Origin of the sequence: Salegentibacter sp. BLCTC, from assembly GCF_015143665.1 — a bacterium.
Lineage (GTDB): Bacteria > Bacteroidota > Bacteroidia > Flavobacteriales > Flavobacteriaceae > Salegentibacter > Salegentibacter maritimus.
Window position 1 is genome coordinate 1 of record NZ_WYEW01000008.1, and the last position, 57,671, is coordinate 57,671.

General features: G+C 37.7%; 43 protein-coding genes and 2 tRNA genes (1 of these 45 running past the window's edge). 19 read left to right on the top strand and 26 right to left on the bottom strand.

All coding sequences use genetic code 11. From position 1 onward, the window contains the following. The 9 genes from GUB10_RS11025 to GUB10_RS11065 form a co-directional block, all read right to left on the bottom strand. On the bottom strand, positions 1-5,782 hold a 5,782-nt coding region (locus GUB10_RS11025), incomplete at its 3' end, for an HYR domain-containing protein (RefSeq protein WP_193711512.1). Then, positions 5,772-6,320 (bottom strand): hypothetical protein, encoded by a 549-nt coding sequence (locus tag GUB10_RS11030; protein WP_193711513.1) that lies wholly within the window; start codon positions 6,318-6,320, stop codon positions 5,772-5,774. The genes GUB10_RS11025 and GUB10_RS11030, both read right to left, overlap by 11 nt. Before the next feature lie 232 nt (positions 6,321-6,552). Further along, positions 6,553-7,713 (bottom strand): helix-turn-helix transcriptional regulator, encoded by a 1,161-nt coding sequence (locus tag GUB10_RS11035; protein WP_193711514.1) that lies wholly within the window; start codon positions 7,711-7,713, stop codon positions 6,553-6,555. A gap of 493 nt (positions 7,714-8,206) precedes the next feature. Continuing rightward, positions 8,207-8,280: transfer RNA gene (locus GUB10_RS11040), tRNA-Arg, on the bottom strand. An 88-nt stretch (positions 8,281-8,368) separates the two neighbouring features. Further along, positions 8,369-8,638, bottom strand: coding sequence for an ATP-dependent Clp protease adaptor ClpS (locus GUB10_RS11045; protein ID WP_193711515.1), 270 nt, complete (start codon positions 8,636-8,638; stop codon positions 8,369-8,371). Between the two features lie 47 nt (positions 8,639-8,685). Further along, positions 8,686-9,519: a 50S ribosomal protein L11 methyltransferase gene (prmA, locus tag GUB10_RS11050; protein WP_193711516.1), complete on the bottom strand. Its 834-nt coding sequence runs from the start codon at positions 9,517-9,519 to the stop codon at positions 8,686-8,688. A 2-nt stretch (positions 9,520-9,521) separates the two neighbouring features. Continuing rightward, positions 9,522-10,274: a triose-phosphate isomerase gene (gene tpiA / locus GUB10_RS11055; RefSeq protein ID WP_193711517.1), complete on the bottom strand. Its 753-nt coding sequence runs from the start codon at positions 10,272-10,274 to the stop codon at positions 9,522-9,524. A gap of 137 nt (positions 10,275-10,411) precedes the next feature. Further along, positions 10,412-11,506 carry a BT_3928 family protein gene (locus GUB10_RS11060; protein WP_193711518.1) on the bottom strand — a complete coding sequence of 365 codons (1,095 nt, stop codon included), beginning with the start codon at positions 11,504-11,506 and terminating at the stop codon, positions 10,412-10,414. A 47-nt stretch (positions 11,507-11,553) separates the two neighbouring features. Further along, positions 11,554-12,099 (bottom strand): DUF1599 domain-containing protein, encoded by a 546-nt coding sequence (locus GUB10_RS11065; RefSeq protein WP_193711519.1) that lies wholly within the window; start codon positions 12,097-12,099, stop codon positions 11,554-11,556. A gap of 117 nt (positions 12,100-12,216) precedes the next feature. Here GUB10_RS11065 and folP point away from each other — a divergent pair, with 117 nt between their 5' ends. Next, complete coding sequence (folP, locus tag GUB10_RS11070) at positions 12,217-13,041, top strand: dihydropteroate synthase (protein WP_193711520.1); 825 nt, start codon at positions 12,217-12,219, stop codon at positions 13,039-13,041. A 37-nt stretch (positions 13,042-13,078) separates the two neighbouring features. Continuing rightward, the gene (gene cdaA / locus GUB10_RS11075; protein ID WP_193711521.1) at positions 13,079-13,852 is read left to right on the top strand and encodes a diadenylate cyclase CdaA; all 774 of its coding nucleotides are present in this window, start codon (positions 13,079-13,081) and stop codon (positions 13,850-13,852) included. Between the two features lie 124 nt (positions 13,853-13,976). On the opposite strand, the gene GUB10_RS11080 is transcribed toward cdaA, so the two are convergent. Together GUB10_RS11080 and truA are read right to left on the bottom strand one after the other, a co-directional pair. Beyond that, on the bottom strand, positions 13,977-15,743 hold the full coding sequence (locus GUB10_RS11080; protein WP_193711522.1) for an ABC transporter ATP-binding protein: 1,767 nt from the start codon (positions 15,741-15,743) through the stop codon (positions 13,977-13,979). Continuing rightward, the gene (gene truA, locus GUB10_RS11085) at positions 15,744-16,487 is read right to left on the bottom strand and encodes a tRNA pseudouridine(38-40) synthase TruA (protein WP_193711523.1); all 744 of its coding nucleotides are present in this window, start codon (positions 16,485-16,487) and stop codon (positions 15,744-15,746) included. Between the two features lie 211 nt (positions 16,488-16,698). On the opposite strand from truA, the gene GUB10_RS11090 reads away from it, so the two are divergent. Continuing rightward, entirely contained in the window at positions 16,699-17,193 is a 495-nt protein-coding gene (locus GUB10_RS11090) for a metallophosphoesterase (protein ID WP_193711524.1), read from the top strand. A 295-nt stretch (positions 17,194-17,488) separates the two neighbouring features. On the opposite strand, the gene GUB10_RS11095 is transcribed toward GUB10_RS11090, so the two are convergent. Then, positions 17,489-17,899, bottom strand: coding sequence for a DUF4293 domain-containing protein (locus tag GUB10_RS11095; RefSeq protein ID WP_193711525.1), 411 nt, complete (start codon positions 17,897-17,899; stop codon positions 17,489-17,491). Positions 17,900-18,096: 197 nt separating this feature from the next. Here GUB10_RS11095 and rho point away from each other — a divergent pair, with 197 nt between their 5' ends. Then, positions 18,097-19,764 carry a transcription termination factor Rho gene (gene rho / locus GUB10_RS11100; protein WP_193711526.1) on the top strand — a complete coding sequence of 556 codons (1,668 nt, stop codon included), beginning with the start codon at positions 18,097-18,099 and terminating at the stop codon, positions 19,762-19,764. 171 nt (positions 19,765-19,935) lie between these two features. Here rho and GUB10_RS11105 read toward each other — a convergent pair whose 3' ends face one another. From GUB10_RS11105 to GUB10_RS11120, 4 genes are all read right to left on the bottom strand, one after another. Continuing rightward, positions 19,936-20,121 carry a Trm112 family protein gene (locus GUB10_RS11105; protein WP_227740377.1) on the bottom strand — a complete coding sequence of 62 codons (186 nt, stop codon included), beginning with the start codon at positions 20,119-20,121 and terminating at the stop codon, positions 19,936-19,938. A gap of 18 nt (positions 20,122-20,139) precedes the next feature. Next, positions 20,140-20,283, bottom strand: a complete 144-nt coding sequence (locus GUB10_RS16055; protein ID WP_193711528.1) for a hypothetical protein — start codon at positions 20,281-20,283, stop codon at positions 20,140-20,142. Between the two features lie 119 nt (positions 20,284-20,402). After that, positions 20,403-20,744, bottom strand: a complete 342-nt coding sequence (locus GUB10_RS16060) for a thiamine phosphate synthase (RefSeq protein WP_193711529.1) — start codon at positions 20,742-20,744, stop codon at positions 20,403-20,405. After that, a tRNA-Gly gene (locus GUB10_RS11120) sits at positions 20,715-20,787 on the bottom strand. Before GUB10_RS11120 ends, GUB10_RS16060 begins: the two co-directional genes overlap by 30 nt. Positions 20,788-20,996: 209 nt before the next feature. On the opposite strand from GUB10_RS11120, the gene GUB10_RS11125 reads away from it, so the two are divergent. From GUB10_RS11125 to GUB10_RS11135, 3 genes are read left to right on the top strand one after another with little or no spacing between them, the layout of a single operon-like run. Further along, positions 20,997-21,548 (top strand): ClpP family protease, encoded by a 552-nt coding sequence (locus tag GUB10_RS11125; protein WP_193711530.1) that lies wholly within the window; start codon positions 20,997-20,999, stop codon positions 21,546-21,548. A 3-nt stretch (positions 21,549-21,551) separates the two neighbouring features. After that, entirely contained in the window at positions 21,552-21,833 is a 282-nt protein-coding gene (locus GUB10_RS11130; RefSeq protein WP_193711531.1) for a GNAT family N-acetyltransferase, read from the top strand. A gap of 27 nt (positions 21,834-21,860) precedes the next feature. Further along, complete coding sequence (locus tag GUB10_RS11135) at positions 21,861-23,498, top strand: murein L,D-transpeptidase (protein ID WP_193711532.1); 1,638 nt, start codon at positions 21,861-21,863, stop codon at positions 23,496-23,498. On the opposite strand, the gene GUB10_RS11140 is transcribed toward GUB10_RS11135, so the two are convergent. Next, the gene (locus tag GUB10_RS11140) at positions 23,495-24,241 is read right to left on the bottom strand and encodes a murein L,D-transpeptidase catalytic domain family protein (RefSeq protein ID WP_193711533.1); all 747 of its coding nucleotides are present in this window, start codon (positions 24,239-24,241) and stop codon (positions 23,495-23,497) included. The two genes, GUB10_RS11135 and GUB10_RS11140, sit on opposite strands and share 4 nt — an antisense overlap. Before the next feature lie 373 nt (positions 24,242-24,614). Here GUB10_RS11140 and gpmI point away from each other — a divergent pair, with 373 nt between their 5' ends. Genes gpmI through GUB10_RS11170 form a run of 6 tightly spaced genes read left to right on the top strand, consistent with a single transcriptional unit; the run spans position 24,615 to position 29,297 of the window. Continuing rightward, the gene (gene gpmI, locus GUB10_RS11145) at positions 24,615-26,132 is read left to right on the top strand and encodes a 2,3-bisphosphoglycerate-independent phosphoglycerate mutase (protein ID WP_193711534.1); all 1,518 of its coding nucleotides are present in this window, start codon (positions 24,615-24,617) and stop codon (positions 26,130-26,132) included. Between the two features lie 5 nt (positions 26,133-26,137). Further along, on the top strand, positions 26,138-26,671 hold the full coding sequence (locus GUB10_RS11150; RefSeq protein WP_227740378.1) for a thioredoxin family protein: 534 nt from the start codon (positions 26,138-26,140) through the stop codon (positions 26,669-26,671). Positions 26,672-26,720: 49 nt separating this feature from the next. Beyond that, on the top strand, positions 26,721-27,128 hold the full coding sequence (locus tag GUB10_RS11155) for a BT0820 family HAD-type phosphatase (RefSeq protein WP_193711535.1): 408 nt from the start codon (positions 26,721-26,723) through the stop codon (positions 27,126-27,128). Between the two features lie 9 nt (positions 27,129-27,137). Beyond that, positions 27,138-27,962 carry a type I methionyl aminopeptidase gene (map, locus tag GUB10_RS11160; protein ID WP_193711536.1) on the top strand — a complete coding sequence of 275 codons (825 nt, stop codon included), beginning with the start codon at positions 27,138-27,140 and terminating at the stop codon, positions 27,960-27,962. Further along, positions 27,946-28,509: an HNH endonuclease gene (locus GUB10_RS11165; RefSeq protein WP_193711537.1), complete on the top strand. Its 564-nt coding sequence runs from the start codon at positions 27,946-27,948 to the stop codon at positions 28,507-28,509. Before map ends, GUB10_RS11165 begins: the two co-directional genes overlap by 17 nt. Positions 28,510-28,529: 20 nt before the next feature. Continuing rightward, positions 28,530-29,297, top strand: coding sequence for a class I SAM-dependent methyltransferase (locus GUB10_RS11170; RefSeq protein ID WP_193711538.1), 768 nt, complete (start codon positions 28,530-28,532; stop codon positions 29,295-29,297). Here the strand turns inward: GUB10_RS11170 and GUB10_RS11175 are convergent. The 8 genes from GUB10_RS11175 to GUB10_RS11210 form a co-directional block, all read right to left on the bottom strand. Continuing rightward, complete coding sequence (locus GUB10_RS11175; RefSeq protein ID WP_193711539.1) at positions 29,294-30,307, bottom strand: FAD:protein FMN transferase; 1,014 nt, start codon at positions 30,305-30,307, stop codon at positions 29,294-29,296. The genes GUB10_RS11170 and GUB10_RS11175 overlap by 4 nt on opposite strands. A gap of 64 nt (positions 30,308-30,371) precedes the next feature. Then, complete coding sequence (locus GUB10_RS11180) at positions 30,372-30,728, bottom strand: Na(+)-translocating NADH-quinone reductase subunit F (RefSeq protein WP_193711540.1); 357 nt, start codon at positions 30,726-30,728, stop codon at positions 30,372-30,374. Between the two features lie 48 nt (positions 30,729-30,776). Continuing rightward, positions 30,777-32,063: an NADH:ubiquinone reductase (Na(+)-transporting) subunit F gene (gene nqrF / locus GUB10_RS11185; RefSeq protein WP_193711541.1), complete on the bottom strand. Its 1,287-nt coding sequence runs from the start codon at positions 32,061-32,063 to the stop codon at positions 30,777-30,779. Positions 32,064-32,079: 16 nt separating this feature from the next. Next, entirely contained in the window at positions 32,080-32,694 is a 615-nt protein-coding gene (gene nqrE, locus GUB10_RS11190) for an NADH:ubiquinone reductase (Na(+)-transporting) subunit E (RefSeq protein ID WP_193711542.1), read from the bottom strand. A gap of 29 nt (positions 32,695-32,723) precedes the next feature. Next, a complete protein-coding gene (locus GUB10_RS11195; protein WP_193711543.1) occupies positions 32,724-33,470 on the bottom strand; it encodes an NADH:ubiquinone reductase (Na(+)-transporting) subunit D in 747 nt (248 codons plus the stop codon). A 2-nt stretch (positions 33,471-33,472) separates the two neighbouring features. After that, complete coding sequence (locus tag GUB10_RS11200; protein WP_193711544.1) at positions 33,473-34,216, bottom strand: Na(+)-translocating NADH-quinone reductase subunit C; 744 nt, start codon at positions 34,214-34,216, stop codon at positions 33,473-33,475. Between the two features lie 2 nt (positions 34,217-34,218). Further along, positions 34,219-35,400 (bottom strand): NADH:ubiquinone reductase (Na(+)-transporting) subunit B, encoded by a 1,182-nt coding sequence (locus GUB10_RS11205; protein ID WP_193711545.1) that lies wholly within the window; start codon positions 35,398-35,400, stop codon positions 34,219-34,221. 14 nt (positions 35,401-35,414) lie between these two features. Next, positions 35,415-36,758: a Na(+)-translocating NADH-quinone reductase subunit A gene (locus GUB10_RS11210; protein ID WP_193711546.1), complete on the bottom strand. Its 1,344-nt coding sequence runs from the start codon at positions 36,756-36,758 to the stop codon at positions 35,415-35,417. Positions 36,759-36,927: 169 nt separating this feature from the next. Here GUB10_RS11210 and GUB10_RS11215 point away from each other — a divergent pair, with 169 nt between their 5' ends. From GUB10_RS11215 to apaG, 3 genes are read left to right on the top strand one after another with little or no spacing between them, the layout of a single operon-like run. Beyond that, positions 36,928-38,181: a DUF5103 domain-containing protein gene (locus GUB10_RS11215; RefSeq protein WP_193711547.1), complete on the top strand. Its 1,254-nt coding sequence runs from the start codon at positions 36,928-36,930 to the stop codon at positions 38,179-38,181. 30 nt (positions 38,182-38,211) lie between these two features. After that, the gene (locus tag GUB10_RS11220; RefSeq protein WP_193711548.1) at positions 38,212-39,294 is read left to right on the top strand and encodes a DUF3667 domain-containing protein; all 1,083 of its coding nucleotides are present in this window, start codon (positions 38,212-38,214) and stop codon (positions 39,292-39,294) included. 2 nt (positions 39,295-39,296) lie between these two features. Beyond that, positions 39,297-39,683 (top strand): Co2+/Mg2+ efflux protein ApaG, encoded by a 387-nt coding sequence (gene apaG / locus GUB10_RS11225; protein ID WP_193711549.1) that lies wholly within the window; start codon positions 39,297-39,299, stop codon positions 39,681-39,683. Here apaG and GUB10_RS11230 read toward each other — a convergent pair. Then, positions 39,680-40,396: an NRDE family protein gene (locus tag GUB10_RS11230; RefSeq protein WP_193711550.1), complete on the bottom strand. Its 717-nt coding sequence runs from the start codon at positions 40,394-40,396 to the stop codon at positions 39,680-39,682. The genes apaG and GUB10_RS11230 overlap by 4 nt on opposite strands. Positions 40,397-40,535: 139 nt before the next feature. Between GUB10_RS11230 and pruA the strand changes: the two genes are divergently transcribed. The 3 genes from pruA to GUB10_RS11245 form a co-directional block, all read left to right on the top strand. Continuing rightward, complete coding sequence (pruA, locus tag GUB10_RS11235) at positions 40,536-42,179, top strand: L-glutamate gamma-semialdehyde dehydrogenase (protein WP_193711551.1); 1,644 nt, start codon at positions 40,536-40,538, stop codon at positions 42,177-42,179. A gap of 322 nt (positions 42,180-42,501) precedes the next feature. Next, positions 42,502-52,230, top strand: coding sequence for a T9SS type A sorting domain-containing protein (locus GUB10_RS11240; protein ID WP_193711552.1), 9,729 nt, complete (start codon positions 42,502-42,504; stop codon positions 52,228-52,230). Between the two features lie 150 nt (positions 52,231-52,380). Next, positions 52,381-57,671 carry the 5' portion of a LamG-like jellyroll fold domain-containing protein gene (locus tag GUB10_RS11245; protein ID WP_193711553.1) on the top strand. Its footprint extends 1,009 nt past the window's final position, so only the first 5,291 of its 6,300 coding nucleotides appear in the window; the start codon lies at positions 52,381-52,383; its stop codon lies beyond the right edge, outside the window.

Genomic DNA, 57,671 nt, shown 5'->3' on the forward strand with positions numbered 1-57,671 from the left:
AGTTTTGGTTCCCCTCCTGGGTAGCAGTAATTGTGATTACTCCACCGCCAAGAATTCTCACAAAACCTCTTGGGCCAACGGTAGCCGCCGGATTTTCAGATTCATAAGTGTAAGAATACGTAACCGGTAAACCTGAATTAGAACTAGCATTTAGCTGAAAATGTTCATCTGATAATTGATTTCTATCTTCAAGCTCATCGAAGGTGATGCTTTGTGATGCTTTATTGATAAGCATAGTGGCAGTCAGTAGCAGATCCTCATATCCGGGTTTGCTAATTTTTGCCGTAACCACGTAAGTTCCGGCATTTGTTTGTCCATTATTGGTGTATTCTACCGTAGCACCCTCTGGAAGTCCAGATACAAATATACTGTGCTCTGTGCCGTTATAAACAAAAGCCTCAGTGTTACCATCAAAACTAACTCCCGTAAATTCTGCTTTTTCAATCACTAAAGTTACCTCTTTTGAGGTCCCGAAGTAATTTTCAGTTTCAACTGAATTCACTGTAATTTCATAAGTTCCAGGTTCTACGAACCCTTTTTGAGGAGTATAGGTCAACTCAGTTTCTGAATGATTCAAGTTTGCTACTACATTCTTGGCAGTACCATCATACGTAAAAGTCTGAACAGCATCTGCATTTATCTCTGCCTGAGCTTTTTCGATTGTGAGTGTAGCAGTCAATTGGGTGTCAGGACAAGTTTCAGTTCCCGAAAATAGATTTGCCGTTACAGTATACACCCCTGCTTTTATAGCGCCGTTTTGAATTCCTGTTTCCGGAACAATAGAATACTCAACAGAGGCGGCTTCAGGAAGGTTATTAACTTCCAGGCTATGGGGATTTCCATTATATTCAAAACTTGCGTCATCAAATGTCACCGCGTTTATTGGTGAAGGTTCTACAATTACATTTTGCGTCTGTGTAGTTGTATTTCCATTCCCATCGTCAAAATTCCAGGTAATAACATAAGATCCTATTTCGTTGTATGTTAGCGCATCTGAAGTTGTCGCAGTTAATTCTGAACAATTATCTTTAGCTGTTGGAGCGGTAATTCTTCCAGGGAAAACTTCACATTTTACAACTATATCTTCAAGATTAGCAATATTAGGTATAGGAACGATATTATCTTCTACTGTTACCGTAGCAGTGGCCGTCGTTTCATTTTGGTTATTGTCCACAACGGTCAGGATAACTGTGTTTTCACCAACATCTTTACAACCAAACTCAGTGATATCCAAGCTTAGGTCTGCAATACCACAGGCATCATTAGAGCCATTGTCAATATCAGCTGGAGCGATAGTAGCTGTACCATTTTCATCCAGTTGTACGGTGATGTTTTTGGTTAAAGCAACCGGGGCTACATTATCTTCTACTGTTACTGTTGCAGTGGCTGTGGTTTCATTTTCATTATTGTCTGTTACGGTTAGGGTAACCGTGTTTTCACCAACATCTTCACAACTAAATTCAGTAATATCTAAACTTAGGTCTGCAATACCACAGGCATCATTAGAACCATTGTCCACATCTGAAGGAACGATAGTCGCTATTCCATTTTCATCCAATTGTACGGTGATGTCTTTGGTTAAAGCAACCGGCGCTACATTATCCTCTACCGTTACTGTTGCAGTGGCTGTGGTTTCATTTTCATTATTGTCTGTTACGGTTAGGGTAACCGTGTTTTCACCAACATCTTCACAACTAAATTCAGTAATATCTAAACTTAGGTCTGCAATACCACAGGCATCATTAGAACCATTGTCCACATCTGTAGGAATGATAGTCGCTGTTCCATTTTTATCCAGTTGTACGGTGATGTCTTTGGTTAAAGCAACCGGCGCTACATTATCTTCTACTGTTACTGTTGCAGTGGCTGTGGTTTCATTTTCATTATTGTCTGTTACGGTAAGAGTAACCGTATTTTCACCAACATCTTCACAACTAAATTCAGTGATATCCAAACTTAGGTCTGCAATACCACAGGCATCATTAGAACCATTATCTACATCTGTAGGAATGATTGAAACTATTCCATTTTCATCCAGTTGTACGGTAATGTCTTTGGTTATAACCTCGGGTGACGTATTATCTTCAACTTTTATCGTAAAAGCTGAAGAAGTTTTATTACCTGAATAGTCCATTACAACGTAGGAATTCACTGTTTCTCCAACAGGAAATTCTTCAGTTAAAGGAATACCAGAAATTTGTTGAGTTGGCAGGTTGGGGGTTACATTAGGAGCATCTAATGTAACAGTAAGGTTTCCGATTTCCGTACCGTAATGCCCGACCCAATACTCTGCATCTTTACCCCCGTGTTCAATAAATATATATCGCAAACCAGGTCCGTAATTATTAAAAGTTTTAGAGACGGTTTGCCAGGTATTGTCTGCAGTCAATGTACCGGAATCAAATGCTTCTATAACATTTCCAGTTTTGTCTCTTAATTCAATCCTAAAAACATAAGTATCATTGAAATTTGGTCCAACTCCACGATAACGTTCCGAAATGGAGATTTCCGGTTCACTTTCTAACAATGACCTGTCATAGCCCTGAGCCATTAAATCTATAACCTGGGATTTTTTCGCTATACTATATGAGGTTCTGAAAGAGTTGCTATTTACAGTCCAGCCATTTCCGCCGTTTTCAGTAATATTCCACCCCTCAAGACCACCTGCGGCATTTCCGTTATAAGCTATGTTTCCAGTGCTGGCACAATTATCCTGAGTTGTAAATTGCAAATCTATTAATGCTCCACACAATTTAGGGTCGGATTCGAAAACTAATTGTGAAGGAGTAATTATCTGAGGTAATATATTATCTTCAACTATTACTTGTGCGGTTTCGGAAGATTGATTATTGTATAAATCAGTTACAGTAAGAGTTACGACGTTTTGTCCCACATTATCACAATCTAGTTGCGTGATATCAAGACTCATGCTGCCTATTTCACAGTTATCTGATGAGCCATTATTAATCATTTCCGGTGAAATCGTTGCATTTCCTTGAGCATCAAGCTGAACTACTATGTTTTGAGTAATAACTACTGGAGACACGTCATCTATCGCAGTAAAATTGAAACCTTCAGTTGATGATGCTCCCTGAGAATCAGTAACTGTAATAGTAATTTCTGCACTTGCGTGCATTCCTTCAACAGGAACTATGGTTACATCATAGTTAGTCCCATTATGAGCAACATTAATATTAGCATCTGGCACTAAGTTTTGATTATCTGAAGTAGCTGTTACATTTAGGTTTTGATGGGGGTCTTCAACATCTGTTATGTCAACAGTGAAATTGTATGATTCTGAAGGACAGTTCTCAATATCTGCTATCTCAGAAATTTCAGGAGCATTGTTTAATTCAATAGTTTTTGCAGCAGAATAATCAAAACAAGATTCATCTCCGGCAAGACCACCGTATTCTACAATATAGCCCATAGAACTATTGCCTCCATTCAAGTCGTTCCATAAACCACCATTTTGATAATATATCTGAAGGGCGTGTTCCGAACTTCCAGAGTTGTTAGGCTCTCCAGAGTTCCAGTTTTCGAATTGACCATTTACGCTTTGTGAACCATTTGAAAATTGAGTACCGGCTTCGGGACCAGTAACCCAATACCATTTTCCTTCCGCTTCGTTTTGATTATTATAAACGTTATTTCCTGTTGCAGAATTGATTTCAGAAAAGCTATCGGACCCTCCGATCCAACCGTCGCCAGATAGTTTAGTTCGAATAAATTCATTCTCCGTAGCTGAAGTAGCCGTTGCGAGATAACCTTGTAAACCATTTAAAGTTTTTGTGGCTGCATCAGCCTTGGCCTGACTCCAGGTAAATGATCCACTTACATATTCGTAGTAATGATTATTATCTGAGTTAGATACCCCCCCTCCAATATTAAATATTATTTCTCTTTGCAGCATACTGCCGTTAGTAGTACTGAACTGGATATTCTGAAAAATAGCCTGAAGCTCCTGTGGAGTGATGGTTCCAGAAATAGTTAAAACTCCGGTTGATGGGTTATAACTACTAGTTACACCTGAAGGTAAAGTAAAACTTGTGGGCAATTCTAAAACATCTCCCGACTGAAAGTTATCATTTATAGAAATGATAGCTCCATCAACATTGTCCGTTAAATTGATTATTATGCCTGCATCGATTACAGCAAAATCCTGGGATGTAGAATATATAGTATTGCCTTCGCTTGGCTCAACGAGAGGGTCTGGTTCCTCTACAGTGATACTTGCATTTTTGGTTGTTTGATTTCCGGAAGCATCTTCTACTGTTATAGCAATTTGTTGTGTTCCAATATCAGAGCAACTAAAATTAAAATTAGTTGGGGAAATAGTATAGGTACAATTATCATTTACAGAAGTAATAAAATCTGTAGCAAGTACCGTTAACCCGTTGATAGAAGTAAGTTTTTTTGTTAAATCTTGAACACTCAAGGTCGGTGATTCGTTGTCTGTCACTGTAACAGTAAATGAGCTTGAAATACTATTGGCTCCATCAGAAACTTTATAAGTTACTGTGGTTTGGCCCACAGGGAAAGTGGCACCACTGGCTAAACCGTTCTCTAAAGTAATCGTTGGATTAGATTCGCAATTATCTGTAGCTTGAGGTGTATCATAATTTACCACTGCACCACATTCTCCGGAATCTACATTTACCACAACATTAGAAGGGAAATTTGTGAAGCTTGGAGCTTGATCATCTATAACTTCAACTAAAATAGGGCAAACGGTCGTCCTGTTTCCTTTTTCATCTTCCAATTCAAACTCTACTGTATGATTTCCTGCACTTAAAGTAGTTCCCGCGGCGGGAATTTGGGTAATACTTACAGTGCTACAATCATCATTTGCAACTATCTGCCCAGATAAATCGGGCAATTGAGTTGTACAGGAAGCATTGTCTGTATATAAATCATACGTCGTTGTATTACAGGTTGCTGTGGGTGGTGTATTATCTACATAAACAGTATATTGTTTAGTTTCTGTGCTAGTTGAGCTATCACTAAAAGTTGCTGTTAAAGTCACAGTATAGTTTGTTTCACCTGGTGTGGAAACAAAAGTATTTGCTGCATCTTGAGTGTTCGCTGTATTACCATCTCCGAAATCCCAGGACCAATCTGTTACAGTAACTGGACGTACAGCACTAATTGAAACATCTTCAAGCCCCCAGTTATCAAACGTAGTACCTGAATTGGAAGGCTGATACCATCTAAAAATAGTATTTGCTGTTTGTGCTGCCGCCGGTATAGCTATTGAATTCCAGTACCAATTGTACCATGCAAAACTTCCCGTGCCAGTAGTATCCCAATCTCCATAGATATCAGTCCAAGAATTCCCCCCGTCTGTACTGTACTGAAGATAAACTTCCTCGTTGGCAGCATCCGGTTGTTCACATCCACTTCCTTCATCATTACCGTATCGAATATAAAACTCAATATCCCCACCTAAACTTACATCTACTGCATTGGTTTGAACAAAACGAATTCCCTGAGCGTTTGTATCGGTAGCCCAAAAATAGGCAGAATTATCAGGAGAATTTTGTCCGGGGCATGTTGAAGCATCTACAGCAAAAGGAGAGGATGACCATCCTGTTGGAAGTACCCCACCATTAAATGTAAAAGATGTAGCTGTAGTTGTACTGCTAGCTGTTCCATAAAAGTCTACGCTCGTATTATCACAATCTCCGCTAGGTTTGGAAGTTGTAAAATCTACTGTTTGAGCATTTAAAGAAAAAGAGAAAAGAGCGAAAGCAAAATTTATAAAGAGTAATTTATATTTCATAGCTTTTAATTTTAGAGATCATAAAAGGGCGTTTTTGAGGTTTCGCATTATTCTTACGGTCATTAACAAATATTCTAAGTCTAGAATCATTCGAATTACAACTTCCATTTATTTCCTCATTAGGCCGTAAAGAAATTTCTTTCAATTTTTCCCGATCGCCTTCGTTTTCTCCTAAAATGTAATTGACTATAATAGCATTATTGGTTTTGTTTTTAATTTTTATTAAATAATAACTGAAGTATTTATCGTTTTGGACATCATCACATTCTGAATATTTGAATTGAATTTCAATTCGATTATCAGAATAGAATGTTCTCCAATTTTCTGAAGTAGTATTATCAGCATCGTTTTTATTGAAATTAGCAGAAACTTTATTCGCTAAATCCAGGTAAGGATACTCATCATAAATACCAGAATTTCTAAGATAGGATTTGCCCTCAATAAAACTAATATTTAAATGAGGAGACATTTGATTGGTTTTAGCATAACTGAAAATGCCGATAAAAATCATAAAAAAAAGAAGTAAAAGTTTTTTCATACAAGATAGATTGAGTTTGGTTTAAAGTTCCAATGAAATTATTAGGTGGCATTTAAATTGATTAAAGATTGGTTCTACTCAAAAAACATCATCTAAAATTGAAATGCACAAAATTTTATAACAGACAAAAAAAATCAAAAAAAAAATATTGAAGCTCTTAAAATCCAGCAAAATCCGTATCTAAATTCGATTTGGACACGTAAAGATTGAATAATTAATAGTTCATAAACAGCTATTTAACAGCTAATGCATATTCACTGGGACTTATTTCCACATGGCTCTTAAAAGTTTTACTAAAGGAAGTTCTGCTTACAAAACCGCACTCCTGCGCCAAAGCCTCTATGGTATTATTTTCAAGATATCCATCCCTAATGAGTTTTTCAGCATACTCCATTCGCAGACCATTTTTATATTCTGCAAAACTCACTTCATATTGTTGTTTAAGAAAGTAAGAAATATGGTGAGAAGGCATCTGGAGCACTCTTGCGCATTCAGTTAGATTAAAATTCTTCTTCAGGTATAATTTATTTTGTTTTATCTTTTCCAATTTTAAATTCATTCCCTCCTCGTCTAACCCAAATTTAAGCCCGTTAATTTTCACATCTTTGTTGCCATTTGAAGTGGTTCTGGCACGTTGAGGGTATCCATATAATATACTGGGAAAGTAAATGGGGATTACCCCAATAATAAAAAGTGCGATATAAAGAAAGAAAGTAATAATCCCCCCTTTTTCCCCAACAATAATCAAGGAGTCGAAAACTTTTACGAGCGCCATTTTTTCCAATGCATAAAAAATTGCCAGAATAGCCATAAGCATTAAAATCCCCCAAAAAACTAAAAGCCATTTATTAAGAATACTCTTCATTGCATCGGCTTCACCATGCGTAATAAAAAATTTAATTTTAGGTAATAAAAGCAACAGAACACCCAGTTGCCAACAGTGTCTTATTAATAGATGTTGATCCAGTCTTAACAACAAATATTGAGCACTAAGTCTTGTTTCGGGAGAGGATATTGTTTCAGAGAGAATACTATTATAAACACTGGCAGGCTGAAGGTATATATAAACCACATCTACCAGGCCCAATAAAAGCGGAATAAACAAAATAAGTTCTGCTTTATGCCAATTGAGTCGATCGGTTAAAACAACCTTAAAATAATAATAGATTGGAATAAAAATAAAATTGTACAAAAGTAATGGCCAAAGAAAAAACCATTGAAAATGTTCTAAGTAACCACCATCATAAATATAGGTATGTAAAGCATATAGAGATAAAAGCAAATAAAAACAACCTAATATTCGGGTTGCTATTGTATTGGTAGTGCCTTTTAATAAAAGTGTACTGGATAGAACAAATCCAAATATTGAAGAAAGAAGTAAAACTATAATCATTGTGTGTATGAATTATCTTTTTACCAGCGAATCAAAATGGAAATACTTATAGAATTTAAAAGAGTACCTCTATTTTAAAAATACCAATAAAACCAATCCAATTTTAAGTTTTTTTTAACAACAAAGATATAAATATAGATTTTTAATGAACAACTAAAAATGATATTTTTCATTTGAATAGTATGATTAAATAAGGATTCTTAATCATTCCTACCCTTTAACACCAGTTTCAGCATTTTAAGTTTATTAGAGTTTTATTAACTTTTTATAATACAACAGAATTATAATTGTTAATATCAAAAACTGATGTATCCCAAGATCGTTCTCAAAAGTTGTGTGCAAATTGAAATAATAGTCTGATTTTTATTTTCTAAACCGAAAGCATCAAGATTTAGGCTAACGCTATCATAAATTGAATAAATAAGAAAACAAAAAACCCCGCTTTTAGCGAGGTTTTTTATAGACTTTTATAGTCAAACTTACTATTTCTTTGTGACCTTGCCAGGATTCAAACCTGGAACCTCCTGAGCCGTAATCAGGTGCGCTATTCAGTTGCGCCACAAGGCCTTTTAAACTTGCTTTTCCTATGTGGATAAGCGGCTGCAAATATATTATTATTTTTACAATCTAAAAACAAAAACCAGATTTTTTTAAATTAAATAATCTCTGCACTTAAACCTTCTTCCAATAATTTAGAACATCTGGGCTTTAAATCATCAAACGAGCCTGTTTTAACCGTACACTTTCCTTTGTAATGCACTAGAATAGCACATTGCTCAGCCTGCACCGGTGTATGCTCACAAGCGTAAATTAAAGTCTCTATTACGTGATCAAAAGTGTTGTAATCATCATTATAAAGTATGATCTCATTTTCCTTCTGCGTGGTAGTCTTCACCTCTTCTAATACTTCCTCTTTCGTGCTCATCTCCATTAAATTTTAAGGCCTCAAATATACAAATTATCTATAAAATATTATTTTACAAACTTAACCGCCACCCAATTACTCCTTTCAAAATGCTCTATATATGTTAGTCCATTCTCCACACAGGCCTCTTTAATTATCGGAATATCCTCTTCATAAAATCCACTTAAAAAAAGCCCCCCTTTTTCTGTAAGGCAATCTATATAAACAGGAATATCCCTAAGTAGAATGTTTCTATTTATATTAGCAAGAATCATATCGTACTTTCTATCCTGCAATAACTCGGCCCCGCCCTCTTCAACATTAATATTGTCACAATCATTTCTATCAACGTTTTCCAGGGTATTTTGATAACACCAATTATCAATATCGATGGCATCTACAAATTTTGCACCTTTTAAACTTGCAAGAATGGCCAACACACCCGTACCACATCCCATATCAAGCACCGTTTTATCATCCCAGTCATTCTTTAAAATATGCTGAATCATCATGTGCGTAGTGGCGTGATGCCCGGTTCCAAAAGACATTTTGGGCTCTATAATAATATCATATTCTACCTCGGGAGCGGGATGAAAAGGAGCTCTAACACTACAGATATCATCTACCATAATAGGATTAAAATTCTTTTCCCACTCTTCATTCCAGTTTACCTGTTCTATTTCTCCCTTTGAATAGGTGATTTCAAATTCTTCCGATTGTAAAATATGAACCCCTGCCAGGAGATCATCTTCGTATTCCTCGGCAGGGATATAAGCAGTTATGCCGTCTTCTTCTTCTACAAAACTCTCAAACCCTAAGTAACCCAGCTCTGCCACAAGAATTTCTGAAGCAGGCTGCAGAGGCGCTATTTTGAACCTGAATTCGAGATAATTAGAAGACATAATTAAAAAGCATTTATAATTTCAACAAAATCTACTGCATTAAGGCTGGCTCCACCAATAAGTCCGCCGTCTACATCTTCTTTTGCAAAGATCTCTTTGGCGTTTGCGGGTTTTACACTACCTCCGTATAGAATAGATACATTTTGCGCGATTTCGTCATTAAATTTATCTGAAATATTCTTTCTGATAAAAGCGTGCATTTCCTGTGCTTGTTCGGGAGAAGCGGTTTCTCCGGTTCCAATAGCCCAAACCGGCTCATAGGCCAATACTACATTGTCCCAATCTGAATCTGAAATTTGGTACAGGCTTTCCTGAAGCTGTTTTGCTACCAGGTCAAAATGCTTATCACTCTTTCTGTCTGCAAGTTCTTCTCCAAAACAGAAAATAATTTTCATTCCACTTTTTAGGGCTGCATTTACTTTTTCGGCAAGTATCTCATTGGTTTCCCCAAAGTGGGCACGACGTTCACTATGGCCTAAAATTACCGTATCTACCCCAATACTTTTTAGCATTTTAGCTGAAACTTCACCTGTGTAGGCCCCGTTTTCTGCCTGGTGCATGTTTTGCGCCACAACTTGTACCTGCGTATCTTTTAAGCTCTCAAAAGCTGAATACAAATTTGTAAAAGCCGGTGCTACCATAACTTCGGCCTCAGGCTCTTTTACCAATTGCATTTTTAAATGTGAAAGCAACTCCTGGGTTTCAGCCAAATCGTTGTTCATTTTCCAGTTTCCGGCTACTATCTTTTTTCTCATAATTTTTAGTTGATTTTTATATTTCTGCGGAAAAAATCCGTTCACCTACAAATATATTGATAAGTATAAACATAGCTAAGCACTAGCCGAATGAAGATTGGCTTTTTACAAAAAATGTAAAAAATATCGCGAATAACTTACAATTCTATATCAGCAGCGTCAAACCAATGTTTTTTCTGTGTAATTGTACCACGTTCCAATACCATAATTCCCGGATTAGATCGCACCATGGTTTGCAAAGCCTTTTTATCTACCTGATAAAACTCGAAATCAAGTTTAAATTTATCTATTATTTGTTGCTGATTTTCATTATTTGAAGCTGTTAAGCCAATAATTTGGTAGTCTTTACCTTCTGCCTCTTTAGCCAATTCCTGTATTGCTTTAAAACCTTCTTTCTCTGTATGCTCCAAATCGTAAGCTACTACCATAAAAAGCTTTTCGCTATTAAGTATTTCAGCGGTAATATCTTCGCCATTTACTTCAATTTCAAAATCCTGAATTGGAGGCACATAACCTTCTTCAATCATAGTAGTTTCTACCCCAATAAATTCACCTTCCTGCGTAGGGTAAGTGCCATCTGTAACAAGTATTACTTCTTCCCCATTATGCTTAAAAGTCCATTCATATTCATAGACTGCCTTTTGGGCATCTTCGGGAACTTCCATTAGTTCCTGAATATTATTTCCAATTTTATAGGCTCTAAAATCAAAAACCGGTAAATGCATCAATACGTGATAACAAAACCAAAATGAAAGCATAAAAGATAAAAAGATGATCCATCTATGGGAAATGGGATTCAAAACCGGGCTAATTAACTTTCTATTAAAGAAAAGTATAAGGATAAGAATAAGTAAGATTACATCTTTTATAAAAGACTGCCAGGGCGTTAAGGGAATGGCATCCCCAAAACATCCGCAATCTGTAACCTTATTAAAATAAGCTGAATAAAACGTAAGGAATGTAAAGAAAACAATCATTAAAAGTAAACTCCACACCGTAAATTTAGGCAGGTAACCAATTAAAAGCATAATTCCCAACACCAGTTCAAATACCACTAAAACTATGGCAATTACCAATGAAAACGGTACCAAAAAATCAAGCCCTAAAACTTCAGGGCTAAAATATTCCTGCAACTTATAAGAAAATCCCAGCGGATCGTTGAGTTTTATAAATCCTGAAAAAATAAATAATACACCAACCAATACTCTGGAAATCCCTACTAATAATTTCATGTTGCTTTGTTTAAAATACTATTATTCCCTGCCCAAGTTATAAAAAACTAGGCTTCACTATCGTTTATAAGGATCATTGCAAAAATGGAGTAATTAATCATATCCTGGTAGTTTGCATCAATCCCTTCACTTACCAGGGTTTTCCCTTTATTATCTTCAATTTGCTTAACCCGTAATAGTTTTTGAATAATAAGATCGGTTAAAGAACTAACCCGCATATCACGCCAGGCTTCTCCATAATCATGATTTTTATTCATCATTAAAGCCTTGGTTTCAGCAATATTTTCATCATAAAGCTTTGTTGCTGTTTCCACATCAAGATCGGGCTGGGCAACTACGCCCTTTTTTAATTGAATTAAAGCCATGATGGCGTAATTAATAATGCCTATAAATTCAGATTTTTCGTCCTCATCTACTTTTCTCACCCCATTTTCCTGAAGTTTTCTTATGCGCTGGGCTTTTATAAAAATCTGGTCGGTAAGCGATGGAAGTCTAAGAATTCGCCAGGCACTTCCATAATCTTTCATCTTATTGATAAACAAACTGCGACAGGTAGCCACCACCGCGTCATACTGTTTTGAGGTATTCTGCATAAAAGAAATCTAATTTGCGTAAATTTCGTGCAAATATTTCAGATACTAAAACCGCAGTTTATAATTTCTAAGCTATTAATTTCGAATTCCTGAAAATCCCAGTAAAACAATTAAAAAATGACCATAAATTGTAAAGGCAGGCTTGTAGACCTAAATCAACCTAAAATAATGGGAGTTATAAATACCACTCCCAATTCTTTTTATGCCGAAAGTCGAAAAACTTCGGAAAAAGATATTCTTAAGCAGGTAGAGAAAATGCTGAAAGATGGAGCAAATTTTATTGACGTTGGTGGCTATAGCACCCCCCCGGGAGCGCCCAAAGTTGAAGAAACAGAAGAGCTAAACCGAGTGCTGCCGGCTCTTGAAAACATTTTAAAACATTTCCCCGAAACACTGATTTCTGTAGATACTTTTCGGGCAAATGTGGCCAGGCAAAGTATTGAAGCCGGGGCAGCCATGATTAACGACATTTCTGCCGGCCACCTGGATGATGAAATGATGAAAACAGTAGCCAAATACCAGGTGCCTTATATTATGATGCATATGCGCGGTACCCCACAAACTATGAAAGACCTTAATCAATATGAAGATTTATTACAGGATATACTTTTTTACTTTTCAGAAAGGATACATGCCGCCAGGGCACTGGGAATAAACGACCTAATTATAGACCCGGGCTTTGGTTTTGCCAAAGATATTGGCCAAAATTTTAAGTTGCTTTCAAAAATGGAACTCTTTAAAAATTTAGAATTGCCTCTACTCGCGGGGCTATCACGAAAATCTATGATCTATAAAACTTTAAAAATTTCGGCAGCAGAGGCTTTAAACGGCACCACTTTCTTAAACAGTATAGCACTTAGCAAAGGTGCCAATATTCTAAGGGTTCACGATGTAAAAGAAGCAGTGGAATGCGCTAAATTATTTGCAGAGCTTAATAAGTAACAGCATATTTTCTATTTTTACAAAAAACCCCACTAATTTGGATATCATTAATCTTCGTTTTCTCGATATACTGGATATTGTATTTGTAGCCCTTCTATTATATTATTTATATAAACTGGTAAAAGGAACGGTTGCTGTAAATATCTTTATAGGTATCGTGATTATATATCTTATGGGAAGCCTTACCGAAGTGCTTCAAATGGAGATGTTAAGCAGTGTTCTTGGTGAATTTATAGGTGTGGGAATGTTCGCTTTAATTGTGGTATTTCAACAGGAAATAAGAAAATTTCTTTTAATGATAGGTTCCACAAATTTTACACAAAAGGGAAAATTCTTTACGCAACTTAGGTTTTTAAAAGGCGATTTAGAAACCAGCACAAATGTAGATGCTATTATTTCGGCATGTGAAGCCATGGGAAATAGTTATACGGGTGCATTAATCATTATTCAAAAAAGCACGAAACTGGATTTTGTTAAAAACTCTGGTGACGATATGAATATTGAACTAAACCAACCTATTATAGAATCTATTTTCTACAAAAACTCACCTCTTCACGATGGTGCCATGATTATAGAAGACAATAAAATTACCGCTACCCGGGTAATTTTACCTGTTTCTAATGATAGGTCTATCCCGCTTAGATTTGGATTACGTCACCGTGCAGCTGTTGGAATTACCGAAAAGACCGATGCACTAGCTCTTGTTGTAAGTGAAGAAACCGGGCAAATCTCTTACGTAAGAGATGGCGAATTTGTAATGTTTGAAAGTACAGACGAACTGGTAGACCGAATAAAAGAAGATTTGCTATAAGTTTTACCACCAATTTAAGGCAGCGCCCTAAAGTCTATATAATCGCTATTATTGTGATAGGGGTTATCCCAAAAAAGCTCCCCAGGCATTTGCTCGAGAGTTCACCTATAAATACCCCTTTCTTTTAAAGACTTTCTTCAGCCATAAACTGAACTTCATACAGGTTTTTATAATAACCGTCTTTCTTCTTTAGCAACTCGGTATGCGTTCCAATTTCTACAATTTCACCGGCATCCATCACCATAATTTTATCGGCTTTTTTAATAGTGGCCAACCTATGTGCTATCACTATAGAAGTTCTTCCTTTTGTAATTTTATCGGTTGCTTCCTGAATTAGTAGTTCGCTATAGGTGTCTACCGAAGAAGTAGCTTCGTCTAAAATTAAAATACTGGGATTGCTCATATAGGCCCGCAAAAATGAAATAAGCTGCCTTTGCCCTGAAGACAACATGGCTCCCCGTTCTTTAACATTATAATGATAAGCATTGGGCAGTGTCTTAATAAAATCATGAATCCCTATTTGTTTAGCCGCATTAATTACATCTTCTTCAGTAATATTAGGATCACTGAGGTTAATATTAGCTAAAATTGTATCGGCAAAAAGAAAGACATTTTGCAACACTACCGCTATTTCAGATCGTAAAGATTCTAGTGTGATATCTTTAATATCAATACCATCTACCAAAATTTGCCCACTGTCTATTTCATAAAAACGATTCAGCAAATTAATTACTGTAGACTTTCCTGCCCCGGTAGCCCCCACAATAGCTATAGTTTCGCCGGCATTGGCTTTAAACGATATTCCTTTTAAAACTTCTTCATCGGCAGTATAACTAAATCGTACATTTTTAAATTCCAAATTGCCCTTTAGATCGTTTACTTCAATTTTACCTTCATTGCTTATAGAAGATTCTGTATCTAAAATTCCAAAAACCCTATTGGCAGCAACCATTCCCATTTGTAGAGTATTAAACTTATCGGCAATTTGGCGTAAGGGTCTAAATAACAACTGAGATAACTCCACAAAAGCAATAATTACCCCCAGGGTAATTCCGTCGTCTGCAACTGCCCTTAAACCTCCAAACCAAACAATTAAACCAATAGTTACCGAAGTAGCCATTTCAGCAATAGGAAAGAAAATAGAGTTGTACCAAACAGTTTTAACCCAGGCATTTCGGTGCTTATCATTAATCTCTTTAAAGTTCTTATATTCAGCTTTTTCACGGGTAAAAAGTTGTACGATTTTCATTCCCGTAATTCGCTCCTGCACAAACGTATTAAGATTGGCAACCTGCGTTCTTACTTCCTCAAAAGCTATTTTCATTTTCTTCTGAAATATACGCGTAGCATACATAATTAAAGGAAGTACCGTTAAAACCAGCAAGGTTAACTGCCAGCTCTGGTAAAACATAAAGCCTATTACCACCAACATTTTTAAAATATCGCTAATAATCATAAAAAGGCCCTGGCTAAAAATACTGGCAATAGTCTCTATATCGCTTACTGCACGAGTTACCAAACGCCCAACTGCCGACTTATCAAAATAAGTCATTTTAAAATTGAGCATATGTTTAAAGAGGTTTACCCGAAGGTCCCTAACCACTTCCTGCCCTAACCAGTTGGCGAAATACACAAATAGAAACTGAAAAATAACCTCCAGTACTAAAACCCCGGCCATTAAGCCTACATAAAAAACGAGGTTATCATAATTTTGTGGAGTAATAGCATCATCTACAGTAACCTTTAATAAATAAGGCCTTAAAACCGCAAAGAATGAAAGTAAAATAGCAGCAACCGCCACAAAGTAAAAAGTTACTTTATAAGGGTTGGTATATTTAAGCAAGCGCTTAAACAAATCAAAATCGAATGCGTTACCTGTTTTAGATGCCATTTAATTTATTACTATTTCAGGATAAGTAACCCTGGTAAGGTATAATGCTTTTGCTGGTACCGAAGTGCCTGCCCTACTCCTATCTTCACTTTTTATAACCTGGTGCATATGTTCTACCGGTTGTTTACCAAAACCTATTTCCAATAGAGTTCCTACAATTGCACGTACCATATTTCTAAGAAATCTGTCGGCTGAAATATAAAAAACCAACATACCATTTTCAGTTTTCCAAACTGCTTCAGTAATTTTGCAATTATAGGTTTTTACATCGGTTTTAGACTTCGAAAAACACTTAAAGTTAGTATAATCCTTTAAGATTTCTGCGGCCCTGTTCATTTTATCAACATCTAGTTCATTTTTTAAAAAATAGCTTCTATCTTCTAAAAATGGATCTTTATGCTGAACGATATGATATTCATAACTCCTACTTAAAGCATCAAACCGTGCGTGCGCATCAGCCTTTACCCTAAAAATATCCTTTAAAGCGATATCTGCCGGAAGCAAAGAATTCATTTTAAAGACAAAAGTTTCTCTTTTGAGTTCTTTATCGACATCAAAATGCGCAAAAATCTGTTTAGCATGTACGCCGGCGTCTGTTCTTCCGGCGCCAACTATAGGCGTCTTTTCCTGAAAAACAATCGAAAGAGCTCGTTCTACCTCTTCCTGAACAGAAATTGCGTTAGGCTGATTTTGCCAGCCGTGATACGCTTTTCCAAAATATGCCAATTCTAAAAAATACCTCAACAGAGTTCTTTATTTTTATATTTGCAAGCTGCAAAGATAAGGCATTTATTAGAAGCTGAAATCCTTTGAAGGCATTGCTTTCAAAATGATTCTAAAAGTAAACTACCTCTGGGCAAGCCTACGAGGTATTCGTTGGAAACAAATTTTTAATTTAAAGGCAAGCCCAGGGATATTATACCCTCTGGCGGTGCCAATAAAAACAATCCCCGATTTGAAAAAAATATTATTACTTAGTGATACCCATAGCCATATAGATGAAAGAATTTTACATTATGCAGCAGAAGCCGATGAGATATGGCACGCCGGTGATATTGGTGTTACCGATATAACCGATGAATTAAAAAAAGTAAAACCCTTAAGGGCAGTTTATGGCAATATTGATGATGCAGAAATAAGAAAGGAATTCCCATTACACCAACGCTTTAATTGTGAAGGCGTAGATGTTTGGATTACCCATATTGGCGGTTACCCGGGCAAATACTCACCTGCCATTAGGGAAGAAATTAAAAGAAATCCGCCTAAACTTTTTATTAGTGGGCATTCCCATATTTTAAAAGTTATGAACGATAAAAGCCTGGGCTTACTTCATATGAATCCGGGAGCCACAGGAAAGCACGGATTTCATAAGAAACGTACTATGCTTAGATTTAAAATTGATGCAGGGGAAATCAAGGATTTAGAAGTAATAGAATTAAAAAGTAAGTAGGCAGTAGGCAGTCTCAGTGAGCAGTCTCAATGGGCAGTATGCAAATAGAAAGACTGTGTCATTACGATGGAGGCACAATGGAACCCGATATCAAAAGATTACTACACCCCATCGTCGCTATGGTTAACGAAATTTGTAATGCATTAATTTTATGACGATTAAAAACTTCAAAACCCAGAAAATGTTCTTGATCCCTACTATATTCATTATTTCATACAATCATACTTGTAAAAACTAAAAAACCCAAAGTTTTCACTTCGGGTTTTCACGCACTAATACTACTAAGATGATAGGCTTATCGTAATCGGTCTACAGATTTTACGAGATCTTCGTCCTTTTTAATGGCCTTATTGGCCAAAACAAGAAAAACGATAGAAATGATTGGAAGAAACATCCCAATACCCTTCTCTGAAATATCCATTTCTCCAGGTAAGCTTAGCGACCAATAAACAAACACTCCTAGTAAAAAAAAGTTTAATAAGATATTTAAACGCCCCAACACAAATTGAAGCTTTCTATTTCTGAACATAAAAATACTCACCAAAGATAAGAAAGCTGAAGCTATAAATGCAATAAAAACCATAATATAATCTTGCGCATATTGGGCAACACCCTCAGAATTTTCCCATAGTGAGAAAGCAAAGATTAACCCGCCACTTACAATAACAGCTATAAGCAAATATATAGTTTGAATTCTTTGTAACATACCTTTCAGTGAAATTCGCGAACAAAAATAAAGATTCTTTTTAAAAATGCTATTTAAAATATTAAAATAAAGTTGTATACTTGCAGGAACATTTCGTAACCAATTCAAAACAGGTTACTTAAGTCTCCAAATTTTTTTCGATTCTTCCTCGCGAAGTTCAACAATCAACCCAAACACAAATTTATTTTTAATTATCCATGTTTGAAATTTCAGAATTAAAAGCTAAAAAGCTTCCTGAGTTGCAGGATATCGCTAAATCTTTAAACGTCCCAAAGTTCAGGACTTTAAAAAAATTAGATCTGGTATATCAAATCCTGGACTATCAGGCCGCCAACCCCAAAAAGGCGAAAGAAGCACTTACAGACGACACTAAAAAGGAGGAATCTCCAAAAGGTAAAGCTCCTGATAAATCTTCGGAAAAGCCAAAGGCCAAGAAAACAGGTAAAATAGGAAGCAATAAAAAACCTCCAAGTACTGCCACAGCTGCAGAAAACAAAGACACCCGACCTACAAAAAAAGATTCCCATACTCCCAATAAAAATGATTCTCCCAAAAAAGAAGAGGCATCTTCTAAAGCAAGGGAAAGCAAAAAAACGGAGCAAAAACCAAGGGAAACAAGAGATGACGCTTCTTCTAAAAATCAGAAGGGCAGCCACCGCGACCATAAGAAAGATACCCGCAATAAAAGTAACAATCGTGAAACAGGTAACCGTGATAGCCGAAACCGCTACCGCGAACCTGATTATGAATTTGATGCTATTATTGAAAGTGAAGGTGTTCTGGATATTATGCAAGACAATTATGGCTTCTTAAGATCTTCAGACTACAATTACCTCACTTCTCCCGACGATATTTATGTATCCCAATCGCAAATTCGTTTGTTTGGCTTAAAAACAGGAGATACTGTACTAGGGCAAATAAGACCCCCAAAAGAAGGTGAAAAATACTTTCCCTTAATTAAGATCAATAAAATTAATGGATTGGATCCGCAGGTAGTGAGAGACCGTGTTTCTTTTGAACACTTAACCCCACTATTCCCTAAGGAAAAATTCAATATTGCCGAAAAGCAAAGCAGCCTATCTACCCGTATTATGGACCTCTTTTCCCCAATTGGAAAAGGCCAACGTGGAATGATTGTTTCCCAGCCCAAAACCGGTAAAACCATGCTGCTTAAAGATATTGCCAACGCAATTGCAGCAAACCATCCTGAAGTTTATCAAATAGTTTTACTTATTGATGAACGCCCGGAAGAGGTTACCGATATGCAGCGTAATGTACGCGGGGAAGTAGTAGCTTCTACTTTCGATAAAGAAGCACACGAGCACGTAAGGGTTGCCAACATTGTTTTAGAAAAAGCAAAACGCCTGGTAGAATGTGGGCACGATGTAGTGATTCTTTTAGATTCTATTACTCGTTTGGCGCGCGCTTATAATACCGTGCAACCGGCAAGTGGTAAAGTATTAAGTGGTGGTGTTGATGCTAACGCACTACACAAACCAAAACGTTTCTTTGGTGCCGCCCGAAATATTGAAAACGGTGGTTCTTTGTCAATAATTGCTACCGCCCTTACCGATACAGGCTCTAAAATGGACGAAGTAATTTTCGAAGAATTTAAAGGAACAGGAAATATGGAACTGCAATTAGACCGAAAAATTGCTAATCGTAGAATTTTCCCTGCCATAGACCTTACTTCTTCAAGTACTCGCCGCGACGACTTATTGCTTGACGACAATACCATACAAAGAATGTGGGTATTGCGTAAATATCTTGCCGATATGAACCCTATTGAAGCGATGGAATTTATTAACGATAGGATTAAGCAAACCCGAAATAATGAAGAGTTTTTAATTTCTATGAATGGATAAAGCCTTTGTATTAAAACTAAAAAAATCCGGAAGCTTTTGGTTTCCGGATTTTTTTATGCTCTCAAAAATCTAATTTTTCAAACTTTTAGCGGTAACCTCAGCATCTACCAGCCTAAAATTTTCTATTGTCTTTCCATTTTGTTTACTCCATTTTTCTATAAGTGGGGCTTCCTATTTAAGTTCCCGGTATTCATCGGGGTTCATTATTGGAATCCCTTTTATTATCGGGCAAATACGCCTGCACTTTTTACAGCTTAAAAAGCCCTCTATAATTTTCCCTTCTACATCTTTAGCGACTTCAGTAAGTTTTAAATCGTTTTTATCAAAAGGACAGCACAATTTATTTATTGTACTCATTTTCATAGTTTATTTTTTTTATTCTGAATAATAATCTTGTGCGGTGGCAGTAGGATTTTTAGCCCCCTTAATTCCCGAAATAACCGCTACACTATCAAAATCTAATTTTCTAAGTAATTTGATATTTTCCGGCTTTATACCTCCTGCTAAAAAAATAGGCATTTGGGTTAGCGAACTTGCTTTTGAATCACCTTAAAATCAACTAGCTCACAACTGATACTGGTTGAGGAAGGAAATATGGGACAAAATGAAATATAATCCAGTTGATTGTTAATTGCCCATTAAATTATTTCCAGATCTTTATTACAGGTTAAACCCACCAGCGATTTTTCGGAAATCGACTTTTTTATCGTTTTGTACTTAGATGGAATTTCATCAAAATGCACCCCATCGGCTTTTGTAGCTTTTAAAAGCTCCCACCTGTTATTGAGCAATACCGGGACGCTCTTAAGTTTACAAATGTTACATATTTTATCGATGAATTCCGGTATATTCTCCAGCCCTTTAAAGTTATCCCACAATGCTACAAGCGATGTTTTCGGCGTTTTTTCGCATAAAAAAACCCCAACGTTTTGTTGAGGTTTCTTGCTTTGAGCGGGAGACCGGGTTCGAACCGGCGACATTCAGCTTGGAAGGCTGACGCTCTACCAACTGAGCTACTCCCGCCTTTATGGTGCAAATATAAAGTTTAAACTACTCAAACTCCAAAGGAAAATTAAACTTTTTCGACACTACAGGCCTATTTAATTAATATTCAGTCATAAAATAAGTTTATGCGATAAATTCTTGTTAAATGGAGAATTAAAAAACAAGTGTTCCCACAAATAAATCTTATTTTTAGGCTTCTAACAGAACATATCTAAAATCAATTTCTTATGAGTAATAAACCCGGTAAAACCCAGGACCTAATAGACGCAAAATTCCTTGAAGAACGCAAAATATTTCTTTGGGGTGAAGTAAACGACAAATCGGCCAAACACGTTATAGACAGGCTGCTTTATCTTGATATGCAAGGCAATGATGAAATCCAGTTTTTTATTAATAGCCCCGGTGGGTATGTAACCGATGGGTTTGCCATTTACGACACCATGCAAAGTCTGGAAAGCCCGGTTTCTACTATTTGTACCGGCTTATCTGCTTCTATGGGATCTATTTTACTTTCAGGCGGAACCAAAGGCAGAAGATTTATTCAACCTCACGGGAAAGTAATGATACACCAACCTATGGGCGGTGCGCGAGGTCAGGCTTCAAATATTGAAATTCAGGCCAACGAAATTCTAAAGACCCGCGAATTAAGTGCAAATATCCTGGCTGAAAATTGCGGACAAACGCCCGAAAAGATCCTTAAAGATTTTAACCGGGATTACTGGATGGATGCCCAGGAATCTTTAGACTATGGAATTGTTGACGGTATTTTCAAAAAGTAATCTATGGATATTCAACATCGCGAAAACGATAGCCGCGGAATGTTTTTTATAAAAGATGAAAAAGGAATTTTCGCCGAGCTAACCTATCAGAAAAAATCGGGAGATATTATTGTTATAGACCATACCGAAGTTAGACCCGAGCTGGAAGGCCAGGGTATTGCCACCAGGCTATTGGAACATAGTGTAGCCTTTGCCCGCGAAAACAATTATAAAATAGAACCGCTTTGCCCGTTCGCCGAAGTACAATTTGACAGAAATAAGTCTTACAGCGATGTAAGGGCCTAACTAAAAACACTAACTTTTTCCTCTTTTATGAAGCTCCCCCATTTACTAATCCTACTTAATTTATTGTTATTGTTTTCTTGTAAAGAAGACAGGGAACCGGGAATTGAAACTTCAAAAAAGGAAGAAGCTGTAGTGGTTGAAAAATTAGCTTCGGCCGATTTAATTGCCGAAAGGTTTTCTTCCCTGCCCATAGCGGTTGGAACCGTAAAATTGCAGTTTAAGGATTTATTGGATTCTATTTACTCCAAACGCAACTACAAACCCATTTGGACAGATAGGGCACTTAGGGAAGATCTTTACCGGGGCATAGAAAGAGCTACAGAAGACGGCCTGGAACCTAAAGATTATCATTTAGATTATTTAAAAAAATCGCTCGCTAATCTCTCGGGAATAAATGATAAAGAACGTAGTTTAACCGAAATTGTCCTCACTGATGCTTTTTTAAAGCTAACTTCAGATTATAATTCGGGAAAATTAAACCCTAAAGAAATTTATGATATTTGGGGAGTAGCAACCAATAAAGTAAACCTTCAGGAGCTGTTAAATTACGGGATTGAACAAAACAATATTTTAGCGGCTATAGATTCTGTAATACCCAAACACGAGGTTTACAAAGGCTTAAAACGAAGCTTAAAAGAATACCGGGAGCTCGTAAAAACAGAAGAAAACCCGGTATTTATTTCTGAAGAAGGAGCAAGTATTAAACTAAATGAAGAAGATAGTCGAATTCCCGATATTAAAAGACGCTTAAAGCAATTAGGGTATTGGGAGCAGGAAATTGCCGATAGTCTTATTACCTACAACGACTCGCTACAAAATGCTGTAAAGGAATTTCAGGAGAAATATGGCATTGAAACCGATGGTGTTATTGGCGCAGGCACCATTAAAACACTAAATAAAACCTACCAGGATAGACTGGAACAAATTTTAGTAAACCTGGAACGCTGGCGTTGGTATCCCAAAGACCTGGGTGATCAATATATTATTGTTAATATTGCCAACTATCGTTTGCACCTGGTGAAAAACGGAGATACACTGGCTACACATCGTACTATGGTGGGCACCGAGGCCAGGAAAACCCCGGTTTTCTCTGATAGAGTAGAACATATTGTTTACAATCCAACCTGGACGATTCCCCCTACCATAAAAACTAAAGATGTCATTCCCGCAGCAACCAAAGACCCTGATTATATACTTAGGAAAAACTTTAGCATTTTTAACCGAAGTGGTCAAAAAATGAGCCCGCATGAGATAGATTGGTCTTCTTCTAAAGTAAAAGCCTATACTTTTAGACAGGAAGCGGGGCTTACCAATCCATTGGGTTTAGTAAAAATTATCTACCCCAATGAATATATGATTTATTTACACGACACACCTTCCAAATCGCTTTTCAATAAAAATTTAAGGGCACAAAGTTCGGGTTGTGTTAGGGTACAGGATGTTTTAGAGCTGGCAAAAATGTTACTAAGCGACCAACCAAAATATGACGACAAGAAAATTGAAGAAATTTTAAATTCGGGAAAAACCACTACTATTAAGATTACCCAGCAGGTAAATGTGCACCATCTGTACTGGACCGTCTGGAATGAAAACGGCAGCACCCGTTTTGTAGAAGATGTCTACAAAAGAGATGCTGCCATCTATAAATTACTCACTAAAAACTAACTATTTAATAGCGTAGATTTCTCAAGGTATTCTTTGTTATTTTTATGAATGTAAACTACCGATTCTTCTTTAATAGTATCTATAACTTCTTTAGCAATAGTGTTGGGAACCGCAGGGCAACCATAACTTCTTCCTAATCTTCCAATTTTGTCAATAAAATTTGGCTCGGCATAATCTGCCCCGTGAATTACAACATAACGCTTACGCGCATTACTATTAAAGCCTTTTTCCATACCATCTATAAAAAGTGAAAGCCCATTTCTACCATAATAAGTTTCGGCAGTAACATAAAAACCAAGTGAACTTTGCAGGGAGTTTACAGTATTTGAAAATTTGGTAGCAAACTCACCACCGGTATTTTTTCCGTGGGAAACATAAGTATTAAACAATACTTTTTTTGTTTCCATATCCATAATCCACATTCTTTTTTTAGTAGAGGAAAGACCGAAATCTATCACGGTAAGTATTTTCTTACCTACTTTTCCCTTTTCTTCTAATTGGTCATAGCCTTTTATTGCCTTTGAAAAAACCGGCATGGTAGGAATACTGATATTATTTGTAGAAAATTCGTTATAAAGATTAGCGACTTTTGCTTCAAAACTTAAATTTTTACCGTTTTCCGGAATCGAAGCAAGAACCGCTTCAGTTTTTGAAGAAGTAAGTTTAGTTTTTAAATCATCTGTGGTTGTAAAAGCGAAAGAGAAGGTTAAAACGCTAAATACAGTCAGAAGTCTATAAATCATACACGTTGTTTTATAATTAATATTCTCTTAAATTATTCCAAAGGTAATGCCAACTTACAAAATATTCTCTTTAATCTAGAAATTAAGCTTTTAGATCATAAACTTTAACATTTTACAACCTATAGAATTAATTTTCAGCACACTATATTCAAAATCAGCATTTTTTAAAGAACGATAGATAGCATAAAAAAGTATTCCAAAATAAAATATTTAGTGTTAAAATTTTAAAACTTAATGGGAGTGTGGTATTAAAAATTAGATATCAAAAGGCTACCAGGAAGATTCTAAAACAAGATTTAGGAAAACATTATTTGGGATGGGTTTAGCATACCGGCAATTTGTTTTTATCTTTATCCCCAAATTAACTAATATTATGAATAAGAAAGTCCTACTAATGATTTTAGACGGATGGGGAATTACGCAAAACCCAGACGTTTCAGCTATTGCCAAAGCAAATACTCCTTTTATGGATAATATCCTGGAGAATTATCCCCACGCCGAACTACGCACCGACGGCATGCAGGTTGGGTTGCCAGACGGACAAATGGGAAATAGCGAAGTAGGACATATGAACCTTGGTGCCGGCCGTATTGTTTACCAGGATTTGGTAAAAATTAACATGGCCGTAGAAAAAAATACCCTAAAAGATGAACCCGTATTGGAGGAAGCTTTTAATTATGCTATAAAAAATAATAAGCCTATTCATTTTATGGGGCTTTTAAGTGATGGTGGAGTACATTCCCATATAAATCACTTAAAAGGATTATTATCAGCTGCGGAAGAATTTGGTGTTAAAGAAAAATATGTACATGCTTTTACCGATGGCCGTGATGTAGACCCGCATTCAGGAAAAGCTTTTATTGAAGAAATAGTGCAACACCTGGAGAAAACGAATGGAAAATTAGCTTCCGTAATTGGACGTTACTATGCCATGGACCGCGATAAGCGTTGGGAAAGGGTAAAAAAAGCCTACGATCTTATAACCAAAGGAGAAGGCACAAAATCTACTAATGCAACAGATGCCATTGCTAAAAGTTATAAAAATAATGTAAGCGATGAATTTATAGAGCCTATTGTAATGACTAATGATGCCGGTGAACCGGTGGCTACTTTAAAAGAAAAGGAAGTAGTTATTTTCTTTAATTTCAGGACAGACCGTGGCAGGCAGCTTACACAGGCTTTAACACAGGATGACTTCCCTGAATACAATATGAAGAAAATGCCGTTATATTACGTAACAGTTACTAAATACGACGATAGTTTTGAAGGCATAAATGTAGTTTTCAAAAAAGACAATATTAAGTCTACCCTGGGGGAAGTACTGGAATATATGGGTAAAAAGCAAATTAGGATTGCTGAAACCGAGAAGTATCCTCACGTTACATTTTTCTTTAGCGGTGGTCGTGAAAAACCCTTTAAAGGTGAAAAACGCTTAATGTGCAACTCACCTAAAGTAGCCACTTACGATCTTCAGCCGGAAATGAGTGCTTTTGAAATTAGGGATAAAATTATTCCTGAACTCAAACAAGAATCGGCTGATTTTATTTGCCTGAATTTCGCCAACCCAGACATGGTAGGCCACACCGGTGTGTTTGAAGCCGCAGTAAAAGCCTGTGAAACCGTAGATTCATGTGCAAAAGATGTTGCCGAAGCTGCCCAGGAAAATGATTATTCGGTAATTATAATTGCCGATCACGGAAACAGCGAAATTATGATTAATGAAGATGGCAGTCCAAATACGGCCCATACCACAAGCCCGGTACCTTTAATTTTATTAGATAAAGATGTAAAATCTATTAAAAATGGGAAACTTGGAAATATTGCACCCACAGTCCTGAAGTTAATGGGTATTGAGCAACCTGAATTAATGACAGAAGACCCACTAATTTAAAATAAATGATCAATAAAATAATAATGCTTTTTTTGGGGGCCTTTATAGCTACCGGAGAAGTTTCAGATAATACAAAAGAATTAGAAAACACAGCCTCGCAAAAAATGCTTTTAGGTGAATTCACCAAAGCCGATTTGGAGAAAGCTCCCTATTCAAGATGGTTTACACCAGGTTACGAAAATTATGAGCCTAAAAAAAAGAGCCTAAAAATCATCAAGAAAAATATATCCAATTATGAGATTCTACTTTTTATGGGCACCTGGTGTGGCGATAGTCGTTATGAAGTACCAAAGTTTTTCAAGCTATTAGATTTAGTAGATTTTGATAGAGAAAAGCTTACAAGTATTGCGGTAAATTACAACAAAAAGGCCCCGGGCGACTTAGATGAAGAATATAAGGTTCATCGTGTGCCTACCATTATCTTTTTGAAGGATGGAAAAGAGGTAAATCGTTTTGTAGAATATTCGGTAGATAGTTTAGAAGAAGATATTGCAACCATAGTAGAAGCTAAAGAATATACAGATCCATACTCCGAATAACTGAAGCCCAAGTGCACATATTCGGGTTAATCTTATTAATTTTGCCCCTATGCCCCATTCCTTAACTATAGCCGTAGATTTTGACGGAACAATTGTAGAAAATAAGTATCCTGAGATAGGAAAACCAAAACTCTTTGCATTTGAAACGCTAAAAAAGCTACAGGAAGATGGCCATAGGCTCATTTTATGGACGTACAGAGCCGAAGATAAACTAGAGGAAGCCGTAAAGTTTTGCAAGAAAAATGGTATAACATTTTATGCAGTAAACAAAAGCTATCCCGAAGAAGTTTTGGACCGGACTATAAGTAGAAAAATCCTGGCCGATATTTTTATAGATGATAGGAATATTGGCGGCATGTGGGGATGGGGTGAAATATATCAAAGATTAAAAGACCGAAGGATTTTTAGCGAACCCAAAAAACAAAAGAAGAAATTCGGATTTTTAGGCCGATTTTAAATAACGAATATGATAATCACCAAAACCCCTGAAGAAATTGAATTAATGCGAGAAAGCGCATTAATTGTGTCAAAAACCCTGGGAATGCTTGCACCCCATATTAAACCCGGCATTAGCACCTTAGAGCTTGATAAGATGGCAGAAGAATTTATTCGTGACCACGGTGCCGAACCGGGCTTTTTAGGAATGTACGATTTCCCAAATTCGCTTTGTATGAGCCCAAATGCCCAGGTAGTACATGGTATACCCAATGACACCCCTTTGCAGGAAGGCGATATTATTTCTATAGATTGTGGTGCTCTAAAAAACGGATTTTACGGTGACCATGCTTATACATTTGAAGTTGGTGAGGTAAAACAAGAAATAAAAGATCTCTTAAAAACTACTAAAGAATCACTTTATGTAGGAATAAGGGAGTTTAAAGCAGGAAACCGGGTAGGAGATGTTGGTTATGCCATTCAAAAGTACACAGAAGACCGTGGCTATGGTGTGGTAAGGGAATTGGTAGGGCACGGCCTTGGAGCTACCATGCATGAAGATCCTGAAATGCCAAATTATGGAAAACGCGGAAGAGGAAAAAAATTTATAGAAGGAATGGTTGTAGCCATTGAACCTATGATAAACCTCGGAACCAAAAGAATTAAACAATTACCAGATGGCTGGACTATTTTAACAGCCGACAATAAAGCCAGTGCGCATTTTGAACATGATGTGGCGCTAGTAAATGGCAAACCACAATTATTATCTACCTTTGATTATATTTATGAAGCTTTAGGGATTGAAAGTGATGAAGAAGATGAGTTTAAAGCAAAAGCCCATGATAAAGAATTATAGGGGCGAAATATGGAAAAAACTCCATAAAGAAGAATGGCAGGATCGTTTTGTGTACGAAGTATCTAATTATGGAAGAATAATTAGCTACGTGCAATACCCGGAAGGAGAACTAATAAATGGAGGCCGCACCAATGGCTACACCAGCTTTTCTCCCAGACTGCAAAACGGAAAGCACAAAGCCTACTATGTACATCGTATTGTAGCTGAACTTTTTCTTACAAAAAAAGAAGAGCACAAATATGTAATTCATAAAAACTTTAAGAAAGACGACAATCGTGTAGAAAACCTGGCCTGGACCACGCCAGACGAATGGGTAAAACACCAGCATAACAGCCCATTGGTAAAAGAAAATAAACGAAAAAGAAAGTTACGTCAGGTAGTAACCTATTCTAAACTCACCTATGCCCAGGCAGTGGTTCTAAAAAAGAAACTTTTAGATCCTAAAAGAAAAACAAGAATTAAGGTATTGGCTAAGCAGTTTGGAGTTTCAGAAATGCAACTTTATCGTATAAAATCTGGTGAAAACTGGGGTGACATTAAAGTATAAACCGCTTTATAAATCTTTAAATGAGTAAACTTTTTAAAGTAGTTTTAAATACTGTACCCCGCCCTGTCCTAATAAAATTAAGCTATTGGGTAAAACCATTTTTTAAGTATTTGCTTCGCGGAAGCAAATATACCGATCCTATAGACGGCAAAAGCTTTTCTAAATTTTTGCCCTATGGGTATATCAAGCAGCGTGAAAATGTACTTTCCCCCTCTACCCTTTCCCTGGAAAGACACCGCCTACTTTGGCTTTATTTAAAAAATGAAACTGATTTTTTCAGTAAAGACTTTAAAGTCTTACATTTTGCACCCGAGCAGGCGTTTTATAAACGCTTTAGAAAGCTTAAAAACCTGGAATACACCACAACCGACTTAAATTCACCTTTAGCCGATGTAAAGGCAGATATTTGTGATTTGCCTTTTAAAGAGAATGAATTTGATTTTATTCTCTGCAACCATGTTTTAGAACATATTCCAGACGATAACAGGGCCATGCAGGAACTTTACAGGGTCCTAAAACCAGGCGGTACAGCTATACTTCAAATTCCGCAGGATTTAAATCGGAAAAATACTTTTGAAGATAATTCTATTACTGATAGAGAAGAACGGGAACGTATTTTTGGGCAATACGATCACGTAAGAATTTACGGCAGAGACTATTTTGATAAATTAAGAAACATTGGTTTTAAGGTTGAAGAAGTTGACTATACCAAACAATTATCTGCTGAAACAATAGATAAATACCGTCTTGCCAAAGGAGAAGTTATTCCGGTTTGTTATAAAAATTAATCTTCTACCAAAGCTTCCTTAAATCCGTTTGAAGTAAAAACCCGAATACTTTTCGCATCATCTACATAAATAAAATACACATCTACATTATCAAGTTCTTCCAGCATTTCTAAAGATTTTTCATAGCCTAATGCCATAAAAGCGGTGGCGTAGCCATCGGCCAGGGTACAGTTTTCAGCAAGTACAGATGCGCTAAGCAAATTGCTTTTTTCAGCTTTGCCGTTTAAGGGATTTATAGTGTGTACATAGCGATTCCCCGTAAGACTGTCTATTCTGAATTTTCTATAATTTCCTGAAGTTGCCATCGCACGGTTTTTAAGCGCAAGAACAGTTTGTAAAGTTCGTTCAGCATCCGTTTGCTCCGGATTATCTATTGCTACCATCCAGGGAGATTCTCGCTCTAGATTTTGCCCTTTGGCAACCAACTCTCCTCCAAGTTCAATAAGATAATTTTCCACGTTATTTGCATCCAAATATTCAGCAATAACATCTATGGTATATCCTTTGGCTATCGCATTAAAATCTATAAAAATTCGTGGATTTTCTTTTTTAATCCTGTTCGTCTCGGTTAAGCTTATCTTTTCAAAACCTACAAATTCCCTTATAGAATCTAAAACGGTCTGGTTTGGCTCATTTAGCGGCTTATCTGGCCCAAATCCATAAGCATTTACCAAACTACCCACCGTTGGATCAAAATAGCCCTTGCTTTCTTTAAAAATCTGTTTAGAATAGTTGAATACATTTTTGAAATGAACATCAACTTCCACATCTTCACCAGTATCATTAATACGGGAAATATCAGAATCACCCCGGTAGGTGCTCATTGAAACATTTATTACTTCAAAAATAGAATCTAAAGCCTTTTCGATATTAAAATTTTCCGAAGAAAAATATTTTACCTGGTAGCTTGTTCCAAGGGCATTTCCGGTATATGTATTTGCCTGGGGGGCCTTATTTTTACAGGAAATGAGTAGAAAAATAAGAAGTAAGGGAAAAATTACGTTTTTCATTTATAAAAAATTGAAGAAATAGAATGCCACGAATATGTTATATTAAATAGTGCGCATGATACGCTTAAATTTCCTGCCAGCCTTCATAATTAACCACATAAGCTTCGCCATGCATCACAGGTTTTTCATAATCGGCAGAATTGGCAAGCCCCACTCCTGCATAAAATGTTCTGGCTTTAAATTTTATAGCATGGTCTTTAATAGATTGCAGGAATGCCATATCATACTCTTTGGGGTTATGTGGGTATTCTATTGCACGAACAATTACAAAATGAAGTTTTTTGTTTTTTAAAGCGACGAATTGTGGGTCTTTTTGTATTTCACTATTCACCCCAAGAAATTCATAGCCCTGTTCTTCAAGTTCCTTACCCACAATATTCATTGCAAGATTATGTAACTCCTGATCATTTAATTTCGCCATAGTGCAAAAATAAAAAATCCCGCTGTAAAAAGCGGGATTCTGTTTTTATTAACCTCCAAAATCATCAAACCTGATATTTTCCGGCGGCATTCCGAAATCTTCACCCATTTTCTGAACGGCTTTGTTCATTAACGGCGGTCCACAGAAGTATAATTCAATATCTTCCGGCTCTTCGTGATGACTTAAATAATTATCTATTACAACCTGGTGAATAAAGCCAACGAATCCATCTCCTTCATCGTCCAAACTTTTCTTCACTTTCCAATTGTCTTCCTCCATAGGTTCAGAAAGCGCAAGGTAGAAACGGAAGTTCGGGAAATCTTTTTCCAAAGCTCTAAAGTGCTCTATATAGAATAATTCTCTCTTAGAACGCCCACCATACCAATAAGTAACTTTTCTACCGGTTTTAAGGGTACGGAACAAATGGTAAAGGTGAGAACGCATTGGCGCCATCCCGGCACCACCACCTACATAAAGCATTTCTGCTTCACTATGGTTAATAAAGAATTCTCCATAAGGACCAGAGATAATTACCTTGTCTCCTTTTTTCCTTGAGAAAATATAAGAAGAAGCTATCCCCGGGTTTACATCCATCCAGGTATCTTTTGCTCTATCCCATGGCGGCGTGGCTACACGTACGTTAAGCATAATCTCACGTCCTTCAGCCGGGTAAGAAGCCATAGAATAAGCTCTTTCTACTGTTTCAGGGTTTTTCATTACCAGTGGACGAAGTTTAAATTTATCCCACTCTGCCTCAAACATATCTGGTGTATCGTGTTCTTCAGGGTGAGCAGTGATATCCATATCACTAAACTTAACCTCACACTTAGGAATTTCAATTTGAATATAACCACCGGCCTTATAATCCATATCTTCAGGAATTTCAACAACAAACTCCTTAATAAAAGATGCTACATTATAATTTCTAACTACGGTAGCTTCCCATTTTTTAATTCCGAATACTTCTTCCGGAATGGTGATTTTCATATCCTCTTTCACCTTTACCTGGCAACCCAATCGCCATCCCTGTGCGATTTCTTTACGGGTAAAATGTGGCTCTTCGGTAGGAAGGATAGCACCGCCACCTTCTTTTACGATACATTTACACTGTACACAGGTTCCACCACCACCACAGGCTGAAGGTAAAAATAGTTTATTATCTCCTAAAGTTGAAAGCAATGTTCCTCCAGAACCTACTTCCATATCTTTTTCCCCATTTACATTAATGGTTACCGGGCCCGAAGGTGCTAATTTCGCCTTTGCTCCCAGCAACACAGAAACCAAAATGAGTATCAATGCTAAAAATACTACTATACTTGCTATAATAACTGTCATAATCTTTCTTTTGCGATTATAATTTAATTCCCATAAAACTCATAAATCCTAGCGCCATAAGTCCGGTGATTATAAATGTAATCCCCAAACCTTTTAATGGAGCAGGCACATTAGAGTAGGCTATCTTCTCTCGAATAGCTGCAATACCAAGAATTGCCAGGAACCATCCAATTCCACTACCAAACCCATAGGTTACAGCTTCTGTTATAGCTCCAAAATCTTTTTGTTGCATAAAAAGCGAGCCTCCAAGAATAGCACAGTTTACAGCAATAAGAGGTAAGAAAATACCTAGAGCACCATATAAAGCAGGAGCGAATTTTTCAACAATCATCTCTACTAATTGCACCATAGAAGCAATTACAGCAATAAACATGATAAAGCTTAAAAAGCTAAGGTCTACATCGGCATATTCTGCGCCAAGCCATTGCAAGGCTCCCGGTCTTAACAGGTAGTTATCCAGCAAGTAGTTAATTGGTACCGTAATAGTAAGTACGAAAATTACCGCCGCACCTAATCCAACAGCTGTTTTCACGGTTTTTGACACTGCTAAATAGGAACACATCCCTAAGAAGTAGGCAAAAATCATATTTTCTATGAAAATACTTCTAACAAATAAGTTTACTAATTCCATAATTTAATTTTATTAAAGCTGTTGTGCTTTTAGTTCTCTTCTATTAGTTTACGGTTTCTGGCTCGTTGTACCCAAATTAGCAATCCAACTACAATTAGTGCCATTGGGGAAAGTAACATAAGCCCGTTGTTTTCGTAGCCTAAAGCGTATAAGCCTGTTGAATCAGCAAGCGTTGCTGCTTTATGTCCTAAAACCTCATAGCCAAATAACTTACCTGAACCTAAAAGTTCACGGAAAAATGCTACGATTATAAGAATTAAACCATAACCTGCGGCATTCCCTACACCATCAAGGAAAGATTTGTAAACTCCGTTTCCTAAGGCAAAGGCCTCCAAACGTCCCATCACAATACAGTTGGTAATAATAAGCCCAATAAATACCGAAAGCTGTTTACTTACATCATAAGCATAAGCTTTAAGTACCTGGTCTACCAAAACCACCAGTGATGCCACTACCACAAGTTGCACAATAATTCTAATTCTACTTGGAATTAAGTTACGCAGCATAGAAACAATAATGTTACTAAATGCCATTACAAATACCACGGCAATAGACATAACCACAGCCGGTTCTAATTGTACTGTAATTGCCAATGCCGAACAAATACCCAATACCTGTACTGTAATTGGGTTGTTATCGTCTAAAGGATCTGACAATAATTTTCTATTACCTTTAGAAAGGAAATGTTCTTTCTCTTCTGAACTAGATAGAAAAAGGATCATATCTTTCTTCTTGGCTTCCTTCGCTTCTGAAATATTTTTTTTCTCTGTAGCCATAATTACTTAGTTGCAACTTTAATTTCTGTTTGCTGTTTGAAGTAAGGCAGATAACGTTGAAGTCTTTCAGAAATCATATCAGATACTCCGTCTCCGGTAATCGTAGCCCCAGAGATAGCATCTACCTTATTATCGTCTTTATCTGAAGGATCTATATCCCCTTTTACAACAGATACACCAATTAAATTACCATTACTATCAAAAATTTTCTCGTTTGTAAAACTCTCTTTAAACCATTCTTTGGTAATTTCTGCACCTAGACCCGGAGTTTCACCAAGGTGATCGAACGTAGCACCTTTAATGGTGTTTACATCGTCTTTTAAAGAAATATATCCAAAGATAGCATTCCAAAGTCCGTTACCTCTTAAAGGAACGATATAATATTTAGATCCTTCGTAATTTGCGATATATAACGGATAGTTTTGTTCCTCTACAGGTCGTTTCAGCTCTTTGGCCAAATCTACCGTAAAAGCATCTACATCTTCTTTTACCTCTCCATTTTGATCCAGGGTTAATGCTTCAGTAATATATTGATTGTAAAGCTCTTCAGCTCCTGCTCTATCGGTTTCAACTCCAATAGTAGCTAGAATACTTTGCATTTTTTCCTGGCGAACGTTCTCTTTTTGAATAGGCTGGAGCGAGGTAGCTGTAAAAGCCAGTACCGAAGCTACAACCAACACCATAATCACTGCAAAAAGAAACGTATAACCGTTACTATTTGTCTTATTTACTGATTTTTCTTCCATAACTAAACTGCTGTTTTTACCTGTGTCTTAGCGGATTCAATTCTCTTTTTTCTACGTTTGATATTCGACTGAATTACGTAGTGATCTATCGTTGGCGCAAATACGTTCATTAACAAGATTCCCAACATTACCCCTTCTGGGTATGCAGGGTTAAACACCCTAATCATAACCGAAAGAAAACCTATTAAAAACCCATAAATCCATTTTCCTTTCATAGTCTGCGCAGCCGACACAGGGTCTGTAGCCATAAACACAATACCAAATGCAAGACCACCAATAATTAAATGACCGTACCAAGGAAAGTTTGTAAGCTCATTACCTGCAACCCCCATTGAAGGAAGGGCGTTGAATATTAGTCCCATAACCGCTGCACCAATAAACGCACTTAATATAATTCTCCAGCTTCCTACTTTTGTTAATATTAAAAGCAATGCTCCTAAAAGAATAAAAAGTGTTGAAGTCTCAGCCACCGATCCCGGAATAAACCCATAGAACATATCCATCATGCTATAACTTGCATTTTCCCCGGCAGCTAAACTACCAAGAATTGTTTCTCCCGAAATAGCATCTACGGTACTTGCTTCGCTAACCCAAACCTGGTTACCAGACATATAAGTTGGGTAAGCAAAAAAGGCAAAGGCCCTTGCTGTAAGTGCCGGGTTAAGAATATTCATTCCAGTACCTCCAAATGCTTCCTTACCAACAAGAACTGCAAATACTACAGACAATGCCAACATCCAAAGTGGAAAATCTACAGGCATAATCATTGGTATTAGCAATCCTGTTACCAGATAACCTTCGTTTACCTCATGCCCTCTAAAGATTGCAAAAGCAAACTCGATACCTAATCCAACCGCATACGAAACAACGATCATAGGTACGATTTTCAATGCCCCGTGAGCAAATGCGTCCCAAAAGGTAAAATCACCACCTAATTGAGTGAAGTGTTGGTAACCTGCATTCCACATCCCAAAAATAAGCGCTGGAATAAGGGCAAGTACCACAGTAATCATAGTACGTTTTAAATCTACTGCGTCACGAATATGAGCTCCTTTTTGCGTAGTATGATTTGGGGTAAATAAGAAAGTATCGATAGCATTTACTGCAGGCGCATACTTCTCATATTTTTTCCCTGGCGCAAAAGGCTCTTTTATTTTATCTAATTTTTGTCTAATCCATTCCATAATTCTACTGCTTTTTAACCTACTTCAGTAATCATTAAATCCAAACCAAGACGAATCACATCCTGAATTTCTATCTTGGACGTATTCACATACTCTACTAAAGCAAAATCTTCCGGAGCTACTTCGTAAATCCCAAGATTTTCCATCTTTTCAATATCACCGGCCATACAGGCTTTAATTAGCTGCATAGGATAAATATCCATAGGCAAAACCTCTTCCATTTCACCGGTTACCACAAGTGCTCTTTCCTCTCCATTCAAATTGGTAGTAGGCTTAAACTTCCTGTTTGGAAACAACCATGACAAAGAAGTTTTTGAATTTGAGTGTATATTGTTATAGGTAAATGGTAACCAACCAAAGGCCCTATACTTATTTCCTTCCGGAATAAGTGTTACTTCGTTCGAAAAGAAACTTATGTGTTGATTATAGGCTATTTTTAATCCGGTAAGGACATTCCCAGAGATAATACGTACATCTTCATCAACCTTTTGAATAAGATCCGAAACTTCAGCTCCAATTTTTGTTGAAAAATACTTACGATTAGTAGCTTCACTACCTGTTACGGCAACGGTTCTATCAGCAATATAATTTCCTGTTAGAAAAACATTACCTATTATACTCACATCTTCAGGTTTTACAGTCCAAACCCTATCCCCTTGATTAATTGGGTCTATTTCATGAATTTGAACTCCAACATTTCCTGCAGGATGTGGTCCTTTTACATTATGCAGCTCAACCCCTTCAATATCCTTTAAATATTGAGCAGAACTGGCATCTACTCCCAGATGCACTTTACCCGGCGTTAGCTTTTTAAGCGCATTTATACCTTCCTGAAAAGCAGCTAACCTGTCTTTTAAAATAAAGCCCCAATCTGGAGCTAAAGGGGCAGTGCTTACCGCAGAAATAAAGATAGCTTTTGGCGTATCTTTAGGATCAGCTACGATATCGTAAGGCCGTTGATTAATAAATGCACCACAACCACTTTCTAAAATGCGTTGTTTTACAGCTTCAGCATCAGATGAAGCAGCGTCCATTTTTCCAAAATCTTTGTAAGTGTCTTCCGGATCGGCCTCTATAATTACTTCCATGATTTTACGCTTTTCACCACGCTTAATTTGCTTAAGCACGCCACTTACAGGACTGGTAAAACGTAATTCATCGGTGTATTTTGAGAAGAAAAGTTCATCGCCGGCGAGGACCTTAGCCCCTTCTTTTAAAACCATTTTTGGTACCAAAGCGTGAAAATCTGGCGGTTTAATTGCGTAGGTTTTAGACCTTGGAGCTTTTACAAGCTCTTTTTCCGCTTCCCCTTCTAATCTTAGAGATAATCCTCTTTTAATTCGAATGCCTTTTGACATAGGATGGAGTGTATGTTAAAAATTTTTGTTTTGAGTGGTGCAAATTTAGGAATTTAAACCACACTTTTCCCATGAAACCAAAGATTTTTAAGCATTTAAAACTGTTAAAGTGAAATGTTAAAAATTATAGAATAATATTTGTACTTACATTTGTGCAGATTCTATTTTAATGAAAACTACTCTATCAGTCCTATTCCTACTCATTACATCACTGGCAATAACCGCCCAGGTTGCACAGGAAACGCTTCCACCAAACTATATTAGAAGTATTCAACTATCAGGACAGGACAAAAACACCTATGGAAACCCTGTCTTAAAATTGGGAGAGTCTTTAATTTTAGAGTTTGATGATATTATTGGTGATGAAGCCGATTATTATTACACCATAGAACATTACAATTACGACTGGTCCCCCACGCAATTGGCAAAAAGCGAATATTTACAGGGTTTTGACAATATAAGAATTTTTAACTATCTAAATTCCTACAACACACTTCAGGCATTTTCCCATTACAAGCTAGAGATCCCTAATGACGATACCGGGGGTTTTAAAGTAAGCGGAAATTACATGATCAAAATCTTTAACAGTGAAAAAGAGTTGGTTTTTTCCAGGAAGTTTATGGTTTACGAAAATTTAGCCCAGGCCAAAATCAATCTTAGACGCTCAAGAAACCTGGAGTTTATAAACGAAAAACAAGTAGTAAATTTCACTATTGAATCTCCGGACTTACTACTTAAAAACCCAGAAAACAATGTAAAAGTCCTTATTACCAAAAACCACAACTTAAAAACAGCAATTAAAGACATTGAGCCCCAATACACCATAGGCAATGATTTGGTATACCGTTACGATGCCAAAACGGCATTTTGGGGCGGCAATGAATATATTCAGTTTGACAATAAAGAACTAAGAGCCTCTACCGCAGATATTAGCCAGGTTGCATTAAAAGATTTGTATCATCATTATTTATTTACAGATCGTACCAGGTCTAACGAACCTTACACCTACAACCCCGATATTAACGGCCAATTTCTAATAAGAAGCATCCCGGCAGAAAACCCTTCCATTGAAGCCGAGTATGTTTGGGTGCATTTTAAACTTGAAAATTACTCAGATTTAAACGGAGGTGAAGTTCATATTTATGGAGCTTTTAATAATTTTAATTTAGAAAAAAGTACTCGCCTTACTTACAACAAAAATTCTGATCTTTACGAAGGCGTAAGACTTTTTAAACAAGGATTTTACAATTACAAATATGTCTTAAAACGCACTGACGGAACAATTGATGAAGGTTTCTTTAGCGGTAATTTTGATGAAACCGAAAACTCCTATCAGGTTTTGATTTATTATCGAAGCCCGGGCGCCAGATACGACCGATTAATAGGCACAGCAACAGCGAATTCTACCTCAATTACAAATTAAGAGCCTAACCAACTCAACTCCTCATAAAAAATGGCAAGCAATAGATTTGATCTTAAATATAGGGGCACCAAATGTTTAAACTGTGAATTCCCATTAGATAAAAGTGATAGGTATTGCCCAAATTGCGGACAATCAAATAGCACCAAAAAATTAAAATTCGACGATTTTTTTTCTGAATTTTTTTCAGGTCTACTAGCTTACGATTCCCGCTTTCAAAGAACTTTACGGGTATTACTATTTTCCCCGGGAAAAATCTCAAAAGACTATATTAGAGGAAAGCGAATGTGCTACGCAAACCCTTTCCGATTCTACTTAAGTTCCTCGATTATTTTCTTTTTAATTTGGGGTTTCACTAATTCTTTTGACAACATTCAACCAATCCCTGATGCCGATGAAGTTGCCCGGGAAATTGAAAAAGATAGTATAGATGCAAATATACCCAAACTCGTAGCCACCCCTATGGGCAACCTGAATTTAGACTCAATTACCCAGAAACAAAAACAACGAAATTTAAAATCCTATAAAGAAATTTATGTCCCTTCCGGAGAACTGGACACCCTGAGTTATTTGAAAGCAGGAAATAAAAAATTCAACATCTTTTCGCGGTTTTATAAAGAAAAATCTATAAGAAGTGCAGAAACTGCCATGGACAGCCTTTCTTATCCACAAACAAATTACAATCATTGGTTATACAAAAAAGCAGTAGACTGGAACACTGTAAAAAACAATCCCGGACTATTCTTTAATTACTTTGTCAACAAATTACCTTTTATCATCTTCTTTTACTTACCGGTATTCGCATTATTCATCTGGCTCTTATATGTAAGAAGGCCTTTTAATTATATGGAGCATTTAATTTTTGCTTTTCATGTACAAACCACCTTTTTTATAGTTTATGCCCTGGCGTTATTATTGGATTATGTTTCCGGGAACTGGGCATTTACTGTTGCAAACCTGATTTTCCCCTTCTATTTATACAAGGCGATGCGTAATTTTTATGAACAAAGGCGTGTTAAAACCATTGTAAAGTTCGCACTCCTAAACTTTATATTTTTTATTTTAGCAGGAGTTGCAACAATTATTTCGATACTGGCATCTTTTGCAATTTATTAATTATGGTTCAACAAGTTACAAGAGGAATAAAGATTTCGGTTAAAACCAACTTTGAAGGCACGCTATTAAGAAGCCCAGACTCTCGTTTTGCTTTTTCTTATCATATCACCATAGAAAATCAAAGTAACGACTCAGTGCAATTAACTTCTCGCTTTTGGGAAATAAAAGACGCCCTAAATCATACCGAAATTGTAAAAGGCGAAGGAGTTATAGGCCAAAAACCGGTTTTAAAGCCCGGTGAATCACACACCTACCAAAGCGGCTGCCTTCTAAACTCGCCATTTGGTTCTATGAGCGGATATTACAATATGGTAAGCTTCACTTCAACCCAAAAATTTAAAGTAAAAATCCCAACCTTTAAATTAAGCGCTCCTTTTGCTGTAAATTAAAGTCCCTGAAATTCTTTAATTTCAAGCCGATCTTTCTCGAGATCTTCATATTTAAAAGTCAACTTCCCTGACATAAATTCTATTTGAGAGATACTTTTGGTCTTCACAAACCCCCTATCCATAATTAAACCCACCTCTTTATTATTCTCTCCTGCAGCATGATGAAAGTCCCATATATTTTTAGCTGAAAGATTTTGCCTGTTCTGAAAGTCTTCAAACCAGGTCTTACGAAGATCTTTCATTTCCGAAGTATATAATGGAGATGAAGACCAAATTTGTGGTTTTAAAGGTAATTTCTTAAAATGCTTCTGGCTGGCATCCCACACAAATTCAGCAAAAAATAATTCTGAAGACCAATCTACTATCACTACTGTAAAAGGCTCTATATCTTTTAAATTATAGTCTTGTATTTCACTTTCAATATTACCGGCAACAAGCCAATCTATTAGGACCAACCCCCTACTCTTTCTGTAGTAATTTTGCCGTTTATGCGAAACATAACCTCCATTCATTAGGCATAAAACCCTTCTTCTCTGGCTTATACCAATCCAACTACCACCAGCTACCGCATCTTCAGGAAAAAGCAATTTCTGGTCTGCCAGGGTTCTAAATTTCGGCATATACGTTTCTCTTTTACTGGCTTCATCCCTATTAGATGTTAAAACAAAGCCATTTTTATTTCTAAAATGCGGCGTAATACTAATTGTGCACATAAATTTTTCTTAATAAAATTACTGCTTTCACTAAAATAGTTAAGCTTTCTTAAATGCTCATTTAGAGTAATTAAAAATCACCTATTTTTTTTAACTTTAGACACACAAAATTTAAAAATCCAAAAAATACAAAATAACTATGGGAAAAGGTTTTTTTCACGTTCCAAAAGCGATTAACGAACCAGTAAAATCTTATGCTCCGGGCACCCCGGAAAGGGAAGAAGTTTTACTCACTTATAAAGATCTTTGGAACGCTAACACAGAAGTTCCTCTATATATTGGATCTGAGGAAATTAAAACCGGAGATACCAAAACCATTAATCCTCCTCACGATCATCAACACCAGGCAGGTACTTACCATCTAGCCCAAAAGAAGCATGTTGAAAAAGCTATTGAAGAAGCACTGGAAGCCAGAAAGAAATGGGCAAAACTTGAATGGGAGCAACGTGCTGCCGTTTTCTTAAAAGCAGCCGATCTTATCTCGGGACCATATAGGCAAAAAATGAATGCCGCAACTATGATAGGCCAGTCAAAAAATATTTACCAGGCCGAAATCGATTCAGCTGCAGAAATTTGCGACTTTTTACGCTTCAATGTAGAGTTTATGAGCGAACTTTATAATGAACAACCAATTTCTTCTGATGGTAACTGGAACCGCGTAGAATATAGACCTCTTGAAGGCTTTGTATATGCTATCACTCCATTTAACTTTACAGCTATCGCCGGAAACCTTCCTTCGAGTGCTGCGCTTATGGGAAATGTAACGGTTTGGAAGCCTAGTGATAGCCAGATGCTTTCTGCACAGATATTGATGGAAGTTTTTAAAGAAGCCGGTGTTCCCGACGGAGTTATTAATATGGTTAACGGAGATCCGGAAATGGTAACCGATACTGTTCTTGCCAGCCCAGATTTTGCCGGAATTCATTTTACCGGAAGCACCGATGTCTTTAAAGGTATTTGGGAAAAAGTTGGAAAAAATATTAGAAACTATAAATCTTATCCAAGAATTGTAGGAGAAACAGGAGGAAAAGATTTTATCCTTGCTCATCCAACTGCTAATCCAAAACAAGTTGCAACCGCTATTTCCCGAGGTGCATTTGAATACCAGGGGCAAAAATGTAGTGCTGCTTCAAGGGTTTACCTTCCTAAAAGCCTTTGGCCAGAGATAAAGGATTTTGTTGTAGAGGATGTAGAATCTTTTAAAATGGGATCCCCAGAGGATATGAGCAACTTTATCAATGCAGTTATACACGAGGCTTCATTTGATAAACTCGCAAGTTATATTGATAAAGCTAAAAAAGACGAAAAAGCCGAGATTGTGGTTGGTGGAAATTACGACAAATCTAAAGGGTATTTTATCGAACCAACTGTAATTCTAACCACAGATCCGCATTATACCACCATGGAAACCGAACTTTTTGGTCCGGTTGTAACCATCTATGTGTATGACGACAAGAACTTTGACGATAAAAAATGGGTAGATATTTGTGAAACTGTAGATAACACAAGTATGTATGCGCTTACAGGAGCAATTATATCAGGAGACCGTTATGCCGCCGCAAAGGCAACCGACCTACTGCAAAATGCTGCCGGTAACTTCTACATTAATGACAAACCCACAGGAGCGGTTGTTGGCCAACAGCCCTTTGGAGGTGCAAGATCCAGCGGAACTAACGACAAGGCAGGCTCTAAAATGAACCTGATGAGATGGATTTCTGTGAGGCTCATTAAAGAAACTTTTGTTCCGGCCACCGATTACAGATATCCTTTTATGGGAGAATAATTTGTAAGAAATATAGTTCACCAATTAAGAGTCGCAGCAAATAATGTTGCGACTCTTTTTTTTTATTTTTTTTCAAACTTTCTAAACTACAAATAGCAACTAAAGGACATGAAAAAATAATATATACATACAATTAACATAATTTTTAATCATATTAAAATCACTTCAACGAATTAAAGAACCCTTTACCGAATTAAAAGAAAATACTGCAGCAAATATTGTATTTTAAATAAATAATTGTCTTTGCACCAGATAGTTACCCCATTTATTACCTTTTTAAATTACCCCTACGTAATTACTATTGCTCTAAAACATTACTATTATGGGAGGAAAACTACTTTCTTATTTATTGCTAATATTTTCTATTTTTTTCTTTTCGGAAAATGGATTTTCGCAGGCATGCCCTGGTTCGGTTAGTATAAGTGTAGCCGAAGGTAGAACTATTTGCGAAAACACCCAGGTTACTTTTAACTCCTCTGTAACCGGAGGTACCGGATTAATATATCAGTGGCAAATTAACCAAACTAATGTTGGGACTGGCCAGGCAAGCTTTAGCACCTCTACACTTCAAGATAACGACGAGGTGAGACTTATAGTTACCTCCACCGATGATGCAAATTGCGAAATAATAACCCAGCCTATTGAAATGACAGTGAATAGTACCAGGGAAGGCAGTGTAACTATTAAGGCGGATGCAAATCCCGTTTGCCCTGGTGAAGCTATAAATTTTAGCATCGTGAGTATTACCGAAGCCGGAACCAATCCTGTTTACGATTGGCGGGTAAATAATTCCAGTGCGGGCAATAGCGCAAGTTTTGGCGCAGTATTGAGCGCGGGAGATCAGGTTCAGTTATTTGTCACTTCCAGTAATCCCTGTACGGCAGATTTTTTCAGTAATCAAATTACTATTTCCGAAAAACTGGCCTCACCAGATACGCCCGGCACGATAACCGGAGAAAACCTTGTTTGCCCCGGTGTTTCTGAAACTTATAGAATTAATCCTGTAAATAATGCTATTTCCTATCAATGGGAATTACCCGGTGGCTGGAGCGGTTCCAGTTCAAGCACCTCTATTACTCTTACCACAGGAACGAACACCGGAACCATAAAAGTAATTGCAATAGGAGAATGCGGCAATACCGAACAAAGTATTACGGTTAACGTTGAACCGGGTACCCCCGGGCAACCTGCTGCTATTAGCGGCAATAGCACCGTATGCCCCAATACATCGGAAACATACAGTATTGCAGCTGTTAATGATGCAACCGAATATGTATGGAACTTTCCGACCGGCTGGAATATTCCGGAGCAGATAACTACAACGCCAGAAACAAGCATTACCACAGGAAATTCGGGAACTGGCAATATTACGGTAGCTGCCAGGAACTCATGTGGCACCAGTAGTACACAAAATCTGGCAGTATCGGTTAAACCTGGCACCCCTGGCCACCCGGGAATTATTAGTGGCAACACTTCAGTTTGTCCCAATACCTCAGAAACTTACAGTATTACCGCTATTAATGATGCAACCGAATATGTATGGAACTTTCCGACCGGCTGGAATATTTCTGAACAAATAACTACTTCACCACAAATTAGCATTACAACAGGAACTACCGGGAATGGAAATATTACAGTAGCCGCCAGAAACTCCTGTGGCACAAGCGGCACACAAAATCTTGCGGTAGAAGTAAAAAATGCTGCTCCAACCAGCGTAGGCCCCATTAACATTACTTATTCAAATTCCAACAATGTAATTTGTCCGGGAGATCAAATAGAACTATCTGTCACACAACTTCCTGAAGCAGAAGCATACACCTGGAGTATTCCCTCGGGATGGAGTTTTATTGGAGACCAAACAGGCAATAGTATAACCGTAAATGCCGGTAATTATGGACAAAACGGTAATGTTAGCGTAATACCGGAAAACTCCTGCGGACAAGGCTCTGCAAGCACACTAAACCTTAATATAGATGAACCGGCTCCCGAAATAGGATCTGCAGTAATAAACGGTCCCGAAGTGGTTTGTTCCAGTAGCACACAATTAGAATACAACATTCCTATAATCAATCACGCTACCTCTTATGAATGGTCATTACCCTCAGGATGGAGTGTTACTTCGGGAGCAAACACCAATACTATTCAAGTAAATGCTTCGGAAACTTCAGGAAACATAGAAGTTTTTGCCACTAATAATTGTGGCGAAAGTTCAATTATTTCAAAATATGTACAATCTGTAACTGCTGCACCTACAAAACCTTTAGCTATAACATCTTCTTTACCAAGTACAGCAATATGCCCACCATTAAACAATGTAGAATTCTCTATTCCTTCGGTGAGCAATGCCAGTGAATATCTTTGGACCTTACCCAATGGTTGGGAAATTATAAACGGAACGGGAACTACAAATATTACTGTAAATATTACCGCGAATGCAAATTATAGTGCAAACGAAAGCGTTTCGGTACAAGCTTTAAATATTTGCGGAGCAAGCGCGAGTGAAACAATTACAGGAATAGCCATCGACGAATATGTAATTACCGATCTTGGCGAAGATATGGTTTTATGCAGTCTAAATAACACAGTCACTATTGATGCCTATGTAGCCTTCGGTTCTAAAAACGCTAAATTAAAAATAGATAGGATTGAGACTTCTTCGGGGGCGCTAATTACCCCGCCAACGGGAAAAGTAGATAACTTTAAAATTGAGTACACTCCTACTGCTGCCGATATAAGCAACGGGCAGGTTAGCATTAGTGTAACTACCGAGAAGCCGGGTGGTGCATGTAATGCAGGTGAAGACGAAATGACTATATTTTTTAGGGAAGACCCCCAGGCTTCTTTTACTACCACAGGTCAGGATATTTGCGAAAACACCAGTACACAAATTAGCCTAACAGGAACACCCGGCACCCGAATTACTTATACCGAAAACGGAACTTCAAAAACTATAGATCTCGACGCAAGCGGAGAAGCCAGTATAATTACGAACAATTTAACTTCTTCTACTACGTTTCAATTAATAAGCGCGCAATACCTGGAAGAACCTTTATGTGAAAAATCACTTTCAGGAACACACGAAATAGTTGTTAACCCGGTTCCCTATGCCGAACTGGTTTACCCTCAAACTTCATTTTGTGAAGACGATACTGAATCTAAACAGGTAACACTAGAAAATGAGGTTGGCGCAACAGCGAACGGAAGCTTTTCGGCCTCACCATCCGGCTTGATTATTAATGCAACTACCGGAGCGATAGATCCCGGCAGTAGCAATCCCGGCGATTATGTGGTTACTTATACAATTCCGGCTTCACTTGGTTGCGAAAGCCTTGAGTTATCTACTAATATAAGCATAACAGCAGTACCAACGGCAAGTTTAAGCTACGAAAACAACGCTTTTTGCACTTCTGATACAGCAAATAAACCGGTAACTTTAAGCGGCACTGGAAATTATGAAAATGGAACTTTTTCAGCAGGAACAGGACTGCAAATAGATGCAGGAACCGGAACGATTACCCCATCTAACAGCGATCCGGGCACTTATACAATTACCTATACTACACCGGCCGGTGGTGGTTGTAATACCTACGAATACTCTACTGAAATAACCATAACAGAAGTACCTAACCCTACAATTACTTATGCGGCAACCGAATTTTGTAATTCACAAACAACTCCTATTGAAGTTGTATTAACCGGAAACAGTAATAGTTTAGGAGGAACCTATACTTCTCAGGCAGGTTTAGACATTAATCCCACTTCGGGAGCCGTTAATCCACAAAACAGTACTCCCGGCACCTACACCATTAGCTATGAGACCAATGCTGTGAATGGTTGCTTACCTGTTTCTACTGAAACCACGCTCACAATTACAGCATTACCCTACACCGAAATAAGCTACAATGGTCCTTTTTGCACATCGGAAACCGAGATAAAAGAAGTGATTTTCAATAATATGCTTGGAAATTATCAAGGTGGGACTTTCTCGACAAATTCTACCGGGCTCTCCATAAATTCCCAAACCGGAGCCATTGATCCCAGCCAAAGCCAGCCCGGAGAATATATTGTTGAATACCTTATTGCCGCAAAAGCCGGTTGCGAAGCAGTAAATTTCAATACTACTGTAAATATCACAGAAGTACCTTATGCCAACTTTAATTACGACAATGCTGCGCTTTGTAATTCTGAAACTCAGGATCAAGCGGTAGTTTTTACAGAAACACCTGGCGAATATCAAAATGGAACTTTTTCCGGTACCACTGGCCTGGCTATAGATAGTAATGGAACGATAAATCCTGCAGCCAGCAAACCCGGACCTCATACCGTAACCTATACAATTGCGGCTGCAAATTCTTGTGAACAAGTACAGGAAAGCCTTGATATTGTAATAGCTAAAAAACCCGAAATCACGTCTCAACCTTTTAATGTTGGTGTATGTAGCACGCAACCAAGTGAACTTAGCGTAACTGCTACCGGAGATAACCTGCAATATCAATGGTACCAGGACGGTACGCCAGTAAGTGGAGCAACATCAGCCACCTTAAGCTTTAGCAATACCACCTCTGTTCATGCAGGAGAATATTACGTGGTAGTAACAGGAGCTACATCCTGTTCAACTGTAACTTCCAACACAGTTAGCATAAATGTAGATGAAGACATTTTTATTCAGGAACCTGTTTCTGAAGTTCCAATTTGTGGTGATGGTTTTTCAGAAGCTAATATGCAATTTATCGCCAGTGCCAATGGCGCTCCATTAACATTCACCTGGTATAAAGGAAATACACCGGTAAATGAATCGGATCCCAATATTAGTATTACAATCTCAGAACAAAACGGCACCTACACCGGCATACTGGAAATTATCAATGTTACTACCGCATACAATGGCGATTATTTTGTAGAAATTCAGGGTCCTTCAGAATTTACCTGTGCTACCGCAGTTTCTAACCCATTTCAATTACGCCTTAATGAGATCCCTGAACCACCAACAGTTCAGGATTTTGAATATTGTCAATTTGAAGACGCACCCGTACTAACGGTAGTTAATGGCAGCAAGCTTACCTGGTATGCATCAGAAAGTGGTAATGATGCTTTTGCCGCCCCTCCAGTACCTAATACCAATACGCCCGGAGAAACTATTTACTGGGTAACCCAAACCCCCGATGTATGTGAAAGTGAACGGGTAGCAGTTAGTGTAAACATTAAAGAGAAACCTTTAACTCCTGAAACTACGGCACTGTTGGAATATTGTGAAGGCGCAACAGCAAATGCCTTAGAAGCCAGTTCTACCAATGGAGCAATTTTAAATTGGTATGATAAAGGTAATAATGCGTTGGCAGCAGCGCCCACTCCTGCGACTACAACCCCTGGAACTTATCTTTACTACGTTTCACAAAGCCTTGATGCCTGTGAGAGTGATAAAGTAGAAATTACGGTTATTATTCACGAGTTACCAGAAGTTAGCATAAGCACTTCAGACACTATAGTCTGTGCAAGCGAGCCTGTAAACTTATCCGCAACTGGAGCTAACACATATATTTGGCTCAATGAAGCTAATGAAGAGATTGGTAATACTGCTTCTATTACCATAAATCCGGAAATTTCAACTACCTATAAGGTAATAGGCACAGGAACCGGAAATTGCGCTACCGAAGCTGAAATTACTATCAATGTAGACCAGCCCTCCAATGCCGGTACAATTTCGGGAGCCACGAGCGTATGTACAGGCAATAATTCAGGCGAAATTTCGGTTACCGGAATAACAGGAGAGGTTGTTCGCTGGGAGTATTCTGAAGATAACGAAGTTACCTGGCAAACAATAGACCAGGAAGCTTCTGAAATATCAACAAGTTATACTTATGAAAATCTTAGTCTCAGCACATCATTTAGAGCGGTGGTGAAGAATGGTGTTTGTGACGAAGACATTTCAGAAAGCGTTAATATTCAGGTAGATGAATATCCTGTTGGAGGTGAATTGAATTTTAGGGGGTATGACCGATTATATACAACCTGTCAAAATCCAGACTTTGTAGAAGACCTTATTCTTTCAGGCCATACAGGCGAAGTTGTAGCCTGGAAATACAGAACCGCACAGGGATCTTTTAAAACCATAGCCGGGGAGACCGGCACAAGCCTGCCTGCTGCTATTATAGGAAGTTTATTGAGCAACGAAACCTTAATTTTTCAGGCAGAAATTATAAATGGCGCTTGCAACGACCCGGTAAACAGCCAAACTGCTATTTTAAGTGTTATTTCATCAAATATAGAACCGGCTCCGGTAAGTGTTAGCGAAAACCTTATCTGCTTAGGAGACGAAGTCACCTTAACTGCAGATTCCGGCTATCAATCTGGAGATGGTGTAAATGATAGCGGCAATTTCGATAATGCATCTATAGATCAACATGGTTGGAGGGTTATAAACACCAATGGAATAGAAGAAAATTTTGAAACCAGTGCCAGTAATGTAAGACCAAATGTATGGAAAAGAGTTACACCCCGGGAATTTATTACCGCCAACCTAACTTCTCCTTACAATACCTCCTTACAATTATTTGATCACGGACTAACAGACCAAAATAAAGGTTTTGCTATTGTGTCCGGGAATAATAGTTCTACATTGGAAACCAATGTTTTTGCTTTAGATGGGATGGATTCCGGTATTCTAACTTTTGACCAGGCTTATAATCTTACCCCCGGGGCTTCCATTGAAGTATTGATTTCTACCAATGGTGGAGCTGCAGGCAGTTATACACAGTTATACAGCAACAACAACGATCCTTCAAGCGGAAATTATACCGATTTTGCTTCTGGTACTCCTATTAGCCGACCTGAAAACAAAATAGAAATTGATTTAGGTAATTATATTGGTCAAAATAACCTAAGAATTATGTTTAGGTTTACAGGGGCTAGAGATGGAGATGTTTGGGCGGTAGACAATATCATATTGCCGGATGGCCCACAGGATGTAGGTGTTATATGGGAAGACACTACCAATCCTGAAACTCCGGTAGTGATTGGAACAAATTTTTCAGAACAATGGACCCCTACCGAAATTGGATGGAATGTTTCTGTAATAACTACTACATTAGAGTATACAGGGGGTTCGTGCCCAACAGCCAGAAACGATGAAGAAATTAAGGTTTTTGTGTTCGACCAATACACAACCAGCGTTACTGTCGAAACCGGCAATTGCGGGTCATATTCGGCACAGTTAACTGCTGCGGTTAGCAGTATTACCCAGGGTATCATTACATCTTATCCCACTAAAGACGGTTATATTGGTAAATGGAAGGTGGAAGGGCCGGATGAAAATTTCGAATTTTATAATGTCGATGCGAATAACACGAGCAACCCTGTAAACAACCCTAATGCAATTTTCACCTCAAATTCCCAAAGTACTGAAAATTACACCTTCAGCTGGATTTTAGAACCCACCGAAACCGATGAAAATGGAAACTTAATTGAAAACCAAAATTGTTTACCCATTTATGAACCCCTGGAAGTTGCCTTTGAACCTTGCATAGCCCTGGATTTTGACGGACTTGATGATTATGTGGATTTAGGGGAAACCTATACCGGAAATTACAGCCTGGAAGCCTGGATTCGCCCTCAAAGTTTACAGGGTACTATTTTAAGCGGGCCCAATTTTGAAATTAATATGGAAGATCTACCGGCAGGGATTATGCCCAATACGCGATGGTACCATATTGCTGTAGCGAATAACAGGCTTTATATAGATGGAATTGACATCGGTAATTTTAACCCTGGTAGTAGTGGTGCAAGAACATTGATTGGAGCAAGGTGGAATAATGGAGCTGCAGAAAATCACTTTGAAGGTTGGATTGAAGAAGTACGTCTCTGGAACACTAGCCTAAGTATAGATCAAATAAGGTTTATGATGAACCAACGCCTCTACAATAATGGCACACAAATGGGCGTGGAAATTCCTATGAATGTTCCCGGCGGATTAAGCTACACCAATCTTGCAGGCTATTATCAGCTTCTCGCCGATCCAGTTTTATTAACCGATGGAACTACGGTTGATCTTGCTAATAATTCAGTGCCCGGTAGGCTGGTTGATATGGAGACTTTACAGGAAAACACCGCTCCTCTACCCTATACTTCAAGGGTTGATGGCCAAACCTGGGGCACAGATAACACCTGGACTCATTTTGATGTTTGGGATGCACCAAACAGTACCGGTATAAATGGAAATTCAATTAACTGGAACATTGTTAGAACCTCACATGATATTGATTCGGGAAATAAAGACATTACTGTATTAGGTTTAAAATCAGAAGTGGGAACCTTAGACATTTTTAATCCCTCAGGCCCACATGATGAAACCAATTCGGGACAATATATAAGAGTAAGTCATTATTTAAAATTAGACGGTATTATAGATCTTACCGGAGAATCCCAATTAGTTCAGGATATTGGTAGTATTGTAGATGCAGGCAGTTCGGGCTATCTGGAACGCGATCAACAGGGTACCGCCAACAGCTATAACTATAACTACTGGAGTTTTCCTGTTAGTGCAGGAGCTTCTAATAGCGGCGGATCCATTAAAGCTATTCTAAAAGATGGCACCGATTCCAACAATGCGCAGAATATATCCTTTGCTTACGATCATACTTATGCCGATAACTATAATTATGCTGCCGGCCCAAAGCGAATTAGTGCCTATTGGCTTTTTAAATTTTTTGGCACCGCCAATATTTATGCTGAATGGCAATGGATAGGCGAAAATGGCCAGCTTAATGCAGGAGATGGATTTACCATGAAAGGCACTTCAGGGGCAGTATCGCTTTCAACACCCCAAAATTATATCTTTAGGGGACTTCCTAATAATGGGCCTGTAGGCGGTGTAAGTATTGGAGCGAATCAAAATCGCTTAATTGGAAATCCATACCCGTCGGCTCTGGATGCAAAACAATTTATTTTAGATAATTTAGATAAGAATGTTGTGCCAAATGCCACCAATACTAAAAATATTTTCAATGGCGCCCTCTATTTCTGGGACCACTTTGGTGACGAAAACACCCATATTTTAAGAGAATATATTGGGGGTTATGCTACCATTAATCTTTCAGGAGCGGTACAATCGGCTTCTTCAGTAGATGAACGTATTAATAACGATGGTTCGGTAGGAAATAAGAAACCCGGGCAATTTGTTCCGGTTGGCCAGGGATTCTTTATCAATACGGTATTAGATCCAGCAATTGCCAATGGTATAACTATAAGTGGAGGTACTATTAACTATAATAATGGGCAAAGAGCTTTTGTTACTGAAATAGATCCGAAAGATTCGCAATTTCTTAAACCTATTTATCCTACTAAAGAGAAAAATAAACTAACCAAAAAAGATACGAGGTACAAAATTAGACTAAACTTCCTTTCGCCTCTTGGCTATCAAAGACAGGTTTTGGTTACCGCCGATGCAAATACCACCAATGGTTTTGACCTGGGTTACGATGCGCTCTTAATAGATGATATTCCAGAAGATATGTACTGGCTTATTCAAGACAATGAATTTGTTATTCAGGCAGTACCTAACTTCAATATTGACCAGGTATTACCATTAGGCCTTAAAATAAAAAAAGAAGGTGAGTTTAGTATTGAAATTGGTGAATTGGAAAATTATCCCGACTCACAATCGGTATTCCTAAAAGATAAGCTAAGCGACAGCATTCACGATCTTAGAACAGGCGCTTACCTGGCAAGTTCAACACCTGGAATATTTAAGGATAGGCTCGAAATAATTTTTAAAGGCAAAGAAGATTCGGAAAACCCAAGTAATCCTTCTATTACAACTAACCTTGATTTTGGTTACAACCATAATACAAGGGAACTCAAAATTTACAATCCCGATCTTATTGATATTTCTGAAGTACTATTATTTGATCTGGGCGGAAGACTTATTCAAGATTTTAAGAATATACCTAATCAAAAACAGCACACCATTACCATCAAACCTATGCATTCAAGTATCTATATTGTAAAGCTGGTTACCGAAAATGGAAATAGGAATAAGAAGTTTATCATGGAATAAGAAAGTAATTTCTTACATTGCCATTTATCAGGTTAAAAAAAACCTCCTTTTAACTGGTTTTTAGACTCTTAAATAATATTTTTTTGCTTAAATTCTTGTTAAAGTAGATTTTTTATGTGTAATTTTACCTCTTGTAACAATTAGTTGCCTATGGGTAAAATTACTCCCCGGTTTTTTTTAGCAGTTTTAATTTTCGGATTGTTCCTACTTTCCGAAAATACTGCTTTGGCGAATTTTAGTTTTGGGCCGGAAAAACCCTATGCCCATAACAATGACCGCAACTACTCCTATTTTATTGGGTTTTTGTTAAATGAAGAATTAAGCGTTACCATAACAGAAACTCCAGCAAGCTGTAACGACACAAACGATGGTGATTTGGAGGCGAATGCTTCCGGTGGTGCTTCTCCCTACAATTATTCCTGGACTGGACCAAATGGTTTTACTGGTTCAACAAATCAAATTAGCAACCTTGCACCAGGCGATTACACACTTAACTTAAGTGATAATAATAATCTTGAAATTACTGAAGTTTTTACGCTAACTTTTAATGATAATGAAAATCCCACAGCAAGCAATCCTGCTCCGGTAAACGTTCAGTGTACAGCCGATATCCCTACTGTCGATATCACAGTGGTCACCGATGAAGCAGATAATTGTACTGCCAATCCAACTGTCGCTTTTGTATCTGATGTTAGCGATGGAAATAGCAATCCCGAAATCATCATTAGAACCTATAGCGTAACAGATGATGCCGGGAACTCTATCAATGTAACACAGGAAATTACTGTTAACGATACTACAGACCCAACAGCCAGTAATCCCGCTCCGTTAAATGTCCAATGTATTGCGGATGTACCTGAGCCGGACATTACGGTGGTCACCGATGAAGCAGATAATTGTACTGCCAATCCAACTGTCGCTTTTGTATCTGATGCCAGTGATGGCAATAGCAATCCTGAAATCATCACTAGAACCTATAGCGTTACCGATGATGCCGGGAATTCTATCAATGTAACACAGGAAATTACTGTTAACGATACGACAGACCCAACAGCCAGTAATCCCGCCCCGCTAAATATACAGTGTATTGCGGATGTACCTGAGCCGGACATTACGGTGGTCACCGATGAAGCAGATAATTGTACTGCCAATCCAACTGTCGCTTTTGTATCTGATTCCAGTGATGGAAATAGCAATCCTGAAATCATCACTAGAACCTATAGCGTAACCGATGATGCCGGGAACTCCATCAATGTAACACAGGAAATTACTGTTAACGATACGACAGACCCAACAGCCAGTAACCCTGCACCATTAAATGTGCAGTGTATTGCGGATGTACCTGAGCCGGACATTACGGTGGTTACCGATGAAGCAGATAATTGTACTGCCAATCCAACTGTCGCTTTTGTATCTGATGCCAGTGATGGAAATAGCAATCCTGAAATCATCACTAGAACCTATAGCGTAACCGATGATGCCGGGAACTCTATCAATGTAACACAGGAAATTACTGTTAACGATACTACAGACCCAACAGCCAGTAATCTCGCTCCGTTAAATGTCCAATGTATTGCAGATGTACCAACAGAAGATATCACAGTGGTCACCGATGAAGCAGATAATTGTACTGCTAACCCAACTGTCGCTTTTGTATCTGATGTTAGCGATGGCAATAGCAATCCTGAAATTATCATAAGAACCTATAGCGTAACCGATGATGCCGGGAATTCCATCAATGTAACACAGGAAATTACTGTTAACGATACGACAGACCCAACAATCCCCACTTTGCCCGATTTAGTTAGTGAATGCCCCCTAACGGTAACGCCTCCTACTACATCCGACAATTGCGACGGAACAATCACCGGAACAACAGGTCTCACCAATCTTACATTTGATGCCTCAGAGACAATTTACTGGTATTTTAAAGATGCTGCAGGTAATGAAATTGGCCCAATCGAACAAAATGTTATAATTAATAATACTATAGCTCCTGTTCCCGATTCAGGCTCCCTACCCAAAAAAATTATAAGTGGATGCCAGATCACCAGCATCGATGAATTAGACATACCAACCGCTACAGATGCCTGTGAAGGTACTATCTCCGGAAACTTAAGTGAAAATTTTGAATTTCCTTACTCCTTTACTGGAACTAACACCATTGAGTGGGAGTTTATTGATAGCAAAGGGAATAAATCAATACAAATTCAGGAAATTGAGCTTAAACCTTTAGATGTAGATGGTGGAACATTAAAAGGCACTTTTGAATCTTCTGTTTTTCAGGAACAAATTGATATTTCGGCATGTGGCGAAGCTATTTCTGTTGAATTAGACTTAACAGGCGAAAAAGGCAACATTATACATTGGGAGAAATTTTCGGTTAATAAAGGTATTTGGGAAATTATAAATAATACTGGCAACTCACATACAGCAAACTTTGCAGAAGGTGAACTGGTCTCAACTTATTACAGGGTACTTATTCAAACAGGAACCTGCGCCGAATATTCCAATAGTTTTTACATAAGAACTTTACCCGTAGGAGATGCCCCTACAGTTGAAAATTTAGAACCGGAAACTAATAACAAATATTGCCTGGGAGACGAAGTAAATCTTCTTGCTAAAAGTAATTATACTGCTACACAACCGGCATTACCCAATGAAGCACCGGGAGATTTTAATCAGGGACAGCTAAATACTCAGGATCCTAATTCATGGCTCACAGATGGAAACCCCGGAGGTTTTACCGCCGGTGGTAACTCAAAAAAACCTAGAAACTGGTCGGGTACCAATGATCATGAATTTGGTGATATCACTTACGATGGAGGCGATGGTAAATTTGCGATAGCCCAGGGAGACTTTAGTGACAGCCAATATAAAGGAAATGACCCCACAACCTTAGAAAGCCCTATTTTAGATTTATCTAATGCGGTATCGGCAAGCTTAGATTTTGATCAGGCCTTTTATTTTGCCGATGGAGACAACGCAGTAATTGAAATTTCAACTGATGGGGGAAGTACTTATTCCACGCTTCAGATAATGCACTCACCGGGCACGGGAATTAAAAAATGGTTTACAGCAGGGACTGCCGAATCCTATGCCGGATCTGACGCGAACAATTATAATTTTAGCACAGACAACACCTCTATCTCTCTTGAAGACTACATTGGAGAAAACAATGTAAGAATTAGATGGAAATTTACCGGAACAAGCGATAAGAGTGTTTGGGCCATGGATAATATAATTGTTAACGAAGAGGTTTTTGTAGACACTGAGTTGGAATGGACCGATGGTATTGGAGACCCCAACGAAGATCCTATTGTAGTAGGCCGTACTGAAGTACCTATTGCTTTCACTCCTGCCGTGCCGGGGCAACACGAATATGGAGGAACGGCTTTAATTAATGGTTGTAGAACTTATAACGAAGAGGGAACAGATTTAATAAATATTCTTGTTTCTTATTCCTATGCTGGAGAAGATATTATATTATCCAATGATGAATGCGGCCAAAATACAGTGCAACTCAATGCTTATGACAATACACTTACAGCAACTGAAAATAATGAAAAAGGAGCATATCCTTCAAAACCCACCAACTGTATAAACTGTGATGACCCAGGTACTGGCGAAATAGGCACCTGGACCTGGACCAGGCTTAGTGGCACCAACAATTGTGTATCGGAATCCTTTTCTGATATTAACGACCCCAATGCCACTTTTACCGGAAACGAAGGAACCTATAATTTAACCTGGACGGTAGATGGCTGCTCAGATTCTATTACAGTAGAAATCAAAGAATGTAATCAAATTAACTTTGATGGAATTAATGATTATATAGATTTTAGCAAAGACAATTATCACTTATCCAACGGTACCAACAAAAAAGCATTCAGTATAGAAGTTTGGGTTAAACCAGAATCTACCAGCGGAATTCAAACAATCTTTTCAAAAAGAGATGCAAACTACGCTGATAATAAAGGTTATGATCTTTCAATTCACGATGGAGAAGTATCTTTTAACTGGAATAACAGCGGAACTATAAACTCTTCACCTCATAAAGTTCAAGCTAATAGGTGGTATCATATCGCTGTTACCCACTCCTCTTCTGGAGAATATAAGCTTTACGTTGATGGGGTTCTTATAAAATCTACCGCCGGTGGATCTCCCGATGCAAACCTCAACAAAGCCTTGCTAGGTGCTGTAGATCAGTCTGAATTTAACGTACCCACAAATCACTTTCATGGATGGATGGAAGAATTTAGAATTTGGAATGTTGCTTTAACACCAAATCAATTACGGGAAATGATGAATCAGCATATCGAAAATAACGGAGCAGCCGTGGCCGGTGAGGTGCTTCCATTTAATATAAAAAATCTTAATTGGGTAGATTTAATTGGGTATTATAGAATGGACAAAGTAAACTGTGGAAACCTTTACCCCTACAATGATGGGTCTGACATAGGTTTTCCGGGAGAATTAAAAAACATTACCACTTCCCAACAAACCTCTGCCCCTCTTCCTTATGTATCTGAAGCATCAGGAAACTGGCATACCCGAAATTCCTGGGATCCAAACGCTACCAAACATTGGACTTTCCCTAACGATATCGGAATTGATAACGAAACAGAAATAAACTGGAATATCGCAGTTCAAAACAATGATTTAAATTCCAACAATAAAGATATTAAGCTATTAGGATTGTTCTCTGAGCCTGCCACTCAGTTAAAAATGCAAGGAGAAAATAACGCTTCAGGGAACGAATTACGTATCACCCATTATCTGGAACTAAATGGGCATATAGACCTTAACGGAGAATCCCAGCTAGTACAAACCGAAGGCAGTATCCTTACCGGTTCGGGGTATCTTACCCGTGACCAGCAAGGAACCGCGAGCAGCTATAATTATAATTATTGGAGCTCACCTGTTGTTTCCAATACAGGAAACCAGTCTTATACCATCGCCTCTGTTATGCACGACGGCACCGATAAGGCATCTCCAAAAAATCTTGATATAGGACCTCCCGGACATGTTACTTATGCCGATGGAAATTATAGCGTTCCAAGAAAAATTAGTGGTCGTTGGCTGTATAAATTTAGAGGCGATGCCAATCAATATAGTGAATGGAAATATATAGGAAAGGATGGTACTTTATTGCCGGGAGAAGGCTATACCATGAAGGGAACCTCGGGTAATGCCAACATACAGGACCTTCAGAATTACACTTTTAAAGGTTTTCCAAATAACGGACCTCTAACGAATGCGTTGAACATTGCCAATGATCAAAATTATCTTTTAGGAAATCCTTATCCATCGGCGATAGAGGTTAAAAAATTCATACTGGATAATTTATCAAAGCACGATGTAAATGGCGCTACAAACACCAAAAATATTTTTAACGGGGCGCTATATTTTTGGGATCATTTTGGCGGTAAAACACATAT

Excerpts from the sequence above, each read along its gene's own strand:
- GUB10_RS11130 (WP_193711531.1), top strand. The coding sequence starts at position 21,552 with ATGGATATTCAACATCGCGAAAACGATAGCCGCGGAATGTTTTTTATA.
- GUB10_RS11210 (WP_193711546.1), bottom strand. The coding sequence starts at position 36,758 with ATGTCAAAAGGCATTCGAATTAAAAGAGGATTATCTCTAAGATTAGAA.
- GUB10_RS16060 (WP_193711529.1), bottom strand. The coding sequence starts at position 20,744 with ATGTCGCCGGTTCGAACCCGGTCTCCCGCTCAAAGCAAGAAACCTCAA.
- GUB10_RS11200 (WP_193711544.1), bottom strand. The coding sequence starts at position 34,216 with ATGGAAGAAAAATCAGTAAATAAGACAAATAGTAACGGTTATACGTTT.
- GUB10_RS11155 (WP_193711535.1), top strand. The coding sequence starts at position 26,721 with ATGCCCCATTCCTTAACTATAGCCGTAGATTTTGACGGAACAATTGTA.
- rho (WP_193711526.1), top strand. The coding sequence starts at position 18,097 with ATGTTTGAAATTTCAGAATTAAAAGCTAAAAAGCTTCCTGAGTTGCAG.
- GUB10_RS11080 (WP_193711522.1), bottom strand. The coding sequence starts at position 15,743 with ATGGCATCTAAAACAGGTAACGCATTCGATTTTGATTTGTTTAAGCGC.
- GUB10_RS11180 (WP_193711540.1), bottom strand. The coding sequence starts at position 30,728 with ATGGCGAAATTAAATGATCAGGAGTTACATAATCTTGCAATGAATATT.
- tpiA (WP_193711517.1), bottom strand. The coding sequence starts at position 10,274 with ATGAGAAAAAAGATAGTAGCCGGAAACTGGAAAATGAACAACGATTTG.
- GUB10_RS11240 (WP_193711552.1), top strand. The coding sequence starts at position 42,502 with ATGGGAGGAAAACTACTTTCTTATTTATTGCTAATATTTTCTATTTTT.
- GUB10_RS11165 (WP_193711537.1), top strand. The coding sequence starts at position 27,946 with ATGATAAAGAATTATAGGGGCGAAATATGGAAAAAACTCCATAAAGAA.
- pruA (WP_193711551.1), top strand. The coding sequence starts at position 40,536 with ATGGGAAAAGGTTTTTTTCACGTTCCAAAAGCGATTAACGAACCAGTA.
- GUB10_RS11045 (WP_193711515.1), bottom strand. The coding sequence starts at position 8,638 with ATGAGCACGAAAGAGGAAGTATTAGAAGAGGTGAAGACTACCACGCAG.
- GUB10_RS11030 (WP_193711513.1), bottom strand. The coding sequence starts at position 6,320 with ATGAAAAAACTTTTACTTCTTTTTTTTATGATTTTTATCGGCATTTTC.
- GUB10_RS11150 (WP_227740378.1), top strand. The coding sequence starts at position 26,138 with ATGATCAATAAAATAATAATGCTTTTTTTGGGGGCCTTTATAGCTACC.
- GUB10_RS11105 (WP_227740377.1), bottom strand. The coding sequence starts at position 20,121 with ATGAGTACAATAAATAAATTGTGCTGTCCTTTTGATAAAAACGATTTA.
- apaG (WP_193711549.1), top strand. The coding sequence starts at position 39,297 with ATGGTTCAACAAGTTACAAGAGGAATAAAGATTTCGGTTAAAACCAAC.
- GUB10_RS11220 (WP_193711548.1), top strand. The coding sequence starts at position 38,212 with ATGGCAAGCAATAGATTTGATCTTAAATATAGGGGCACCAAATGTTTA.
- folP (WP_193711520.1), top strand. The coding sequence starts at position 12,217 with ATGACCATAAATTGTAAAGGCAGGCTTGTAGACCTAAATCAACCTAAA.
- GUB10_RS11035 (WP_193711514.1), bottom strand. The coding sequence starts at position 7,713 with ATGATTATAGTTTTACTTCTTTCTTCAATATTTGGATTTGTTCTATCC.
- GUB10_RS11215 (WP_193711547.1), top strand. The coding sequence starts at position 36,928 with ATGAAAACTACTCTATCAGTCCTATTCCTACTCATTACATCACTGGCA.
- GUB10_RS11230 (WP_193711550.1), bottom strand. The coding sequence starts at position 40,396 with ATGTGCACAATTAGTATTACGCCGCATTTTAGAAATAAAAATGGCTTT.
- GUB10_RS11140 (WP_193711533.1), bottom strand. The coding sequence starts at position 24,241 with ATGATTTATAGACTTCTGACTGTATTTAGCGTTTTAACCTTCTCTTTC.
- prmA (WP_193711516.1), bottom strand. The coding sequence starts at position 9,519 with ATGTCTTCTAATTATCTCGAATTCAGGTTCAAAATAGCGCCTCTGCAG.
- GUB10_RS11135 (WP_193711532.1), top strand. The coding sequence starts at position 21,861 with ATGAAGCTCCCCCATTTACTAATCCTACTTAATTTATTGTTATTGTTT.
- nqrF (WP_193711541.1), bottom strand. The coding sequence starts at position 32,063 with ATGACAGTTATTATAGCAAGTATAGTAGTATTTTTAGCATTGATACTC.
- GUB10_RS11065 (WP_193711519.1), bottom strand. The coding sequence starts at position 12,099 with ATGCAGAATACCTCAAAACAGTATGACGCGGTGGTGGCTACCTGTCGC.
- GUB10_RS11095 (WP_193711525.1), bottom strand. The coding sequence starts at position 17,899 with ATGTTACAAAGAATTCAAACTATATATTTGCTTATAGCTGTTATTGTA.
- GUB10_RS11060 (WP_193711518.1), bottom strand. The coding sequence starts at position 11,506 with ATGAAATTATTAGTAGGGATTTCCAGAGTATTGGTTGGTGTATTATTT.
- GUB10_RS11205 (WP_193711545.1), bottom strand. The coding sequence starts at position 35,400 with ATGGAATGGATTAGACAAAAATTAGATAAAATAAAAGAGCCTTTTGCG.
- GUB10_RS11195 (WP_193711543.1), bottom strand. The coding sequence starts at position 33,470 with ATGGCTACAGAGAAAAAAAATATTTCAGAAGCGAAGGAAGCCAAGAAG.
- GUB10_RS11125 (WP_193711530.1), top strand. The coding sequence starts at position 20,997 with ATGAGTAATAAACCCGGTAAAACCCAGGACCTAATAGACGCAAAATTC.
- GUB10_RS11175 (WP_193711539.1), bottom strand. The coding sequence starts at position 30,307 with ATGAAAAACGTAATTTTTCCCTTACTTCTTATTTTTCTACTCATTTCC.
- map (WP_193711536.1), top strand. The coding sequence starts at position 27,138 with ATGATAATCACCAAAACCCCTGAAGAAATTGAATTAATGCGAGAAAGC.
- GUB10_RS16055 (WP_193711528.1), bottom strand. The coding sequence starts at position 20,283 with ATGCCTATTTTTTTAGCAGGAGGTATAAAGCCGGAAAATATCAAATTA.
- nqrE (WP_193711542.1), bottom strand. The coding sequence starts at position 32,694 with ATGGAATTAGTAAACTTATTTGTTAGAAGTATTTTCATAGAAAATATG.
- GUB10_RS11170 (WP_193711538.1), top strand. The coding sequence starts at position 28,530 with ATGAGTAAACTTTTTAAAGTAGTTTTAAATACTGTACCCCGCCCTGTC.
- gpmI (WP_193711534.1), top strand. The coding sequence starts at position 24,615 with ATGAATAAGAAAGTCCTACTAATGATTTTAGACGGATGGGGAATTACG.